Source organism: Burkholderia sp. JPY481 (genome assembly GCF_038900515.1).
In the GTDB taxonomy this organism is placed as follows: domain Bacteria; phylum Pseudomonadota; class Gammaproteobacteria; order Burkholderiales; family Burkholderiaceae; genus Paraburkholderia; species Paraburkholderia youngii.
The window spans coordinates 1-55,044 of the sequence record NZ_JAYMRT010000025.1 but is presented as its reverse complement, the minus strand read 5'-3'; the positions used below and the strand labels follow the sequence as shown (position 1 = coordinate 55,044).

Here is a 55,044-nt window from a genome sequence, read left to right as displayed (position 1 = left end):
GAAACCGCGGGTATCCCGTTCGCGGCATGGCTGTCCGACCGCCTGATGGTGCCAATGCAGTACGTGCGCAAGAAGCCGAAGGGTTTCGGCCGCAACGCGCAGATCGAAGGTCTGCTGACCGAAGGCCAGCGCGTGCTGCTCGTCGAAGACTTGACGACCGACAGCCGCAGCAAGATCAACTTCATCAACGCGCTGCGCACCGCCGGCGCGACGGTGAACCACTGCTTCGTGCTGTTCCACTACAACATCTTCAAGGAAAGCGTGTCGGTGCTGAAAGACATCGACGTCGATCTGCACGCGCTCGCCACGTGGTGGGACGTGCTGCGCGTCGCGAAGCAAAACAACTACTTCGACACGAAGACGATCGACGAAGTGGAGAAATTCCTGCACGCGCCGGCCGAATGGTCCGCGGCGCATGGCGGTGCGACGTCTGCGCCGCAATAAAGCCATCGTGGTAAAGCAGTGACAATAAAAACGTAGCCGCTTTATGCGAATTGAATAAAAAGCCGCCTGTTGCAAAACAGGCGGCTTTTTTTATCGCCGATTGTTTATTGCCGCTTGCCGTTCGCGGATTACGCGGCGGACAAAACGAGGCGCGATATCAGGACTCGTTCGTGATGCTCCTGATCGAGTTCGACGACAGATTCAGCAAACCATTGCTCTGTGCATACTGAAACAGTTGGGAGTCGCGATCGATTCCGAGCTTGCGCATGGCCGCATTTTTCTGCGTGCTGATGGTCTTGATGCTGCGATTCAAACGCTCCGAAATTTCCTTGATCGTCATACCCGATACGAACAGCCGCACGACTTCGAGTTCGCGCCGCGACAGCTTCGAGTCGTCGCGCTTGCCGGCCGAATTGACCCGCAACCCTTCGAGCACCGCCTTCACCGACGGACTCATATAAGTCATGCGACGGCCGACGTGCTGTACCGCAAGCGCAATATGGCTCAGATCGTCCGACTTGTTCACGACCGACGTCACGCCCAGCTCCTTGAGCCGTTTCAGCAAGGCGGCGTTCTCGAGCATGGTGAGCACGACGATCGGCAGGTTCCGGAAATTGCGGCGCAAATAGTCGATCAGTTGCAAGCCATCGCCGTACTGGCCGCCCGGCATGGCCAGGTCGGTGACGAGCACGTCGCATTCGGTGGATTGCAACAATTTGATGAGTTCAGTCGACTGTCTTGCGCGCCCAACGACTTGCATACCGGGAAATTTGTGAAGCGCATTTTCGGCACCAAACAGAATAACCGGATGATCGTCTGCCACCACGACCCTGAGTGAAACTTGCATCGTCCTCCTCTGGACGGATAAACCGGTCTCCACAACTCCTAACACTTCTTTCGACGCTCGCTATTTAAACGAGACAAATACAGCCAGGGTCGCACGATAATCCTCTTACTATAGCTGATTTCCTATCTGCTAATTCCGCGGGACGCGAACAGATTGCGTCGCAGAGCTAATCAGCGCTGGTGTTAGACTTTATTCGACCTTGGGGCACAATTCAGGACAACGACCATCGCGAGGACCCGCGCCTCGCGCCCTGACAGGAGAACCGGCATATGCGCGTGCGTTGCCTGGTTGTTTCGTTGGCTTCATCGTGGCGGCATCGATCGCTCGCCGTCGGCGCGATGCTTGCACTATTGGCGGCGCATGGTGCCGGTGCCCGGGCCGACGAGCCGTTCACGCTGACGAGCGCGAGCGTGCGCGCGGGCGGCGCCGTGCAGAATGCGCAGGTGTTCGACCAGAACGACTGCAAGGGCGGCAACCGTTCACCGCAGCTCTCATGGCGCGCCGCACCAGCCGGCACGCGCGGCTTCGCGATCACGATGTTCGACGAGGACGCGCCGGGACGCGGCTGGTGGCACTGGGCGGTCGCGGGCATCCCTGCCACGGTCGACAGCCTGCCCGAGAATGCCAGTTCGTCCGGTTTCCTGCGCAAGCTCGGCGCGGTCGAAGCGCGCAACGACTTCGATACCGACGGCTATGGCGGCCCGTGCCCGCCGCCCGGCAAACCGCATCGCTATATCATCACCGTGTACGCGCTGAACTCTGCCGATCTGCGTCTCGCGCAAGGGCGTCCCGCGTTGATGTTCGATCACGAGATCGGCACGGCCGCGATCGGCAGCGCGAAGCTGGTGGTCAATTACGCGCGCTAGTGGCGGTCAGCGCGGCCGTCATGGCGCGCCACCCCGCCGCCTCGCGTTTCGTCTCCGATCACCTGCGGGTCGCCTTGCTGGAGCAGTCCATGTCGAAGATCGTCATCGTTTATCACAGCGGCTACGGCCATACGAAGAAGGTTGCCGAAGCCGTCCTCGCGGGCGCACTCGAAGCCGGTGCGCATGCGAAGTTGATGCCGGTCGGCGACCTCGACGACGCCTCGTGGGACGAGCTCGCCGCCGCCGACGCGCTGATCTTCGGCGCGCCGACCTACATGGGCGGCCCGTCTGCCGACTTCAAGAAGTTCGCCGATGCGAGCTCGAAGCCGTGGTTCGCGCAGGCGTGGAAAGACAAGATCGCGGCCGGCTTCACGAACTCGGCGACGATGAACGGCGACAAGTTCTCGACGATCCAGTACTTCGTCACGCTGGCGATGCAGCACAGCATGATCTGGGCGGGCACCGGCATGATGCCGTCGAACACGAAGGCCGCGACGCGCAACGATCTGAACTTCGTCGGCGGCTTTACCGGCCTGCTCACGCAATCTGCGGCCGATGCGTCGCCCGACGAAGCGCCGCCGCCGGGCGATCTCGAAACCGCACGCCTGTTCGGCGCGCGCATCGCCGGCGTCACTGCGCGCTGGAACGCGGCGCGCGGCTGATGGCTGCATGCACTGAAGGGCGCCCAAACGGCGTCGCGCCGCATCGATGGTGCATCTTCGGTCATCAGTCAGCATTTGCCGCACAGCGGGTCACGCCGATGTCACGTTGCGCGCGCATCGTCGTTTTTTCGCGCTGCACCGCACTGGCCCGGCGATGACGTCTTAAAATAACGTTCCGGCGCGGCGTCGCGCCCCGTTTCCAGCGAGTGAGATTGAGATGAGCACGAAAGTTTTTGTCGACGGACAGGAAGGCACCACCGGCCTGAAGATTTTTGAATACCTGTCGCAGCGCGCCGACGTCGAAATCGTGCGTATCGAAGAAGCGAAGCGCAAGGATCTGGACGAACGCCGTCGTCTCATCAACGCATCGGACGTCACGTTCCTGTGTCTGCCCGACGTCGCCTCGCGCGAATCCGCTTCGCTCGTCGAGAACGACCGCACGGTGCTGATCGACGCGAGCACCGCGTTCCGCACGTCGCCCGACTGGGCGTACGGCCTGCCTGAGCTGGCCCGTTCGCAGCGCGAGCGGCTGCGCACCGCCAAACGCATCGCCGTGCCGGGCTGCCACGCCTCGGCATTTGTGCTCGCAATGCGTCCGCTCGTCGCAGGCGGCGTAGTCGCGCCCGAGTTCGCCGCGCACGCGTACTCGATCACCGGCTATAGCGGCGGCGGCAAGAAGATGATTGCCGACTACGAAGCCGGCGGCAACGACAGGCTAAAGAGCCCGCGCCCGTACGCGCTCGGCCTCACGCACAAGCATCTGCCGGAAATGGCCGCGCATACGGGCCTGAAGTCGGCGCCGATCTTCACGCCGATCGTCGGCGACTTCTACAAGGGCCTCGCGGTCACCACGTACTTCTCGCCGGGTCAGCTCGCGAAGAAGACGACGCCGCAGGACCTGCAGGCTCTGTTCGCCGAGTACTACGCAGGCGAAGCATTCGTGCACGTCGCACCGTTCGACGCCGATGCGAACCTCGACAACGGCTTCTTCGATGTGCAGGCGAACAACGACACCAATCGTGTCGACCTGTTCGTGTTCGGCGATGAGGAGCGCTTCGTGACCGTCGCGCGTCTGGACAATCTCGGCAAGGGAGCGTCGGGTGCGGCGATCCAGTGCATGAATCTCGCGATCGGCGCGGCCGAAGACAGCGGTTTGACACGCTAAGCGAGTCGGCTCGCGGGCCTCACCGCGAGCTACGAAAACGAAAAAGCCGGTCTTTACAGACCGGCTTTTTTCGTTTCAATACCGCGAACCCGATCACTTCCTACGTGGCCGTGTCGTATAAGTTCTGAGCTTGGTTTTCCACGTTCGCGGCCGCGCTTTGCGCACATGCGGCGAATTCCGGGCAAAAAAAAAGCCCGCCTAGGTTGGCGGGCTGAATCCATATCAGAGGAGACATGGAGGAGACAAGACGTACTATAGCAAACCGCTTGGTGCGTTGCAACATGCAAATTAGGGTTGACCCTCGATGTTGCAAACATACAACAGCCACATTAATACGCTTGCGTTTCTCCTTGTCTGCCAGGAGGCGCGGTGCTTAGTGCCGCACCAGCGCCATCATCGCGCCGAAACCGACGAACACACCGCCCGTCAGCCGGTTGAACATCCTTGCGACGCTGCGGCTTTTCAGCTTCGCGCCGATGCGCGTGCCGAAACCCGCGTACACCAGATACCAGCTGACCTCGATCAACGCGAACGTCGCGAGCAGCACGCCGAACTGCGGCAACTTCGGCTCGGTGGCATCGATGAATTGCGGCAGCAGCGCGGCCGCGAACAGAATCGCCTTCGGATTGCTGCTCGCGACCAGAAAGCCGTTGCGAAACAGCGCGAAGCGCGAGCGCGCTGGCCTGAGCGCCAGGTCGTCGACGGTTTGCGCGGCGGCTTCGTCGGCTGGCGCACGCCATGCCTTGATGCCCAGATACACGAGGTAGGCCGCGCCGATCATGCGCAGTGCGTTGAACATGGTCGGCCATGCCGCCAGAAACACGCCGAGTCCCGCCGCCGATACCGCCAGCATCAGCACCAGCGCCGACAGACAGCCGGCCATTGTCGCGCTCGCGCGGCGCAGACCGTGCTGGGCGCCGTGCGTCATCACGAGCAGCATGTTGGGACCGGGAATCGCGGAAACGACGAAAACGGTGGCGACGAACAGCCACCAGGTATGCAGAGTCATCGAAATCGGATGTGAGGGGATCGGGCGGCCATTATGCCTTGCCGCCCAGCGTGACTTCATGCGCTCACATTAAGGCGATCGCTCGCGTGCGGCGATCGAAGCCTTTCGTCAACGGCCGGCGCGCCGCGCGGCCACCTGGCCCAGTACCGCGAAATCCTTCTCGCCGTCGCCGTGCGCGATCGCTTCGATCAGGCTGTCGCGTACCACGCTCGCGACCGGCATCGGCGTCGTCACCGCATCGGCGGCGGCGAGCGCGAGGCGCACGTCCTTGAGTCCCAGACGCGCCTTGAACAGCGCCGGTTCGAAGCGTTGCTCGGCGATCAGCTTGCCGTAGCCCGAATACACCGGTCCCGGGAACAGGCCGCTCGTGATCACGTCGAGGAAGTCGTGCATCCCGACGCCGTGGCCCGTCACGAGCGCGGCCGCTTCGCCGAGCGACTCGATCGCCGCACCGAGCATGAAGTTCGCGGCCAGTTTCATCACATTCGCCTGCTGCGGCAGCGAGCCGATGCGCCAGGTCTTCTGGCCGAGCACGTCGAAAATCGGCTGGATCCGGTCGATCGATTCGGCCGGCCCGCCCGCGACGATCGTCAGCTTGCCCGCGGCCGCGACGTCGGGCCGACCGAGCACCGGCGCGGCCACATAGTGCACGCCGCGCGACGCGTGCGCGGTCGCCAGTTCCTCGGCGAGCGCGACGGAAATCGTCGCCATGTTCGCGTGGATCAGCCCGCGCGGTGCATGTTCGAGCAGCGACGCGGTGATGACTTCGCGCAGCGCGGCATCGTCGGCGAGCATCGAGAACACGGCGTCACCCGCAAACGCTTCAGCCGGCGTGGCGACCACTTGCGCGCCCAGCGCGGCCAGCGGCTGAGCCTTTTCCGGCGAGCGGTTCCACACGCGCACCTGGTGCCCGGCTTTCAGAATGTTTGCAACCATCGCGGCGCCCATCTCGCCGAGACCGATAAAACCAATGTCCATCTATCGCTCCGTCTGCTAAAGAACCCGAAGTAAAGCACACTCATGCGACACGCGCAGGACAACACGCAGCCCGGGCGGTGCGATACTGCAGGCATGGTCACCGCGACATTCCGCTTCTACGAGGAGCTGAACGACTTCATCGCACGGCCGCTGCGCCGGCGCGCGTTCACCTGCGTGTGCGCGCGCGACGCGACGACCAAGCACATGATCGAAGTGCTCGGTGTGCCGCATACCGAGGTCGAACTGATCCTCGTGAACGGCGAGTCGGTCGGTTTCGATTATCCGCTCGCCGACGGCGACCGCGTCGCGGTCTATCCAAAGTTCGAGGCGCTCGACATCCAGCCGCTGCTGCGTGTGCGCGAGCGTCCGTTGCGCGTGATGCGCTTCATCGCCGACGCGCATCTCGGCGGCCTCGCGCCACTGTTGCGGCTGGCGGGCTTCGATACGCTGTACGACAACCACTTTCCCGACGCCGATATCGAGGCGCTCGCCGCCGCGCAACAGCGCATCGTGCTGACGCGCGACCGCGAGCTGCTCAAGCGCCGCAACATCACCCACGGCTGCTATGTGCGCGCGCTGCGGCCGCGCGAGCAGTTGCGCGAAGTGTTCGAGCGGCTCGATCTCGCGCGCAGCGCGCAACCGTTCCGGCTATGCCTGGTATGCAACGCGCCACTGCGGCGCATCGGGCGCGAGGAAGCCGGCCCGCGTGTGCCGCACGGCGTGCTGCAGCGGCACAGCCGCTTCGTCACCTGCGATGTATGCGGACGCGTGTTCTGGGAAGGCACGCATTGGCAGAGGATGCGCGCATTGATGGACAGCGTCTCCGCCAGCGCGCCGGAGCGGGTCGGCTGAGCCCGCGCGCTTGCGTACAATGCGGGTTGATCTATTTGGCAGAGGCCTTTCCGATGGCGATGAAAAAAACCGACCTTGAAAAGAACAAGGCGCTGAAACTGGGCAACGCGATGAAGCAGGCGGCCGCGAACCGCGGCGGCAAGAATGTCGCGACCGAGCCGAAAGCCGACCGGCGCGAGCAGCGCAAGCTCGATCAGGCGCAAGGCCTCGTCCCGTTTGCGTGCAAGCTCAATAGCGGGCTGGTGGAAGAGTTGAAAACGCGCGCCGCCACGCATCCGGACGGCCTGAACGGGCTGCTCGATGAAGTGATCCGCCGCGGGCTCGCGGGCTGATCGTCCCGCGCGCGATATTCGCCGCAAAAGCAAAAAGGCCAGAGCGCGAGCTCTGGCCTTTTTGCTAGCAACGCATCTGCCTTCGCCGGCCACACCGACCGGCAAGCGGCCCGGTGCAGCGGCATGGCACGCCCGACGAACGGGCGTCGGCTTAGTTCTGCGTGCCCTTGTCGTTCGTGCCGGCGGCCGAAGCTGCAGCGGAAACGTGTGCCTTCTTGCCGTGGGTCTTCAGTTGCTTGATGTGATGCTTCTTCGGTGCGCTTGCTGCTTCCGTAGCGGCGGCATCCGATGCCTGTGCGAAAGCCTGAACGGAAACGAGTGCGATCGAAGCGGCTGCGAGCGAGACGATAACTTTTTTCATGTGTTGATCCCCAAACCAGACGACTTAGTCAATGTGAATGAATACAACAGCTGCACGGTAGAGCGGGCCGGACTTCGAGGCGCCTTGCGCTCCCCGCGGGAGAGTATTACCCAAGCGTAGGCGGTTTGTCATGCGTAAAACTCGATATGTATTTTCCGGGAGACAGCCTGCTTTCAGCGTGCTTTCACGACCTGCAAGTTGCGCCAGGGACACTACCATCTCCCCGTGAAGCCGCCCGCCGCGCGCCTCACCGACCGCTTCGCCGCGCTCAAACCAGGTTCCGCAGCAGGCTCGCGGTCTCCTGCAGCGCCGGCAAAACACGGTGCAGCGCGGCGTTCGCGGACTCCTCGCCGATCGGCATGCTGACGCTGATCGCCGCGACCACCGTACCGTGCCGGTCGCGCAACGGCACCGCGACGCCGCGCACGCCGAGCTCGAGTTGCTGGTCGGTGACCACGTAGCCGTTGCGGCGGATTTCGCCGAGCACTTCCCTGAGCCGGTCGACCGTCGAATAGGTGTACGGCGTAAAAACCTTGATCGGATACGACGCGAGCCACGGGTCGATGCTGTCGGGCGGCTGAAACGCGAGCAGCACGAGCCCCGCCGACGATAATGGCGCCGGCGCGCGCGAGCCGGTCACGAAGCCGACCGCCATCGCCCGATTCACGCCGTTGCGCGCGACGTAGACGACATCGTGTTCGTCGAGGATCGCGACCAGCGCGGTTTCCTGCACGGTTGCGGTGATCCGCTGCAGGAACGGCTGCACCGTGCGCGGCAGCCGCGCCGAATCGAGGTAGGACTGGCCGAGCCGCAGCACGCGCGGCGCGAGCCAGAACAGCTTGCCGTCGGTGTCGACGTAGCCGAGCTCGCGCAGCGTCAGCAGATAGCGGCGTGCGGCCGTCCGCGAAAGGCCGGCGCGCGCGGCAACCATCGTCGGCGTCATGCGCGCGTGCTCTTCGTCGAATGCTTCGATGATCGCGAGCGCCTTCGCGGCGCCCGCGATCCAGTCCCTGTCGTCCATTTCGTTTGCTCGTGGAAAGAGCCGGGATCACGGTCCGGTTTGCAAGTCGCCTGATCAGGGCGGTCCGCACGACGGCGACCGCGCGGCCGTTGCGCGATTATCGCGCGGCTCGCGGGCTTTGCCTGCCCTGCGCGCGAGTCCCGCGTATCATGTGAGCGATTCCTTACGGGCTGCGCACCGCGTGAAGCGCCCTTGCGGCTTTCCAGCCGGATCCACACGACAAATCAGAACCAACCTTGAATCCCGACAGCCGACAACACCTGCGCGCGAACGTGCTGATGCTGATCGCCGCGATGATCTGGGGCTCCGCGTTCGTCGCACAGCGACTGAGCCTCGATACGATCGGCCCATTCCTGTTCACCGGCCTGCGCTTTCTGCTCGGGGCGCTCGTCGTGCTGACGATGATCGTCTGCGTGCGCCGCCCGGCGCTCGCCGAACTGACGAAGCGCGCGCCCGGCGGTGCACGCGAACTGCTTGGCGCGGGCGGACTGCTCGGTGTCGTGCTGGCCGAGTCAATCTCGCTGCAGCAGATCGGCCTGCAGTACACGAAGATCGCGAACGCGGGCTTCATCAGTTCGCTGTATGTGGTGATCGTGCCGCTGCTCGGCGTGCTGTTTCGCCACCGGACCGGCCTCGGTACATGGCTTGGCGCGTTGCTCGCGGCCGTTGGCATGTACTTTCTGAGCGTCGACGAGCACTTCTCGATGCTGTATGGCGACTGGTATCAGCTCGCCGGGGCGCTGGTGATTTCCGCGCAGATGATGCTGGTCGGCCGCTTCGCGGCGCGCCACGACACGCTGATGCTCGCACTCGTGCAGTTCGTGACCTGTGGGCTCGTATGTCTGTCGATCGGCCTCGTCGTCGAGCCCGTTAGCGCCGCGGTAATTGTGCGAGCCGCGCCGACCATCGTTTACGGCGGTGCGTTATCGGTCGGCGTCGCGTATACGATCCAGGTGGTTGCGCAGCGCTATGCGGCGCCTTCGCATGCGGCGGTGATTTTCAGCATGGAAGGCGTATTCGCGGCGTTCGCGGGCTGGCTCGTGCTCGGCGAAACGCTGACGGCTCGCGCATTGTTCGGCTGTGCGTTGATGCTCGCGGGATTGATCGTGTGTCAGATGCTGCCGGGCTGGAAACGCGCCCGGCAGCGTGCTCCGCAGGGGTTGTGATTGACAGCGGTTAAAACCATTCGACGCCGACGCTCGGTGCGCGATCCGCACCGGCAGGCGTCCTTCCCATTCGCCTAACTATGCTGCGCGTGGATGAGCGAATTGGCTCGGCGTATCGGCGGTCGGCGGAAACACGCACCAGCAGCCATCGTCGTGCCGAAAGAAGAACAAACCTCGCGCGCCCTCTTCCGATGAAGTTTCCACCCGCACATAACGCCGCCCGCCGGTGCGCGTGCGGCTGAACTCGGTCACGTGAACCGGCTCGGCCGGCGATGGCGAAAGCCACTTGTCGACCAGAAACCGCAACGACTGTTCGCTCGCGGTTCTCATGATCTGCTCCGGAACAGCTTGTCGCGCTGCGCATCGCGCGTGGACTCGGGACTGTCGTCGTCGCGAGTGGTGTCGCCGTTCTCGGCAGCCTCGGCGGCTGCCAGCGCCATCACCCGATTGGTCGAGGCCGCCCGCAACGATCTGCAATGGGCCGCATGTCGAAGGTCCGACAGAAGACGGACTAGCTGTCGTGCTGATCTGCGTTTCATACATCCCCCGCACTGCACCAGAAACCTCACAAAACACTTTAACTCTATGCCGGATTGTTCGCTGGGCAAATGGTTTTGACGAAATAGCAACAGTTGCGCTTGCAATAAGAAGGCGCGCAATCTTCGTACCGCGTCATCAATGTGCGCGTTCGATGGGCGAAATTCTGTGCGTTGGCGAGCGCTTCGCATCACGCGAAGCGAAGGTGCCCAGCAACGGAAGGCGTGCTTCGGAGGCGATGGTTATCCACAGCGACCTCTGAATAACTTCGGGATAGCGCGAGGAACAGCCTGTGCGCGAAATCTTGATAAAGGTGGGGGTCGGTTAACGGGTGTTCGAACTTATCCCAGTTATGTAGTTTTTCTACCGAGGTGTTCCGCAGGGTTATCGGCTTCGCATGATGTTGAAGCGGCGCGACATTTGCCACTTATCCACAGAATCGGTTAACCCTTGTTAACTACTACTACGTATGTATACGTATCAAGTAAACACCATAAGGTGAATCTGACCGCGCGCATGAGTAAAAGGCTGATCGGGACTTGATCAGCCTTGATGCGAAAGTCGCTGCGCTGCCTTCACGGCACCAGAGGCGCCGTGCCGCTCGCGGGTTCGATCGCCGCGGCTTGGCCGATCGGGCCGGATGGATGGACCGGAGAAGAGGGCGACGGCGTTGTTAACGGAACCGGTGCGGGCGCGGTTAACTGCACGGGGGCGGGCGCTGGTTGGACCGCTTGAGCGGTAGTTGGCGACAACACCTGAACCGGCACGGCCGGCGTCGCCTGAACGGCAGCGGGAGCCGCCGCCGGTACCGGCTCGGGGACCGGGTCAGGAATCGTCAGCTGGAGCGGCGTGGTTACCTGCATCGGCAGCGTGCGTGTTTCGATCGAGCTGCTCGCCACCGGCTGCGTACGCACGACGGTTTGCAAGTAATGATCGACGAGGCTGAAAAAACGGTCGTAGAACTTGCCCGACGGGATCGTTTCGCTCGAGATCTTCACCATCGCGTCGCTATTCGAGCGAATCGGCAGCGACAGCGAACCGAGCACGCTGAGCCCGACGCTCGCCGACGTATCGCTCTTCTTCAACGCGAAGCCGTTCTGCACCGCGTTCACATAAACGATGCTGGTATTGGCCGCCTCTTCGCCCGGTGTGCAGACGACGTGAAATTCGACAACCACGTGCGAATCGCCGGTCGGCTGAAAATTCTTCGTGCCATCCACGGTATCGGGGCGCGACATCGTCGTCAGATAGCCTTGGCTCAGCAGTGCGCGGCGCGCGGCTTCGCAGCTATCGCCGGTGCTCGAATTGAAATTGCGCGCGTACGGGCTTGCGCCGGTTTCGAACAGTTCCTGCGTAAATTTGGGTTGCGGCGTGCTGCTGCTGCATGCCGTGAGCGCGAGCAGCCCGAACAGGGCCGCGGCGGTGGTGCGGGAGAAGGGGGTCTGCATGATCAGGTGCAAGAAGCGCCTCGTGAGCGCGAATGGGAATGCATTGTAGAGCGGGTAGCGCCACGTGCGTAAAAAGCGTGCAAGCCGGAGCCCGAACCACATTACGTCATGTAACACAGCACATCAATTGGATGCACGAAGCCCGGCCTTCGCAGCGCATACGGGCTAGAACGGGAGTAGAAACCGCGCGGGCGCGCCTAGTTGGATGTCGTGCGCGTCGAGCCCGCTGTCGCGGCCGAAGTCGACCCAGAGGCCGCAGTGGCCCCGCTCGCGGCAGGCGCCACAGGTGCAGTGAGCGCCGCAGGTACGCTGAACGCGTCGGCCCACGGGTTCGCACCGGCGCAACGATCCGCCTCGCACGACGCGGCCCGCCCAGCGGCTCCTGATACGCCGTCCGCGGGCGTCGCAACCGCCGCGAAATCCTCGACGCGCAGATTCACCTTCTGCGCATAGGCCTTCGAACCGCCATAGCTCTTCAGCGCGGTATTCAGATCGCCGTTCGCCGAGCGCATGTAGCCGTACAGGATCGCCGAACCGGCTTCGATATTCGCCCCCGGTTCGGTCAGGTCCTTCACGTTGCGCAACAGCCCGCGGTGAGCCTGCGGTACGACCTGCATCAGCCCCGTCGCGCCATTGGCGCCGCGGGCCTTTTCCTTGAAGCGGGATTCGATCGAGATGATGGCGAGCAGCAGCGCCGGAGGGAGGGAGTATTTGTTGGCGGCTGATTGCACCGCGTCGGAGATCTTTTGAGCTTTTTCTTTGCCCACACCGAATTTCTGCGTCAGGTACGCCGATATTCGGTCAGTGTTTTCGTCGGCCGCCGCGGTTTGCGCGAGGCCGAGCGAAAGCACGATCAGGCAAAGTAATCGGCTCATGGTGGACGTCGGAGAGCAAAGATCCGCGCATTATAGCCCCGCTGTACCGTGCGGCACCATTTTTGTCTTTTAAATCAAGGGTGACCATAACTCTTCGCATTTTTCGATCCGCTTCTCTGGCCGCTTTGGCCTTCAGGTCGAAACCGTCCGTCAGCGTCTGGAGGAAAGGCGGCGACGTCGTCGCTATCACGCTCGGAACAGACCGGACGCTCGCCTGCTTTGCGCGTGGGCGGTTCGTCAGTCGTGTCGACGTTCACGCGCAGTGCGACCGGCGGATCGTTCGACTTGTCGACTTTGCCGTGCGCATCCTTCGGATATCACGTGTCCGGGTTCGTATCGCGTTGCACGTAGAAACACAGCGACACCGACGCCCAGCAGCTTTTTGCCTCGCAACTCTTGTGCAGTTAGTTGCACTTTTCCGTCCCGGTAGTAATCGAACCTGCTGATCGCGCGGCGAGGGGGCTCGCTCGCTTCATCATTCGCGCGGATTTGAGACAATGCACGTCGGCCGTGCGCATCGTTGCGCACCGCTTCGATGAACAACCGATGTTTTCAGCTATGAGCAAGACCGCGTTTATTCCCAGCGTCCCGGGCACATCGGAGGACGACTTCGAGATTTCGGCGAGCGCGAAGATGGCTGGCTACCGGCGCTTCTTCGGCGTGTTGAAGGTCGTGCGCACGACCGACGGCCGCGTGCTGTTTCCGTTCGACGGCGCGCCCGAACTGGGTCCGCATCCGAGCCGCGTCGAAGCGCTCGCGGCAGCGCAGGTGTATGGCGAGCACATCGTCGCGAGCGATCTGGCGCGGCCGGAGTTGTAGGCCGATACGCCCTCGAACCGGGCCCATTCCAACGAACCGGAGATCTCCGTCAGCGCGCTCGCATCCGGCGCGCAGCCCCGGCCCCCGAACGCGCCGCGAGCACACCACCGATCACGCCGCCGATATGGCTCTGCCACGACACATCGGGATAGATCGGCAGCACACCGAACAGCAGACTCAGGCCGTAGCTGCCGACCACGACCAGAGCCACGAGGATCGACACCAGATTGCGCGTGTAGTACCCGCGTGCGACCAGGTAACCCGCATAGCCGAACACCAGCCCACTCGCGCCGATATGCACCGAATACGGCGCGCCGAACAGCCACGCGCAAAGACCGGCGCCGAGCATCGCGCCGATGGTTGCGCGCCAGAAGCCGCCGATGTGCGGCCACATACACAGCCAGCCCAGCACGACGAGCCCGCTCGTGTTGGCCGCGATATGCCCGACGCTCGCATGCAGCCACGGCGCGAACAGGATCCCTTGCAAGCCGCCGAGCGTACTCGGCACGACACCGAGTTCGTCCAGATGCAGGAACGGCAACGCAACCGACAGAAAGAACGCGGCCCACATCGAACCGACGAACAGCGCGATCAGTACGACCCGGGACTTGAGCTTCTCGGTGAGCGTGTTGGGAGATGAGGTCTTCATGGTGACGTGGCCACGGGATGTCGACAGAGGGTAGTCGAGCTGGCGTCGTCACGCCGAGGCATCGTGGGACGACAGATGCCGATTGGAGCGGTGGATGTTTCGTCAGCCACACCGTTTGGCGGTGCGGCTGATTTGGCGCGAACCGACGGCCTGGTTCGTCGCAGCCGTCGTTTGCTACGTCTTCTCCTGCTTCGTCGTCACTCCACCGTCACCGATTTCGCCAGGTTGCGCGGCTTATCCACATCCGTGCCACGCGCACATGCGGTGTGATACGCGAGCAACTGCAGCGGCACCACGTGCAGGATCGGCGACAGCAAGCCATAGTGCTCTGGCATCCGGATCACATGCAGCCCTTCGCCGTTGACGATCTTCGTGTCCGCATCGGCGAACACATACAGCTCGCCGCCGCGCGCGCGCACTTCCTGGATGTTCGACTTCAGCTTTTCGAGTAGCGCATCGTTCGGCGCAACCGTCACCACCGGCATCGCTTCGGTCACGAGCGCCAACGGCCCGTGCTTGAGCTCGCCAGCCGGATACGCCTCGGCGTGGATATACGAAATCTCCTTGAGCTTCAGCGCGCCTTCGAGCGCGATCGGATAGTGCATGCCGCGTCCGAGGAACAGTGCGTGTTCCTTGCGCGAAAACTCCTCCGCCCACGCGATGATCTGCGGCTCCAGCGCGAGCACGCTGTTGAGCGCGGCCGGCAGGTGGCGCAACTGCTTCAGATAGCTCGCTTCCTGCTCGTCATTCAAACGTCCGCGCAGCTTCGCGAGCGTTGCCGCCAGCGTGAACAGCGCGACCAGCTGCGTCGTGAATGCCTTGGTCGACGCTACGCCGATCTCGCGGCCCGCATGCGTGAGGAACGACAACTCGGTCTGACGCACCATCGCGCTCGTGCCGACGTTGCAGATCGCAAGCGTGTGGTTGTGGCCGAGTTCCTGCGCGTGCTTGAGCGCCGCGAGCGTGTCGGCGGTTTCGCCCGACTGCGAGATCACCACCACCAGCGACTTCGGATTCGGCACCGACTCGCGATAGCGATACTCGCTCGCGATCTCGACCTGAGTCGGAATCTTCGCGACCGATTCGAGCCAGTACTTGGCGGTGAGTCCCGAGTAGTAGCTGGTGCCGCACGCGAGAATCAGCAGGCTGTCGATGTCCGCGAACACCTGGCGGGCGCCTTCGCCGAAGATCGACGCATCGAACGCGTCGGCTTGCGGAATCGTGTCGGTGATCGCGCGCGGCTGCTCGAAGATTTCCTTCTGCATGAAGTGGCGATACGGGCCGAGTTCGACCGCGCCGCCATAGGCCGCGACCTGACGCACCTCGCGTTGCGCGATCTCGCCCTGGCGATCGGCGATGCGCACGCCATCGAGCGACAGTTCGCAGACGTCGCCTTCCTCGAGGAAGATGAAGCGCTCGGTGCTGCCCGCGAGCGCGAGCGCGTCGGAGGCGAGGAAGTTTTCGCCGTCGCCGAGTCCGACCACGAGCGGCGAGCCCTGGCGGGCGCCGACGACCGTATGCGGCTGATCCCGGTGCAGCACCGCGATCGCATACGCGCCATGCAGTTGCGCGATCGCCTCGCGCACCGCGGCGAACAGGTCGCCGCGATACAGGCTATGGATCAGGTGAGCAATAACCTCGGTGTCGGTCTGCGAAACGAACTCGTAACCCTTGCCACGCAGCATTTCGCGCAGGGTCTCGTAGTTTTCGATGATGCCGTTGTGTACCAACGCCAGCGCATCGCGCGAGAAGATCGGGTGCGCGTTGTCGGTAACCGGTGCGCCATGCGTGGCCCAGCGGGTATGCGCGATGCCCGTCACGCCTTCGAGGTGACCTTCGCGCACCTGAGCGTCGAGGTCGGCGACGCGCGCGACGCTGCGTGCGCGGCTCGGCCCGCGAGCGCCGAGCACGGCGACGCCGCACGAATCGTAGCCGCGATATTCGAGACGTCGCAGTCCTTCGATCAGGACGGGAACGATATTACGTTGCGCAACCGCGCCGACAATGCCGCACATGGTGTATTCCTTTTCAGTGCCGAATTCAGTGAGCGCGCGTCGTGGGCGCGCCGTATCGATCAGCTTTTCTTTTTGACAGGGCGCACGTAGCCCGTCTTGCTCGTCTGGGTTTTATCGTTCAACACCAGCGCATTCGCGGCGACGTCTTTCCACACCGTGGTGCCGGCCGCGATCGTCGCGCCGCGCTGCACGCGCACCGGTGCGACCAGTTGCGTGTCCGAGCCGACGAACACGTCGTCCTCGATCACGGTGCGGAATTTGTTCGCGCCGTCGTAGTTGCAGGTGATCGTGCCCGCGCCGATATTCACGCGCGCGCCGACATCCGCGTCGCCGATGTAGGTGAGGTGGTTGGCTTTCGAGCCATGACCGAGCACCGCGTTCTTGATCTCGACGAAGTTCCCTACATGAGACTCGTCTTGCAGCGCCGCGCCTGTGCGCAAGCGCGCATACGGACCGACAACGGCCTTCGCGCCGACTTCCGCACCTTCGATGTGCGTGAACGCATCGACGCGCGTTCCCGCGCCGATACGCGCGTTGCGGATCACGCAGTTCGGCCCGATGCTGACGTTGTCAGCGAGCGACACGCTGCCTTCGAACACGCAGTTGACGTCGATCGATACGTCGCGGCCGCATTCGAGCGTGCCGCGTACGTCGACGCGCGCCGGATCGGCGAGCGTCACGCCCGCGACGAGCAGCGCGTCGGCGACATTGCGCTGATGAATCCGCTCGAGTTCGGCGAGCTGCTGCTTGCTATTGACGCCGAGCGTTTCCCACTCGTCGTCGGGCTGCGTGGTGACGACTTCGAGGCCGGCTTCGATCGCCATCTCGACCGCGTCGGTCAGATAGAACTCGCCTTGCGCGTTGTCGTTCTTGAGCGCCGCGAGCCAGCCGGCGAGGCGCGCGGTTGGCGCGACGATGATGCCGGTGTTGATTTCAGCGATCTTCAGCTGTTCGGGACTTGCGTCCTTCTGTTCGACGATGCGCTGCACGTTGCCATGCTGATCGCGCACGATGCGGCCATAGCCGGTCGGGTCGTCGAACGTGACGGTGAGTACGCCGTAGCCGTCCCGGCCGGCGCGCTCCGTCAGTGCGCGCAGCGTTTGCGCGCGCGTGAGCGGCACGTCGCCATAGAGCACCAGCGTGGGCAACGAAGGCTCGAGCAGCGGCAGCGCTTGCTGCACCGCGTGGCCGGTGCCAAGCTGTTGCTCCTGCACCGCGAACTGGATATCGGGCGCCGCGACGGCTTCGCGCACGGCTTCGGCGCCGTGGCCGATCACGACGATCAGGCGCGCGGGCTTCAGCGCGCGGGCGGTGTCGATGACATGAGCGAGGAGCGGCCGGCCGGCCAGAGGATGGAGCACCTTGGGAAGCGCGGACCGCATGCGCTTGCCGGTACCTGCCGCCAAAATGACGATGTTCATGGCGTCGGCAAATAGACGAGTTTGGAGCGGACGATTCTATCATGCTGCACCTGCAAAAAAGGCCGCAGAAGCGGCCTCGGCAGGACGTGCAGGCCAGCGGAAAACCGCCGGAATACCGCCAAAACAAGCAATTTTCGCTCTCTACAGGTCGTCGAACTGGACCAGCGGAATAGTCTTGGCGCCGGTGAGCGGCGCACCTTCGTCGCCGCTCGAGCAGGGTTCTTCGTCGAACGCGATGTCGCCTTGCGGGTCGGCCTCGCCGGTCGCACGCAGCCCCGCGAACGGAAACAGCTGGTGGTCCATCAGATGCGACGGCACCACGTTCGACAGCGCGTTGAACATGTTCTCGATGCGGCCGGGGAAACGCTTCTCCCAGTCGCGCACCAGCGCCTTCATTTCCGCGCGCTTCAGGTTTGGTTGGCTACCGCACAGATTGCACGGAATGATCGGAAATTCGCGCAGCTCCGCGTACTTCTCCAGATCGGTTTCCTTCACGTAGGCAAGCGGCCGGATCACGATGTTCTTGCCGTCGTCCGATTGCAGCTTGGGCGGCATGCCCTTCAGCTTGCCGCCGTAGAACAGGTTCAATAGCAGCGTCTGCAGGATGTCGTCGCGATGATGGCCGAGCGCGATCTTGGTCGCGCCGAGCTCGCCGGCGACGCGATACAGGATGCCGCGCCGCAGTCGCGAGCACAGCGAGCAGGTGGTCTTGCCCTCGGGCACGAGCCGCTTGACGATGCTGTAGGTGTCCTGGTTCTCGATGTGGAACGGGATGTCGAGCTGGGTCAGATACTCGGGCAGCACGTGCTCAGGGAAGCCCGGCTGCTTCTGGTCGAGGTTGACCGCGACGATGTCGAAATTGATCGGCGCGCGCTCGCGCAGCCGCATCAGGATATCGAGCATCGCGTAGCTATCTTTGCCGCCCGACAGGCACACCATCACCTTGTCGCCGTCCTCGATCATGTTGTAGTCGCCGATCGCCTGGCCGACCTGGCGCGCGAGGCGCTTGAACAGCTTGTTGTTCTCGTACGCCTCCTTCTGCTCGCGGCGCGTGAGCGGCGATTTCGGCGCACGCGCAGCGTTCGAGGCCGTGGCGGCCTCGGCGGCCTGCTTGCCTGCGTTCAGCATTTCCGGTGCATTCATCTCTCAGTCCTCCTTGATGCGGAAGACTTCGACGCCGACCGCGTCGCAGTCCGGATAAACATCCGGCTTCTCGGTCGACACGCGCGCGCCGCGCACCTGCGGATGTTCGAGCATCACGCGCACGAGGTCGTCGCACAGCGTTTCCTGCAGATGGATATGGCCTTGCGACACGCGCTTGGCGATCGTCGAGCGCATGAAGTCGTAGTCGACGACTTCGGTGAGCTTGTCGTGTACCGGCGTGGACATCGCGAGCGGCACGAACAGTTCGACGTTGATCACGACGCGCTGCTCGCCGCGCTTTTCGAAGTCGTGCACGCCGATATTGATGTGCACTTCGTAATTGCGCAGAAACAGCCGGCGGCAATCGGCGAGCCGGGGGTGCGAAAGAGCGGCAAACATGTTCGTTCCAGTCAAAAAAGCGTGCGGGGCACGCAAAGGGGCGCTGCTCCACACGCGACGGCCGCTTCGAAGGCTGGCCGCGCGCGCATGTCAGGCGCCCGTCAAAAACATTACGTCGCGCGGCAGCGGCACGAGATGCTGCCCGCCGTCGACCACCAGCGTCGTTCCGGTGACGCCGGCTGCATCCGCGAGATACAGCGCGGCGGCGACGATATCCTCGGGCCGCGACGCACGGCCCAGAGGCGTCATACGGTGAGCGGCCTCGAACCCGTGCTGGGTCTGGTCGCCCGATTGCATCGTCAGGCCGGGCGCGAGCCCGACCACCCGGACCTTCGGCGCGAGCGCCTGGGCGAGCGCGACCGTCGCGGTCTGCAGCGCCGCCTTCGACAGCGTGTACGACAGATAGTCCGGGTTCATGTTGTACAGCTTCTGATCCAGCACATTGATGACCACGCTGCGCTGGCTTTCGTCGCGCAGCGCAGCATCGGGCGTCGCGTCGTAAAGCATGCGCGCAAGCACCAGCGGCGCGCCGAGGTTCATCGCGGTCAGCTTCAGCAGCAGCTCGTAGCCGACGTCGCGCGCCGTGTCTTCCTCGAAGCGCGACGCGTTGTTGACGATGCACGACGGCCGCCCTAGCGCCGCGGCACAGTCCGGCAGCAGCCGCGCGACCTGCGCTTCGTCGCCGAGCTCGGCGTGCAGCGCGACCGCGCGGCGGCCCAGCGCGACGATCTGCGCGACCACTTCGTCGGCGTCCTCACGCGAGGCCCCATAGTGCACGGCCACGTCCCAGCCGCGCGCGGCGAAGCCGAGTGCGAGCGCGCGCCCGATGCGGCGCGCGGCGCCGGTAATCAGCACGACGCGGGGCGGTTCAATCGGCGCTTCGGCAGCGCGGGCAGCGATGTCCGGAGAAACGGTCATTTACAATGCGGGGATGAATCCGAAAGCTCACCAACCCGATAGTTTACCTGCTCCCGGCCCGAGCGCGCTCGCGCAGTCCGACGCGCTCGTCGCCGAGATCCGCGCGCAGCTCGACGCGGCCGGCGGCTGGCTGCCGTTCGACCGCTACATGGAGCGCGCGTTGTACGCGCCGGGGCTCGGCTACTACAGCGGCGGTGCGCGCAAATTCGGCCTGCGCGCCGACGACGGCAGCGACTTCGTCACCGCGCCGGAACTGTCGCCGCTGTTCGCCGCGACGCTCGCGCGCCCGGTCGCCGAAGCGTTGGAGGCGAGCGGCACGCGCGACGTGATGGAGTTCGGTGCCGGCACCGGCAAGCTCGCCGCGGGGCTGCTCAATGCGCTCGACACGCTCGGCGCCGAATTCGACAGCTATTCGATCGTCGATCTGTCGGGGGAGCTGCGCGAGCGGCAGCGCGAAACGATCGCGGCGGCCGCGCCCGAACTGCTCGCCAAAGTGCGCTGGCTCGACGCATTGCCGGAGCGCTTCGAAGGCGTGGTGATCGGCAACGAGGTGCTCGATGCGATGCCGGTGCGCCTCTTCGCGCAAAACGGCGGTGTCTGGCACGAGCGCGGCGTGGTGTGGCGCGACGGCGCATTCGCGTTCGACGACCGCCCCGTCGCGGCCGCCGCGGACCGCGCGCTGCTGACCGAAATCGATACTGATCGCGAGAACGCCGCCGACGGCTACGTGACCGAAACGCACGAAGCCGCCCGCGCCTTCACGCGCACGATCTGCACGATGCTCGCGCGCGGCGCGATCTTGCTGATCGATTACGGCTTTCCGCGCCATGAGTACTACCACGACCAGCGCGCGCAGGGCACGCTGATGTGCCACTACCGGCATCGCGCGCACGGCGACCCGTTCCTGTACCCCGGTCTGCAGGACATCACCGCGCACGTCGAATTCACCGGCATCGCCGAGGCGGGCGTCGAGACCGGCGCGGACCTGCTCGGCTTCACGTCGCAAGCGCGCTTCCTGCTGAACGCGGGTGTCACTGAGGTGCTCGGCGAAATCGATCCCGCCGACGCCAGGCGTTTTCTGCCCGCGGCCAACGCGGTACAGAAGCTGCTGTCCGAGGCGGAGATGGGCGAACTCTTCAAGGTGATCGCGTTTTCGCGCGGACTCGACGATACGCTGCGGGCCTTTTCGAGCGGCGACCGCTCGCATACGCTGTGATTGTGAAGCCGCTCCGCTTCGAGGATTCGCGATGATTCGCTGGCTGTTGACTACCTTCGTTGCCGTCGCGGTGCTGTCGTCGTGCTGGCCCTGGCTGAGGAAGCTCGGCATCGGCCGGATGCCCGGCGACGTGACCTTGCGGCTGTTCGGCCGCGAGTATCCGTTTCCGTTCATGTCGACGCTGGTGCTGTCGATGCTGTTATCGCTATTGGCGCGGGTGTTGTAGACACCGCGCGCCGCTTCACGTTACCTCCGCTTCAGGCAAGCGCCGCTTGCACCGCGCGCACCCGCTCCTCATGCACGGCGTCCTTGATGCCCGCCGGCGCATCGGCGAGCCGCTTGGCGACCGCTCCCGCATCCACGCCTCGCGCGGCCACCAGCGCCACCCTCAGCCGCTCGGCCTGCGGGTACTCGCTCATCTCGAGGCCGAGCCGCCCGCGCGCATCGGACTCGCAGGCCTGTAGCGCCTCGGCGAAGCGCGCCGGCTTCCTGATCGCGTCGCTGCGCTCGAGCAGGCGCACCAGCGCTGCCGCCCCCATCTCCATCACGCGATGAATATTGCCGTGCTCGCGCGCGACCAGCACCGCGAGATCGCGGCACTCGTTCGGCACGCGCAGCCGCTCGCACAACGGCTTGAGCAGATCGACGCTGCGGCCCTCGTGGCCGATGTGCCGCGGCAGTTGCTCCTCGGGCGTGGTCGCCTTGCCGAGGTCGTGTGTCAGCGCTGCGAAGCGCACCGGCAGCGTGTAGCCCTGCTGCGCGGCATGGTCCAGCACCATCATCACGTGAACACCGGTATCGACTTCGGGGTGATAGTCGGCGCGCTGCGGCACGCCGAACAGCGCATCGATCTCCGGCAGAACTCGCGCGAGCGCGCCGCACTCGCGCAGCACGTCAAACATCCGCGACGGCTTCTTCTCCATCAATCCGCGCGACACTTCCTGCCACACGCGCTCGGCCACCAGCGCATCGGCTTCACCGTCGGCGACCATTTCGCGCATCAGCGCCAGCGTTTCCGGCGCGACCGTGAATTCGACGAAGCGCGCCGCGAAACGCGCGATGCGCAGAATCCGCACCGGATCTTCGAGGAACGCATCGCTGACATGGCGAAAGAGCCGCGCCTGCAAGTCAGCCTGGCCGTTGAACGGATCGATGACGGGGCCGGTCAGCTCACCGTCCGGGCGCACCTCGCGCGCCATCGCGTTGATCGTCAGATCGCGGCGCGCGAGATCTTCTTCGAGCGTCACGTCGGGCGCATAGAAAAACTGGAAGCCGTGATAACCGGCCGCCGTCTTGCGCTCGGTGCGCGCGAGCGCGTACTCCTCGTGCGTCTGCGGATGCAGGAAAACCGGAAAGTCCTTGCCCACCGGCCGATAGCCCTGCGCGACCATCTGCTCGGGCGTCGCGCCCACCACCACATAGTCGCGGTCCTGCACCGGTACGCCGAGCAGCTCGTCGCGGACCGCGCCACCTACTGCATAGATATTCATGGGCATTCGTCTTGATAGGCGATCGCGTGCGTTTCACGGCGCGAGGCATCGATCCATGCATTGACCGCGGGCAGCCCGGTAAGCCGCTCGACATAGGCGGCCGAGGTCTGCGACAACGCCGGCTTCCACGTGTTGAAGCGCATGGCGACCGGCGCATACATCGCGTCGGCAATGCCGAATTCGCCGAACAGGAACGGACCGCCGTAGGTGTCGAGGCAGTCGCGCCAGATCGTCTCGATCCGCGCGATGTCGGCGAGCGCGCCGGGCGTCGCGTTCTTGCCCGGGAACGACGCACGGATGTTCATCCACATCTTCGAGCGCAAATCGCCGAAGCCCGAATGCATCTCGGCGCTGACGCTGCGCGCATGCGCGCGCGCCGGCGCGTCGCGCGGCCACAGCGCGTGTTGCGGGAAGCGCTCGGCGAGCGTTTCGGCGATCGCGAGCGAATCCCACACGGCCTGACCCGCGTCGTCGATCAGGCACGGCACCTTGCCCGGTCCGCGCGGTGCCCGAGCGAGGATCTTCGCATTCGTGTCCGCTTCGTTTAGCAGGATCAGTTCCTCGTCGAACGGAATGCCGAAGTGCGTGAGCAGCAGCCACGGACGCATCGACCACGACGAATAGTTCTTGTCACCAATCAGCAGTTTCATGCTTGTTATCAGGGAGTGTTGGATGGGATTGTGCGAGGGTTCAGCGCCCCGCGCTGGCTCGGAACGTGTCGAGTCGCGACCCCGAGGACGCGCCGGTCAGATACGTCGGCACGATCGCTTCGATGCTGACCGGTTCGAGTCCGAGCTCCGGCGCGAGTGGCCCGCTCAGAATATTGGCGACCTTCATCGAATCGAGATTGTCGCGCGAAATCACCGGTTCGCCCGGCGCCAGTTCGAAGCTCAGCGCCTGCAGCCGCGCGAGCGGCTCGGGCAGACGGATGATGCGCGCATGCTTGCCGATCACGTCGCCGCAATACGACACCAGGTCTTCGAGCGTATAGACGGTGGGGCCGCCGAGCTCGTAGGTGCGGCGGCCCGCGCCATCCATATCGAGCACGTTGACGATCGCCTTCGCGACGTCGCCGACATAGACCGGCTGGAATTGCGCGTCCGGCATCGCGAGCGGGATGGCCGGAAACACGCGCTGCAAAAACGCGAACTTGTTCAGGAACGCGTCCTCGGGTCCGAACACGACGGACGGACGGAAGATCGTCCATGCGACGTTCGCCGCATGCACGGCTTTCTCGCCGTCGCCCTTCGAGCGCGCATACATGCTCGGGCCGCTCGGATTGGCGCCGAGCGCGCTCAGATGAATCAGCCGATGCACGCCCTTGCCTTCGCAGGCGGCGACGATGCGCGTCGGCAACTCGACGTGCGCATGCGCGAACTCCGGTCCATAAGGCTTGCCGCGTTTGCCGTTCAGGATACCGACGAGGTTGATCACGCAATCCGCTCCTTCGACGAAGCGCGCGAGCTGCACCGGATCGAACACGTCGGTTTCGAGCACGTCGATCGGCAGTGTGGTCAGATGGCGCGCGTTGTAGCGTCGCCGTGTGGCGACGCGCACATCCTTGCCCATTTCGACGAGCGAGTTGACGAGGTAGCTGCCGATGAATCCGGAGCCGCCGATGACCGCGATAGCTTGATGTCGCATTTTTCGACTCCCTGATGGAAGCCGCGGCAACGGCTGGCGAAGCGCGCCGCAACCTCGAAACGAGATTGCGGCGGCAAGGCGCTTACGGTGCGATGTAACCCAGGCGCGCCTTCAGCGATTGCGGACGGCCTTCGAACAATGCCGCGTAGTAGACCGTGTTGGACAGCACATTCTTGACGTAGTCGCGAGTCTCCTGGAACGGAATCGTCTCGGCGAACACCGCCCCTTCGACCGGGCGCTGCAGCGACTGCCGCCAGTTGCGCGGACGGCCCGGACCTGCGTTGTAGCCAGCGGTGGCCAGCACGGCGGACCCGTCGAACTGATTGTAGATCATCGCCAGGTAGTTCGTGCCGAGCAGGATGTTGGTGTTGATGTCGTTCATCTGCTCGCGCGAGAGCGGGCCCAGACCGATTTTCTTCGCGACCAGCTGCGCGGTGGCCGGCATCAGCTGCATCAGTCCGCCCGCGCCGACATCCGAGCGCGCATTGATGATGAAGCGCGACTCCTGACGAATCAGCCCGTACGCCCACTCGACGTCGAGCCCGCTCGACTGCGCGTCCTGCTCGACGATGTTGCGGAACGGCGATAGATAGCGCAGTGAAAAATCGTGCTCGCTCTTCGTGCGGTCCGCAGTGTTGACGGTGCGGTCGTACAGCTCGATACGGCGCGCGTACTCGGCGGCCGCCAGCAGTTGCCGGTCGGTCATGCCGCGCAGCGGCCAGTTCCACTCGCGATTGCCTTCGAGCCGCAGATTCAGCGCATAGAAGCGCTGCGCCAGATCGAAGCCCGGCGTGGTGCCGGCCTGCTGCACTTCGGCGTCGGTGACCGTGGTTTTCGGCGGCACGGTGATCTTCTGGCCGAGCTCTTCGAGCGCAAGCTGGCCGTAGAAATTGAAGTTCGACGCGATCGACTGGAATTCCTGGTTGGCCGTCGCGGTGTCGCCGGCCTGCTTCAGCGCGCGCGCATGCCAATACACCCACGACGGCTGCTTGCGCAGCGACTCGGGCATCTGTTCGATCGACCAGCGCACCATGTTCCAGTCGCCGGCGAGCAGTGCGCTGCGCGTGCGCCATTCATACGCGGGATTCGACAGCGGCGCGTTCGCCGACAGCCGGAACCAGTCGACCGCGGCAGGCATCTGCTTGAGCGCGCCCTGATAGCCGATCGTGCCCCAGCCGATTGCGCGCTCCGGCGAATTCAGCGACGGCGCGACCGATGCGAACGTGGCCGCGGCCATGGCCGGATCGTTGCGCGCCATGCGCGTGATCGCGAGCAGCGCCAGCTGATGCGATTGTGCGTCCGGTCCGACGCCGCGCGCGAGCAGCAGCGGCGGCGTATTGGCGGCCTGGCTGAACAGCACCGGGTCGGGCGGCGGGTCGCCGAGCGCGTCGACGAGCTTACTGCCGGTGTTCGTGTAGTTCTGCTCGTACGCGAGACGGATCTGCGCCCAGACGTCGTCGCTGCTGAACTGATGGTTCACGCCGAGCACCGTGATCAGATCGACGCAGCCGTCGCCGTACCACTTCGGATCGACGAGCAGCGCGCGCGCCGCGTCCGCGACGTTCTCGCCGCGCGACGCGCGCGATTCGAGCGCGTAGCACTTGACCTGAGTGTCGTCGTCGAGCACGAACTTCGCGTACTGCTGGTCGAAGTTGCGCCAGTCGTGGCGCGTGCCGAGCACGGTCAGATAGTCGTTGCGCATGCGATCCGCGATCGCCTGGCCGTCGTACTTCTGCAGGAACGCGAGCACCGGCGCATCCGGCGCGTCGATGCGCGCATGGCCGGTCGAATCGAACAGCTGCGGCTTGATCTGGAAGTACTCCAGATACGAGGGCGCCGGATAATCCGGGATCATGCTCGCGAGCTGGGCTGCGCGCGCTGCGTCGTTAGTGCGCGCGGCTTCGCGAAGCTGGACGAAAATCTGGTCGTCGTTCGTGAGTTGGGAGATCGGGAGGGGCTTGACGGCCGAGGCAGTACTGCAGGCCACGAGTGCCGCTGCGGCCAGCGCGATACCGGCCGCGCGATATACTCGAAAAAGGCGTTTTGACATCGTTGTTTCTGGAGCGCGAATTGGACCCAAGCATAGCATGCAACCCTGTCCCCGCAACCAAAAAGGCGCTGCGCCGGATGTTGCTGGAAAGCCGTCTGCAAGCGGCTTCCGAGCCGTCGAAGAATGCCGCGCTCGGGCGTCGAATGCTCGACGCGCTGAAGCACTATGCGGTACGCAGCGCCGGATTCTACTGGCCGCTCGCCGGCGAGTTCGACGCGCGCGGCGCGATCGGGATCTGGCTCGCCGCGGATTCGCATCACGAAGCCAGTCTGCCAATCATTAAAGAACGCGGCATGGCACTCGAATTCCATGCGTGGACGCCCGCGACGCCGATGAAAATCGGTCATCACAAGATTGCCGAGCCCACTTCGGGGCGCGTCGTGCTGCCCGAGCTGCTGTTCGTGCCCTGCGTGGGTTTCGACTCGGACGGCTATCGGCTCGGCTATGGCGGCGGCTATTACGACCGCACGCTGGCCGCCTGGCCGACCGCGCACAAGCCGATCACGGTCGGCATCGCGTACGAAGCGTGCCGCACCGACACGCTGGAACGCGAGGCGCACGACATTCCGCTCGATCTGATCGTGACCGAAGCGGGGTTTCATCCGGCGCTGCCGGACTGAACTCGCGATGCGCGCCGTGTGACGCTCGGCGTTTTCGCGCTATTTCGTCGTTACAGCGAAGCGGCCGCGCGCGCCGCCGTGTCGTACAGCCCCGACGCATTGCGCATCAACTGCGCGGCCTCGCCGATCTGCTGGTTGGTCAGGCCGCTTTCCTTGAGCGTCGAGATCAGGCAGTTCTCGCGCACCTCGCGATACTTCAGGCATAGCTCGCGGCCCGCGTCGGTTGCGGAAAAAAACACTTCCTTGCCGGTCTTTTCGCTTTTTACGTACCCTCTAGCTACGAGCTTTTTCAACGCGTAAGTCGCGACGTGCGTGTCTTCGATGTTCAGCACGAAGCAGATGTCCGCGAGCTTCTTGCGGCGCTCGCGATGGCTCACGTGGTGCAGCAGCGACACCTCGATCGCGGTCATGTCCTTGTCGCCGGCCGCCGACATGCAGCGCACCATCCAGCGGTTGAACGCATTGCCCGCCATGATCAGCGCGTATTCGAGTTCGGACAGCTCCGCGCTGCTCTCGGAGACGAGGTGTTCCGACGAAACGATCTTGGTGGGATGACGCGTCATACGAGGTTCCCGTGACGAATTGGGATGGAAAAGTGTCGCAAGTGTACGACGATGCCCCGTCGCCGACGAGCCTGGCAAAAACGCTTATTGATAAATCGTCAATATTTTATTGATAATGTACTCCCGAAACGTTGCCGACTCCGTGCCGGACATGCGCCAACGTGCCGCGCTGTCCGGCTCATTTTCCGACTCGATGCGGGCCGCCCACTCATGAGCCAACCACGAATCTTTCCGCTCGGCGATACCGCGCTCGTCTGCGAAGCGCCCCCGCCGGCCACGCTGGAGTGCCAGCAGCGCGTGTGGGCCGCCGCTGAAGCCGCGCGCGACTGGCCGCAGGTGCTCGAGGTCGTGCCCGGTATGAACAATCTGACGCTCGTGTTCGACCCGCTCGCAACCGACGCCGACGCGCTCGGCGAGCAGTTGCTGACGGCCTGGAACGCAGCGGAAGAAACCGCCGCGCCCACACGCGACGTCGAAATTCCGGTGCAGTACGGCGGCGCATTCGGCCCCGATCTGCAGGCGGTCGCCGAACATACGGGCTTGAGCGCGCGCCAGGTCGTCGAGCGTCATGCGGGCGGCGCCTACGTGGTGTTCTTTCTCGGATTCCAGCCCGGCTTCGCCTATATGGGTGGGCTCGACGCGGCGCTGCACACGCCGCGCCGCGCGTCGCCACGGCTCGAAGTGCCGGCGGGCTCGGTCGGCATCGGCGGCGAGCAGACCGGCATCTATCCGGCGGTGTCGCCGGGCGGCTGGCAGCTGATCGGCCGCACCGAAGTGGCGCTGTTCGACCCGGCGCGCCGCCCGCCCACCCTGCTGCAGCCCGGCGACCGGGTGCGCTTCACGATCGCGGGGATGCACGCATGATCGACGTGATCCGCGCGGGTCTCCAGACCACGATCCAGGACCTCGGCCGCCACGGCTACCGGCATCTCGGTGTCGCGATGGGTGGTGCGCTCGACCGGTTGTCGCTCGAAGTCGGCAACCGGCTGGTCGGCAATCGCCCGGATGCGGCCGGCCTCGAAATCACCTTCGGACCGACCGTGCTGCGCTTTCTGCGCGCAACCCGCGTGGCGATCGCCGGCCCCGACTTCGGCTCGACGCTCGACGGCAAGCCGGTCTATTCATGGTGGAGCATGCCCGTGCAGGCCGGCCAGGAGCTCGTGCTGAACGCGGCGAAGCGCGGCATGCGCGGGTATGTGTGCGTGGCGGGCGGCATCGACGTGCTGCCGATGCTCGGCTCGCGCAGCACCGATCTCGCCGGCCGTTTCGGCGGACTCGGCGGCCGCGCGCTCAACGATGGCGACCGTCTGCCGGTCGGCGTGCCGCCGCAGCGCGGCCACCTCGGCTTCGCGCCGGAGGCGCCCGCGTTCGGCGTGAAGGCGCCCACATGGTGCAAGTTCGTGCTGGTCCCCGAGCCGCTGCGGCGCGGCCGGCATCCGTCGGGCGTGCCGTGGGCGATACCGATCCGCGTGCTGCGCGGCCCCGAATACGACAGCTTCACCACGGATGCGCAGCAGTCGTTCTGGTCCGACGAGTGGCTCGTCACGCCGAACAGTAACCGCATGGGCTACCGCCTTGCCGGCACGGAACTCAAACGCACGCACAAGACCGATCTGCTGTCGCACGCGGTGCTGCCCGGCACGATCCAGGTGCCGCCGAACGGTCAGCCGATCGTGCTGATGAGCGACGCGCAGACCACCGGCGGCTATCCGAAGATCGGCGCGGTGATCCAGGCCGATCTGTGGAAGCTCGCGCAGGTGCGCCTGAACGCGGCGGTCCGTTTCATCCCGACGACGCCCTATGAGGCGCGCCAGGCTTTACTGGAAGAACGCACGTATCTGCGGCAGATCGATGCCGCGATCGCGATGCATGAAGAGCGTTGCACGCGCCAGGCGGCGCTCGCGGCGCTGTAACGGTGAATAAAGGAATCCCCATGGAAATCGATCTGAACGCCGATCTCGGCGAAGGCTGCGGCTCCGACGAGGCGCTGCTCGACCTCGTGAGCTCGGCCAACATCGCATGCGGCTGGCATGCGGGCGGACCCAACGCGATGCGCGATTGCGTGCGCTGGGCCGTGCAAAAAGGCGTGTCGATCGGCGCGCATCCGAGCTTCAACGATCCCGAGAATTTCGGCCGCAAGGAAATGGATTTGCCGGCGGGCGAGATCTACGCGGGCGTGCTGTATCAGCTCGGCGCGCTGTCGGCGATCGCGCAGGCCGAGGGCGGACGCATCGCGCACGTGAAGCCGCACGGCGCGCTGTACAACCAGGCCGCGCGCGACGCGAAGATCGCCGACGCGATCGTCTCCGCGGTGCACGACTTCGATCCGTCGGTGGCGGTGTTCGCGCTCGCCAACAGCGGGCTCGTCAGCGCCGCGCGCAACGCGGGCCTGACCGCGATCGAGGAAGTGTTCGCCGACCGCGGCTATCGCGCCGACGGCTCGCTGGTGCCGCGCAAGGAGCCGGGCGCGCTGCTCGAGGACGAGGACGAAGTGCTCGCGCGCACGCTTACGATGATCCGCGAGCAACGCGTGAAGGCCGTCGACGGACAGTGGGTGCCGTTGAAGGCGCAAACCATCTGCCTGCACGGCGACGGCCCGCACGCGCTCGCGTTCGCGCGACGCATTCGGGACGCGCTCGCCGAGGCCGGCATCGAAGTGCACCCGGCGGGCGTCGCGCGCGTCTGAGCGTTCGCATCGCCGCCGTGCACACCGCGCGCGGTGATGCCCGCTGCAAACCCGCCGATGCCGACGCACGCGCATCCGCGGGGTAGGTGAAGAGAGTTCGACGCGGCCGCAGAGCCGCGGCAGCACGCCGGCGCATGGGGCCGCATGCACCGGTTCACGTCAGCCGCCACCCGCGGCGAAGTTGAATTACCTCTTTGGAGACCCTGATGCAGACAACCGTCAGTCTATGGCCGCTCATCGGTGTGGCCGTCATCATCGTTGGCTTTCTGTTGCGCTTCAATCCGATGCTGATCGTCGCCGTGGCCGCGATCATCACCGGTTTCGCCGCGCATTTCCCGCCGGAAAAAATCCTCGCTCTGATCGGCACCGGCTTCATCAAGACACGCAATATCCCACTGATCATCCTGCTGCCGCTCGCGGTGATCGGCCTGCTCGAACGACACGGCCTGCGCGAGCGTGCGCAGGCGTGGATCAGCGGCATCAAGGCGGCGACCGCCGGGCGTCTGTTGATCGTCTATCTGGCCGTGCGCGAGCTGACCGCCGCGGTCGGCCTGACCGGGCTCGGCGGCCATCCGCAGATGGTGCGTCCGCTGATCGCGCCGATGGCCGAGGGCGCGACCGAGAACCGATTCGGCAAGATCAGCGACGCGGTGCGCTTCCGGCTGCGCGCGTTCTCGGCCGCAACCGACAACGTCGGGCTCTTTTTCGGTGAGGACATCTTCGTCGCGTTCGGCGCGATCGTGCTGATGACGACCTTCCTGAAGGAAGCGGGCATCGTCGTCGAGCCGATTCACGTGGCGGTGTGGGGCATTCCGACCGCGATCAGCGCGTTCATCGTGCATGGCTTCCGGCTCTGGCTGCTCGACCGGCGGCTCGAGCGTGAATTGCGCGGCAAGGTGCCGGACGGTACCTCGAGCGCGAAAGCGACTGCCACATCGACGCCGTCGTCGGGCACGCGTGCTACCGGAGACGAAGCATGACCTTCACGATCACCTATCTGTTCTGGTTGCTCGGCATCGTGCTGCTGATCGTCGGCGGCATGATCGTTATGGACCGCCAGCATCCGCGCCGCTTCACTGCGGGCGGCTTCTGGATTCTTTACGCGCTGATCTTCCTGATCGGCGACCGCCTGCCGCCGGCCGTGGTCGGCGTCGCGGTGATCGCGATGGCGCTGATCGCGGGCTTCGGCGGCGTCACCGCGGGCAAGCCCAAGACGCTGTCGCTCGAAGCGCGTCAAGCGAGCGCCGCGCGTCTGCGCAACAGGCTGTTCGTGCCCGCGCTGACGATTCCGATCGTCACCGTGATCATCACGTTGGCGGCAAGTCATCTTGTGTTCGGCGGTGTGCCGTTGATCGAGAAGGCCAACGTCACGCTGATCGGCTTCGGTCTCGGCTGCGTGATCGCGCTCGCGATCGCCTGTGTGATTACACGCGACACGGTCGGTCAGTCGATGAAGGAAGCGCGCCGCCTCGTCGATGCGCTGTCGTGGGCGGCGGTGCTGCCGCAGATGCTCGGCATGCTCGGCCTCGTGTTCTCGGACGCGGGCGTCGGCAAGGCGGTCGCGCACGTGACGACGTCGTATATCAGCCTCGACTACCGCTTCGTCGCGGTGGCCGTGTACTGCATCGGCATGGCGCTGTTCACGATGGTGATGGGCAACGGCTTCGCCGCGTTTCCGGTGATGACGGGCGGCGTCGGCGTGCCGATCCTCGTCGGCGTGTTCCACGGCAACCCGGCCGTGATGGCCGCGATCGGCATGTTCTCCGGCTACTGCGGCACGCTGATGACGCCGATGGCCGCAAACTTCAACATGGTGCCGGTCGCGCTGCTCGAATTACCCGACAAGAATGCGGTGATCAAGGCGCAGATTCCGACCGCGTTGACGCTGCTGGTGATCAATATTTTTCTGTTGAACTTTTTGATGTTTCTGTAGCGTCTTTTTGAACCTTTTTCTTCGTATCGACGAGGTGCTGCCCATCTGAGGCAGTACCTCGCCGTCCGGAAGCTTCAGATGTCCAATCAACGGCGATGCGTACGACGCAAATGACTAACGATCGCTAACAAAGCAACGGCCAACATCAGCGAGACAAAAAAACTGACAACGAGCAACGTTGCGACGATGATGTCCGTGTTGTTTTCTCCGCCAACCGAATCCAGCATTTCGAAAAGCGGGGCAAAAAACTCAGAGCCCGCGCCGCTCGCAAACCATTCATCAATACCCGGCATGCGGGCAATTCCCACTGCGATGGGCAGCGTCATCGCCAGTGCGAGCGCAACACAAATCAGCGCCTTTTTCATTTCACGTCGATGGTACCGTAGTATCTGGTCGTCGTCCCGGGGATAAACGCGGGCGGCTGTGCTTTAAAGTATGACCGCAGCGCCTTGAACTGCTCGCGGGACGAAAGCGTAATGCAACCGTCGCTCTCTCCGGGTCGCCCTACCGGGTGTAACCGAAAGTTTCCGCGTCGCACACCGTCTACGAACGTCCAATCATCAATGTGTTGCTCATAGCGATACAGAGCAAACCATTCCCTGCGATGCGTGTCCGCCAATAGGTCTTTGACAGCATCCCAGAGCCAACCGAGCTGCCCCCCGCTTTCCCTATCGACGATGTAGTACTCGCCTTTGGGAATAGCGCCCGCGCTTACCACTTTCGCGGAATCTGGGTCATCGATATATCGCCCTTTACCTGAAAATGCAGGGACACCACCAAAACCGGGACAAAGCAAACTCGACATCGGGCGTCGATTTAATGTGAAAGTGCAAGATACAGGCATTTATTAACTCTGCCTGTTTGCCCTGATGTCTATGAGGGCAGTCACTGTGCCGCCGCTTCCGCCATGACTGTTCTGCAAGATGTACTCGTGCTTCATTCGCGCAAATGACAAACGCACCTGTTCGTGGCAGCACTGACCGCCTCCAATCGGTTCAACAAAAGAGACGATTACGTCGTACATCGTGATTTTCGCGTACTCGTGAGGGATACCGCCGGCTCTTCGCACCGTGAGTTTCGCTTCGGGGATGCGCTCTCCAGAGAAGCAGTATCTGGCCAAATTCGGACTCGCACGGTCCATCAGATGAGTAAATTCAAGATCGGAAACGGTGGCTTTTGGAACACGTCCGCTTGAACCCGCGAGCATCCCCGCCGGCTGTGCAACTTGCCAGCGCCATCCGATTACATCGATCTCGTTGAGATGAGCCGCATCCTGCGATTCGCCATCGATACCGTCGATCCTGATAAAGATGTCCTGTGCCATCGTTGGATTTCCTTCCTGTTAGTCGCTTGCTGAGAACTTTTGACGAAGCTAACAGGCGTAGGATGTGGCACGACTCGGATTCGTCCGAAAAATGCGCAGGAGCCGGCCCGGACAGATCGCGGCGACCGTGGCGCAGCTCACGTAAACAGTGAAGCACAATGTCGACAATGCGCCCGGCCGCGACGGCTGTAGCCTCGACCCGGCTCACCCCGCCTCCACCACGAAGCCGTGCTGCCGCAACAGCTGCAGCACGCCCTTCGGTCCACCCAGATGGAGCGCGCCGATCGCGACGAACAGCGGCTTGTTCGGCGCGGCGAGCTGCAGCATCTTCGCGACGAAGCGGCGATTGCGCTCATAGACGATGCGGTTGTCGATCGAATCGGAGATGCGCGGATCGCGCGCGAGCTTCTCCGATTTAGCGGTCTGCCACGCGGCGATCGCATCGGCATCGCCGACCTGCCATAGCCGATGCAGCGTGCGCACGTCCTGGACGTTCTGCGCCGGCGTCTGCACCAGGTCCTGTGCGAGCATCTCACGCTGCTGCGCGGCCGACAGTCCGGTGAACGAACGCATCTGCTGTGCGAGCGTTTCGAGTCCGACGATCTTGCCGCGCGTCTTCAGATACACGTTCTGCAATTGCGCTTCGGTACCGTACTCAGTTTGCAGACCCGCTGACAGCGAGTCGTAGGTCTCGACCACCAGCGACGCAAGCCACGGCCGCATCTTCTTGATCGCATCGAGCGCGGCCGGGTTGCCGCGCAGCCGCAGCGCGAGCTTGTGCCACAACGGCTCGGGCAGCAGGCCCGGCAGGCAGTCGTGCTTGCACACGCCGTACTTGGAGACGTCGTCCTGCGACACCAGCAGTTCGTCGGGCGACAGTTCGAGCGCGAGTGTCGGCGACGCGGCGAGCGCCGCGAGGATCGGCGCGCGGAACGGCTGCGCCGCCGGATAGTCGGCCGGATCGCCGACGTGCAGCGTGCCGAGCACATAGATGGTGATATTGCCGCGTGTCGCGACATAGAACGGCATGCGCGCCGGTTGCTGACGCACCGGTCCGCTCGCGGTGGTGCCAGGGACCGGGGGCGGAGCAATCGACGGCGGTGGCGTGGTTGGCACATTAACCGCCGGCCGGGCCGCCTGGGCCGCGGGGGCTGGCGTGTTGGCCGCCGCGCCGGCCGCGTCAGCGATGCCGGGCACGGCCGCGCCGACCGACAGCGCGCAGCCTACGCGCAAAAAAACGGACAGCGACGCGGGAAGAAATATGGAGAACAATGCGCGCGCGAGCGCATCGACAAACGCGCAGAAAAACGTGCGAAAAAACTCGCTGACGAAGCTTCCAGCAAATGCGCCGCAGGGCGCGGCGCCTCCCGGCGCACGCGCCCCGCGGCGCCGCGCGAAGGCGGCTATCCCGCCGCCCTCACACAAGCGGCGCGCAAGACGACGCGCCGCCACCCCATCAGGCATCCACGTCCCCCACCTCTTCGGCGCGGTGACACGAGACGAGGCGCCCATCCACTTCACGCAGCTTCGGCACCTCGCTGCGGCAGCGGTCGATCACGTACGGACAGCGCTGATGGAACGTGCAGCCCGACGGCGGATTCAGCGGCGATGGCATTTCGCCTTGCAGCTTGATCTTGATCGTGCGGTCCGCCTCGAAGATCGACGGGGTCGCCGACATCAGCGCGCGCGTGTACGGATGGCGCGGCTTCGAGAAGATGCGCTTCTTGTCGCCGAGCTCGGCGACGCCGCCGAAGTACATGACCATCACGTCATCGGCGATATGCTCCACCACCGACAGGTTGTGCGAGATGAACACGTAGCTCGTCTTGAACTCGTCCTGCAGGTCCATGAACAGGTTCAGGATCTGCGCCTGGATCGACACGTCGAGCGCGGACACAGGTTCGTCGGCGACTACGATCTGCGGATCGAGGATCATCGCGCGCGCGATCGCGACCCGCTGACGCTGGCCGCCGGAGAACATGTGCGGATAGCGCTTCGCGTGCTCGGGCCGCAAGCCGACCGTGCGCATCATCTGCGCGATGCGCTCGGCGCGCTCGGTCGCGCTCATCTGCGTGTTGATCGCGAGCGGCTCGCCGAGCGTCTGCTCGACGGTCTTGCGCGGATTGAGCGACGCAAACGGGTTCTGGAACACCATCTGCACGCGCCGCCTGAGCGCCGCAATCTTCTCGTGATTCGCCCCGGCCACGTCTTCGCCATCGATCAGCAGGCGGCCCGCGCTCGGCGTTTCAATCATCGTCAGCTGACGCGCGAGCGTCGACTTGCCGCAGCCGGACTCGCCGACCACCGCCAGCGTCTTGCCGCGTTCGAGCGCGAACGACACGCCGTTCAGCGCCTTCACCGTGCCGTGCGCGAACATGCTGCGTTTGACCGTGTAGTAGCGCGCGAGCTGGTCGGCGACGAGCACGTGATCGCCAGGACGATCCGGCTGACGACGGATTTCGAGTGCTGCGCTCATCGGGCGCCTCCTTGCGTGTGAACGTTGGCGTCCTTCTCGAGGTTCAGCGGCTTGATGCAGCGCACGCGCGTGAAATCGGCGTGAGCGGGCAGCGCAGCGAGCGCGGGCCGCGCCTTCATGCAGTCATCGACCACGTATTTGCAGCGCGGCGCGAACAGGCAGCCCTTGGGCCGGTCGTCGCGGCCCGGCACCATGCCCGGCAGCGCCGCGAGCCGCACCGCGCCCACGTTGTGCTCGGGAATCGCGGCCAGCAGCGCTTCCGTGTACGGATGATGAGGCGCGGCGAAGATGTCGGGCACCTTGTTCGTCTCGATCACCTCGCCCGCATACATCACGGCGACGCGCTGCGCGACCTCGGACACCACGGCCAGATCGTGCGAAATCAGCACGAGCGCCATGCCGCGTTCCTTCTGCAGGCGCATTAGCAGTTCCATGATCTGCGCCTGGATCGTCACGTCGAGCGCGGTGGTCGGCTCGTCGGCGATCAGCAGCTTCGGGTTGCAGGCGATCGCCATCGCGATCATCACGCGCTGGTTCATGCCGCCCGACATCTGATGCGGAAACGCGCCGATGCGGTTCTTCGCATCGGGAATGCCGACCTGGTCGAGCAGTTCGAGCGCGCGCTTGTCGAGCGCGCTGCCGCGCAAGCCTTCGTGCAGCTTCAGCACTTCCTTGATCTGATAGCCGACCGTGTAGCTCGGATTCAGGCTCGTCAGCGCGTCCTGGAACACCATCGCGATGTCCTTGCCGATGATCTTGCGGCGTTCCTTCGCGGAGGCGTTCAGCAGATTCTTGCCGTCGAACGTGATTTCGTCGGCCGTGACCTTGCCGGGCGCGTCGATCAGGCCCATCAACGCCATCATCGTCACGCTCTTGCCCGAGCCCGATTCGCCGACCACGCCGAGCACTTCGCCCGGCGCGACGTCCAGATTGATGCGGTCGACCGCGGGCAAGCCGCCGAAGTTGACCGCGAGATTGCGGATGGTCAGTAGATTGCTCATGTTCAGGCCATCCGTTTCAGTTTGGGGTCGAGCGCGTCGCGCAGCCCGTCGCCGAGCAGGTTGATCGCAAGCACCGAGATCAGGATGGACAGGCCAGGCATCGTGACGATCCACCATGCACTGTCGATGTAATCGCGCGCCGACGCAAGCATCGCGCCCCACTCCGCCGACGGCGGCTGCACGCCGAGGCCGAGAAAGCCGAGCGCGGCGGCATCGAGAATCGCCGACGAAAAGCCGAGAGTGGCCTGCACGATCAGCGGCGCGGTGCAGTTCGGCAGCACCTGCGAGAACATCAGCCGCAACGTGCTCGCACCCGCGACCCGCGAAGCGGTCACATACTCCTTCTGCAATTCGCCTTGCGCGGACGCGCGCGTCAGACGCACATAGCCCGGCAGCGCGACGATCGCGATCGCGAGCATCGTGTTGACGAGACCCGGACCGATGATCGCGACCACCGCGACCGCGAGCAGCAGCGACGGCAGCGCGAGCAGCACGTCCATGATGCGCATGATCGGCGTGTCGGCCCATTTCTCGAAGAACGCGGCGATGAGGCCGAGCACGATGCCCGGAATCAGCGCGAGCACGACCGACACGAAGCCGATCCAGAACGACAGCCGCGCGCCGTACATCAGACGCGAGAGGATGTCGCGGCCCGCTTCGTCGGTGCCGAGAATGAACTTCCAGTTGCCGCCGTCGAGCCACGCGGGTGGAATCTTCACGGAGTCGCGATACTGCTCGATCGGGCTGTGCGGCGCGATCAGCGGCGCGAAGATCGCGATGAAGATCAGCACCAGCACGATGATGCCCGCGCCGACCGCGCCGCGGTTGCGCGAGAAGTTCGCCCAGAATTCGCGCGCCGCGATGGCGCGGCCGCTCGGTGGGGTGACCGCTTGGGGGACGGTGTTTTGAATGTCAGCCATGGTCGTGATTACCTCGTATGGCGAATGCGCGGGTTGAGCACGCCGTACAACAGATCGACGACGAGGTTCACGACGATCACCAGCGTCGCGATCAGCAGGATACCGCCCTGCACGACCGGATAATCGCGCCGGCCGATCGCATCGATCAGCCACTTGCCGATGCCCGGCCATGAAAACAGCGTTTCGGTCAGCACCGCGCCGGCAAGCAGCGTGCCGACCTGCAAACCGATCACCGTAACGACCGGAATCAGCGCATTGCGCAGCGCATGCACGACGATCACGCGTCCCGGCGACAGCCCCTTCGCACGCGCGGTGCGGATGTAGTCCTCGCGCAGCACTTCGAGCATCGACGAGCGCGTCATGCGCGCGACCACCGCGAGCGGAATCGTGCCGAGCACGATCGCGGGCAGGATCAGATGGCTCAACGCGGACTTGAACGCGCCTTCGTCGGTGGACATCAGCGAGTCGATCAGCATGAAGCCGGTCACGTGCGGAATGTCGTATTCGACTGCGATGCGGCCCGACACTGGCGTCAAGCCGAGCTTGACCGAGAACACCATGATGAGGATCAAGCCCCACCAGAAGATCGGCATCGAGTAGCCGGTCAGCGCGGTGCCCATCACGCCGTGATCGACCACCGTGCCGCGCCTCAGTGCCGCAAACACGCCCGCCGGCAGGCCGACGATCAGCGCGAACAGCATCGCGCACATCGACAGTTCGACGGTGGCGGGAAAGCGTGCGAGGAATTCGCCCATCACGCTGGTGTTGGTGATGATCGAAGTGCCGAGGTTGCCGTGCAACGCACGGACGATGTAGTGGAAGTACTGGATCGGCAAGGGCTCGTCGAGCCCGAGGCGGTGCATCGCGGCCGCATGCATGGCCGGATCGACGCCGCGCTCGCCCATCATCACTTCGATGGGGTCGCCCGGGATCAGGTGAATCAGCGCGAACGCAAGGATCGTGATGCCGATGAACGTCGGTATCACCATGCCGATGCGGCGCAAAACGAAGCGGAACATGGTTCGCTCCTATGGTACTGGTGATGAAAAAACGCAACCGGCGACGAGGGCTCGTGACCCCGGTCGCCGGACCATTTCGACCAGTTTTCTAACCGTGCGAAAGCGTACTCTACTGCGGCGTACTGTGCGAACTTTACGAATTACTTGATGCTGACGCCGTCGAATCGCGCATAGCCGAGCGGTTCGATGCGCATGTCGACCACCTTCTTGCTGACCGGCTGATAGACGGTCGAGTGCGCGATCGGCGAGAACGGCAGTTGCTGCGCGAAGATGTGCTGAGCGTCGCCGTAGATCTTCGTGCGAGTCGGCACGTCCGAAGTCGTGCGGCCCTTCTGGATCAGATCGTCGAACGGCTTGTAGCACCACTTCGAGAAGTTGTTGCCGTTGATCGCCTCGCAGCCGAGCAGCGTGCCGAGCCAGTTGTCCGGATCACCGTTGTCGCCGGTCCAGCCGATCAGCATCGAGTCGTGTTCACCCGCGTGCGCGCGCTTGATGTACTCACCCCATTCGTACGTGACGATCTTCGCCTTCACGCCGATCTTCGCCCAGTCCGCCTGGATCATTTCCGCCATCAGACGAGCGTTCGGGTTGTACGCGCGCTGCACCGGCATCGCCCACAGCGTGATGTCGAAGCCGTTCGGGTAGCCGGCCTTCGCCAGCAGATCCTTCGCCTTGGCCGAATCGTACGATGCTGCCGGCAGATTCTTGACGAACGACCATTGGGTCGGCGGCATCGGGTTCGTCGCGAGCTGGCCCGCGCCCTGGTAGACCGAGTCGATGATCGCCTTCTTGTTGATCGCCATGTCGAGCGCCTGACGCACTTCGAGCTTGTCGACCGGCTTGTGCGACACGTTGTACGCGAGGTAGCCGAGGTTGAAGCCGGGCTGCGACGGCATGTCGATGTTCGGCTCGGCTTTCAGCGGCGCGATGTCGGCCGGACGCGGATAGCTCATCACCTGGCATTCGTCGCGCTTGATCTTCTGCACGCGCACGCCGGCGTCCGGCGTGATCGAGAAGATCAGCTTCGAGATCTTCACCGCGTTCGGCTTCCAGTATTCTGGATTGCCGTCGAAGCGGATCGTCGCGTCCTTCGTGTAGCTGCGGAAGATGAACGGACCGGTGCCGACCGGGAACTGATTGATATCGGCGGCCTTGCCTGCCTTGAGCAGCTGATCCGCATATTCGGCCGACAGGATCGACGCGTATTCCATCGCCAGATTCTGGATGAACGGCGCGTTGACTTCCTTCAGCGTGAACTTGACCGTGTACGGGTCGACTTTCTCGACGCTCGTGATCAGCTTGTCGAGGCCCATGTCGGTGAAGTACGGGAACTGCACCGGATACGCCTTGCGGAACGGCTGGTTCGGGTCGAGCATGCGCTGGAACGAGAACACCACGTCGTCCGCGTTGAATTCGCGCGTCGGCTTGAAGAACGAGGTGGTCTGGAACTTCACGCCATGACGCAGATGGAACGTGTAGGTCTTGCCATCGGGCGACACGTCCCACTTCTCGGCGAGGCCGGGTTCGACCTTGGTGCCGCCGCGCTCGAATTCGACGAGGCGGTTATAGACGGTGAACGTGTTGGCCGTGAAGTCGACGCCCGTCGTGTATTGGGCCGGATCGAAACCCGCGGGACTGCCTTCCGAGCAGTAGACGAGGGTTTTGTTCGGAATCCCAGCGGCCTGCGCGCTCGTGACGCCAAGCAGGGATGCCGCTGCGGCTGCGACGAGCGTAGACACACGCGCGACGCGCAACAGATTGTTTTGCTTCATGTTTCCTCCAGGTTCAGGGCCGGCTTGCGCCGGCGTAGCGGGATATTACTTGAGCTTGGGCCGGCCACCAAGCGGAGCAAAATCCCTCTGTTGACGATAGGAAACACTTCGTGCAAACGTTTTGCCGCGGTACTGTCGCGGGCCGGACGGCCCGTTCGAGCCGCCCGGCGACGAAAGCGGCGCAAAAAGCGCGCCGCGTCCGCTTACTTCACCCCGACCTCCAGGAATTGCGTCGGTCCGAACGGATCGATCTTGAAGCCCGTCACGTTCTTGCTGATCGGCTGATACACGGTCGAATGCGCGATCGGCGTGAACGGCACCTGGTCCTTGAAGATTTCCTGAGCCTGGGTGTAGGCCTTCAGCCGATCGGGCATCTTGGTGGTGCTGCGGCCCTGCTTGATCAGATCGTCGTAAGGTTTGTAGCACCACTTCGAGAAGTTGCTGCCGTTGACCGCGTCGCAGCCGAGCAACACGCCGAGCCAGTTGTCGGGGTCGCCATAGTCACCGGTCCAGCCGATCAGCATCGCCTGATGCTCGCCGGCGTGCGCGCGGCGGATGTACTCGCCCCACTCGTACGTGGCGATATTCACCTTGACGCCGATCTTCGCCCAGTCCGACTGCAGCATTTCGGCCATCAGGCGCGCGTTCGGGTTATACGGGCGCTGCACCGGCATCGCCCACAGCGTCAGCTCGAAGCCGTCGGGGAAGCCCGCCTCCTTCAGCAGCGCTTTCGCCTTGTCGGCGTCGTACGGCGCGTCCTTCAGGCTTTTGTCGTAGCCCCATTGCGTCGGAGGCATCGGGTTGGTCGCGAGCTGGCCCGCCCCCTGGTAGACCGCTTCGATGATCGCCTTCTTGTTGACCGACATGTCGAGCGCGCGGCGCACGAGCACGTTGTCGAGCGGCTTTTTGGTGGTGTTGTATGCGATATAGCCGAGGTTGAAGCCCACTTCGCTCGGCATCGCGAGCGACCCATCGGCCTTCACGGTCGCGATGTCGGCCGGCCGCGGGTACGACATCACCTGGCATTCGCCCCGCTTCAGCTTTTGCAGGCGCACGGCCGGATCGACGGTGATCGCGAAGATCAGCTTGCCGACCTTCGCGACGCCCGGCTTCCAGTAGTCGGGATTGCCGTCGAAGCGGATGGTGTCGTCCTTCGTATAACTGCGGAAGATGAACGGACCGGTGCCGACCGGGTACTGGTTGATATCCGACGCCTTGCCCGCCTTCAGCAGCTGATCCGTGTATTCAGCCGACAGGATCGAGGCGAACGGCATCGCGATCTGCTGCAGGAACGGCGCGTCGACTTCCTTCAGCGTGAAGCGCACCGTGTACGGATCGACCTTCTCGATCTTGGCGATGTTCTTCGCGAGACCGAGATCGTTGAAGTACGGGAAATTGACCGGATACGCCTTGCGGAACGGATTCTCGGGATCGAGCATGCGCTCGTAGGTGAACACGACGTCGTCCGCGTTGAATTCGCGGGTCGGCTTGAAATACGACGTGGTCTGGAATTTGACGCCGCGGCGCAGATGGAACGTATAGGTGAGGCCGTCGGCCGACACGTCCCACTTTTCGGCGAGTCCCGGCTCGATGTCCGTGCTGCCATGCGCAAACTCGACGAGCCGGTTGTAGACCGTGTACGAGCCGGCGCTGAACTCGACACTGGTCGTGTATTGCGCGGTATCGAAGCCCGCCGGGCTGCCTTCGGAGCAGAAAATCAGCGTCTTGTCGGGCAGCGTGGCCGCCTGCGACGCGGCGGGCGCGAGGCCGCTCGTGGCGACCGCGAGCGCGGCGAGAGCCGGCAGGCAGAACTGGTGAAGCGCGAACAGTCGGTGTGCCGCAGTCATTCTTGTCACTGTCATATCGTCCTCCGCACAGCAGCCGGGGTAGCTGCTTTTCGATGATAGACAGCCCAAAAATGAGCTTCAACAGGGACTTACCACGCTATTTGGGACAAATTCGAGACCCACGCCAGCCTGACGGGGACCGCGCGGCCGTTGCAGCCGCGCGGGCATGGCCGTTACACGGCGAGCCGTTCGCAGATCGCCTTGGTCGACGTGGCCGCGTTCAGCGTATAGAAGTGCAGGCCGGGCACCTTCGCGTCGACGAGCCGTTGACACAGATCCGTCACCACGTCGAGCCCGAACGCGCGGATCGACTCGCGATCGTCGCCGAAGCTCTCGAGCCGGCGCGCGATCCAGCGCGGTACTTCGGCGCCGCACATTTCGGAGAAGCGCATCAGCTGCGAGAAGTTCGTGATCGGCATGATGCCGGGCACGATCGGCACGTCGACGCCGAGCTGGCGCGCATCGTCGACGAAACGGAAGTATGCGTCCGCGTTGAAGAAGTACTGCGTGATCGCCGAGTTCGCGCCGGCCTTCACCTTGCGTGCGAAATTCTCCAGATCGTGACGCGGCGAGCGCGACTGCGGATGGTATTCCGGGTAGCCCGCCACCTCGATCCAGAACCAGTCGCCGAACTCGGCGCGGATGAAGCTGACGAGCTCCGACGCATAGCGCAGCTCGCCGACCGCGCCCATGCCCGAGGGCAGGTCGCCGCGCAGCGCGACGATATGGCGGATGCCGTGCGCGCGGTACTCGTTAAGAATCGCGCGCAGGCTTTCCTTCGACGAGCCGATGCACGACAGGTGCGGCGCCGCCTCGAGCCCTTCCTTCGCCATGTCGATGACGGTATCGAGCGTGCCTTGCTGGGTCGAGCCGCCGGCGCCGAACGTGACGGACACGAACTTCGGCTTGAGCGACACGAGTTGCGCGCGGGTCGCGCGCAGTTTGTCGATGCCTTCCTGCGTCTTCGGCGGGAAGAATTCGAATGAGAGTTCGATCGGATTCATAGTGAATAAGGTCAACCGAGACTGCGGTTGCCGAAAATGAGCGCGGACAGCAGCCACGACACGATGCTGTACAGGATCGAGCCGAAGAACGCCGACCAGAAGCCCGACACCTCGAAGCCCTTCAACAGCGACGAGGCCAGCCAGAAGCACAGCGCATTGACGACCAGAATGAAGAGTCCGAGCGTGAGGATCGTGACGGGCAGCGTCAGCAGGATCAGTACCGGCCGAATCACCGCATTGATGAGACCGAGCACGATAGCGACGATCAGCGCGGTGCCGAAGCTACGGATGTGGATCGACGGAACGATGTAGGTGATGATCAGCAGCGCGAGCGCGTTGATGAGCCAGGTCAGCAGCACGGTCATGTTAGAACTCCTTGTAAGCACCTGTGCGGGGAAGATGTCCAGCAAATGAAAAGCGGCGCTGTCGAACAAAGCGGCGCATTGCGCGCCGCCCCGAGATCAGACCGTCAAACTTTTCACCGCCGTCCGCTTGGCCGGGCGCGCGAAGCGCGCCTCGAACCCGCGGGCGGCCGCCTACTTAGTAGCGATAGTGGTTCGGCTTGAACGGACCGTTCTTGTCGACGCCGATGTAGCCGGCCTGCGCGTCGGACAGCACGGTCAGGTTCGCGCCGATACGCGCCAGATGCAGACGCGCGACCTTCTCGTCCAGGTGCTTCGGCAGCACGTACACCTTGTTCTCGTACTTCGCGCCCTGCGTGAACAGTTCGATCTGCGCGAGCGTCTGGTTCGTGAACGAGTTCGACATCACGAACGACGGGTGGCCCGTCGCGCAGCCGAGGTTCACGAGACGGCCTTCGGCCAGCAGGATCACGCGCTTGCCGTCCGGGAAAATGATGTGGTCGACTTGCGGCTTGATGTTTTCCCACTGGTACTGACGGGTCGACGCGACGTCGATTTCCGAGTCGAAGTGGCCGATGTTGCAGACGATCGCGTTATGACGCATCGCCTTCATGTGATCGTGGTTGATCACGTGATAGTTGCCGGTTGCGGTCACGAAGATGTCGGCTTTATCCGCCGCGTATTCCATCGTCACGACGCGGTAGCCTTCCATCGCCGCTTGCAGTGCGCAGATCGGATCGATTTCGGTGACCCACACGGTCGCGCCCAGACCGCGCAGCGATTGCGCGCAGCCCTTGCCCACGTCGCCGTAGCCCGCCACGACCGCGATCTTGCCGGCGATCATCACGTCGGTCGCGCGCTTGATGCCGTCGACCAGCGACTCGCGGCAGCCGTACAGGTTGTCGAACTTCGACTTCGTGACCGAGTCGTTGACGTTGATGGCCGGGAACGGCAGACGGCCTTCCTTTTCCATCTGGTACAGACGATGCACGCCGGTGGTGGTTTCTTCGGTGACGCCCTTGATTGCCGCGAGGCGCTTCGAGTACCACGTCGGGTCGACCTCGAGGTGCGCGGCGATCGACTTGTACAGCGCGACTTCTTCCTCGTTGGTCGGCTTGGCGATCACCGAGCGGTCCTTCTCGGCCTTCGAGCCGAGGATCAGCAGCAGCGTTGCGTCGCCGCCGTCGTCGAGGATCATGTTGGCGAACTCGCCGTTCGGCCATTCGAAGATGCGGTGCGAGAACTCCCAGTATTCGTCGAGCGACTCGCCCTTGAACGCGAACACCGGCGTGCCGGCCTGCGCGATTGCGGCGGCGGCATGGTCCTGGGTCGAGAAGATGTTGCACGAGGCCCAGCGCACGTCCGCGCCGAGCGCGGTCAGCGTCTCGATCAGCACGCCGGTCTGGATCGTCATGTGCAGCGAGCCGGCGACGCGCGCGCCCTTCAGCGGCTGCTGCGCCTTGTACTCTTCACGCGTCTGCATGAGGCCGGGCATTTCGGTCTCGGCGATCGTGAGTTCCTTGCGGCCCCACGCGGCGAGCGACATGTCTGCAACGACGTAATCCTGCTTTTGGGAATCGATGACTGCGGCGTTCATCACGCCCTCCTTTCTAAGAAATTGACTAGAAATGTGACGTGAGCGCGGTTTGAGGCAACGCACGGATTCGCGTGATGCGCATTCCATGCTGCCGATTGAAGCCTTCGAGCCTGGCGGGCGGCCGGCGAATGTGGATTCGCGGTACCCGTCGCAACGCTCCTCGAAGACGAACGGCGATTGTAGCAAATCGAGATGACTTCGGCGCGCGCGGGATGGTGGGCGCGCCGCTTCAGATCGGCAGCAGGCCCAGCATCGGCGCGAGCAGCACCATCGCGACGCCGGCGATCATCATCGTCAGGCTGGACACGACGCCCTCCTCGCTGCCGATCTCGCGTGCCTTCGCGGTGCCGACGCCATGCGCGGCCGCACCGAACAGCGCGCCGCGCGCGAGCCGCGTGCGCAGCGGCATGAACGCGAGCACGAGTTCGCCGAACAGCATGCCGCAGACGCCCGTCGCGATCACGAACAGCGCGCTCAGATCCTTCGGCGCGTGAATCCTGTCTGATACGGCGAGCGCGAACGGCGTCGACACCGAGCGCGTCATCAGGCTGCGCTGCAATTCCGGCGACAGATGCAGCAGCTTCGCGAGCACCAACGAGCCGCCGACGCCGACCAGAATGCCCACCGTCACGCCGACGGACAGCGAGATCCAGTGACGCTTCAGCAATGCGCGGTACTCGTAGATCGGCACGGCGAACGCGACCGTCGCGGGGCCGAGCAGCCACATCAGCCAGCGCGTGTCCTCGAAGTACAGCGAATAGGGAATGTGCGCGAGCGCGACGATCGCGACGAGCGCGGCCGGCACGGTCAGCATCGGCGTGAGCCATGGCGAGCGCACGCGCGCATACAACGCCTTCGACGCGAAATACAGCGCGATCGTCAGCGCGAGGCAACCTGCCGCGATCAGGCGCGAGGCGTCGTCGGCCAGCAGCGAAGCGAGAATGTGCGGGCTCATCGGCGCTCGCGCGACAGACTGCCTGCCTCGCGCGCAACCCGCACGCGGCGCAGCGCGAAACGCCGTTCGACGCGCGCGGCCTGATCGACGGCGAACGCCACCGCGACCATCACCATCAGCGTGCCGGCGATCACGACCAGCGCAAGACGCCAGCCGTCCGCGCGGAACAGGCCGCCGTATTGCACGGCGGCGACCGCGGCCGGTATAAAGAACAGCAGCATGTCGGACAGCAGCCAGTCCGCGCCGGCCTTGACCCAGCGCGGCGCGACGCCGCCGCAAAACAGCAGCGCGAGCAGCACGACGAGGCCGAGCACGCCGCCCGGCACCGGCAGATGAAGCCGTCGCACGATGAAATCGGCGCCGATCCACAGCGCGGCGATCGCGGCGCTTTGCACGGCGATGCGTGCGACCCGGCCGATGCCATCCGCGCGGCCGCTCGAACCGCCATCGGCGGGAGGGGCGGAACGGACGAAAACTGGCGTGGACATGGCATTCCTTGGCTGACTCGGAAGGCACTCAGTATGCAGCGCGCCGCGCCATAAACAAAATGACTTACAATCATCGAAACCATTCCAAACTGGAATTCTGGAGGCCACGATCATGGAACTCCGCGCGCTGCGCTATTTCGTCGAAGTGGTCCGTCAGCAGAGCTTCACGGTCGCCGCCGAGCAGATGTTCGTCACGCAGCCGACCATCAGCAAGATGGTCAAGTCGCTGGAAGATGAAATCGGCTCGCCGCTGCTGCTGCGCGACGGCCGTCAGATGGTGCTGACCGACGTCGGCCGGATCGTCTATCAGCGCGGCCAGGACGTGCTCGCCGCGCACGCGCAACTGCAGGCCGAGCTGAACGATCTCGACACGCTCGGGCGCGGCGAACTCGCCATCGGCATCCCGCCGATGGGCGGTGAGCTCTTCACGCCCGCAATCGCCGCATTCCGCCAGCGCTATCCGAAGATCGAACTGAAGCTGTTCGAGCAGGGCTCGCGCGCAATCGAAGCCGCGCTGATCAACGGCGAGCTGGAACTCGGCGGGGTGCTGCAGCCGGTCGATCCCGACAACATCGACGTGCTGCCGATGTCGCGCCAGTTGCTGTGGCTCGTTGCGCGCAGCGGCTCGCGCTGGGACGCGTCGAACGAGGTGCCGCTCGCGCAGCTCGCCACCGAGCCGTTTGTGTTTTACGGCGAGAGCCTCGCGTTGAACGACGTCGTGCTGAACGCGTGCCGCGCGGCGGGATTTGCGCCGGCGATCGTCGGGCGCAGCGGGCATTGGGACTTCATGGCGGCACTGGTGCTGGCCGGCGTCGGCATCGCGCTGCTGCCCGCGCCCTATTGCCGGCGGCTCGATCCCGCGCAGTTCACCTGCCGCCCGGTCGTCGAACCGGAGATACCGTGGGAAATGGCAATCGGCTGGCGCCGCAACGGCTATCTGTCGCACGCGGCGCGCGCATGGCTCGACGTCGCGCGGGAAACACTGCCGACGCACATCAGCGACGATTTCATGCTCGGACCGGGAATCGGCTTCAACGGAATCGCGGCGCCGGACGAAGCTTAGCTACCCGCGCATGAATGAAGCGCGGCGGGCGGTTGCACTGCGCCGCCGCGTTTCTCGAACTCGTCGTCAGCGGCGATCAAGCCGCCTGCGCCGACAGCCCAGCTCCTTGTCGCCGGCTTGCCGCGATCAACTCCGCCGCCCGTTCGCCGATCATGACCGTCGGCGAGTTGGTGTTGCCGCCGATCAGGGTCGGCATCACCGACGCATCGACGATCCTCAACCCCGTCACGCCGCGCACGCGCAATTGCGGATCGACGACCGAGCGCGCGTCGCCGCCCATCCGGCAGGTGGCGACCGGGTGATAGATCGTGTCCGCGCGCTCGGCGATCGTCTGGCGCAGTTCAGCGTCCGATTGCCCCGGCCGCGTATATAACTCCTTGCCGCCGTGCAGCGCGAGCGACGGCGCGTCGAGAATGCGCCGCGCGATCTTCGCGCCCTCGACGAGCAGATCGAGATCGCGCGCATCGCTCAGAAAGCGCGGATCGATCAGCGGCGCGACACGCGCATCGGCGCTCGCGAGCGTCACGGTGCCGCGGCTATGCGGACGCAGCACACACACGTGCAGCGAATAGCCGTGGCCCCAGTGCATATGGCGGTTGTGATCGTCGACGATCGCCGCGCAGAAATGCAATTGCAGATCGGGCCGCTCGAGTGTCGGCCGGGTCTTCAGAAACCCGCCCGCCTCGGCGACGTTGCTCGACAGCATGCCGCGCCCGTGCCGCATGAACGTGACGAATTGCGGCAGCATCCGCGCGATGCCGCGCACCGAGAAACCGACCGGCTCGATCGACCTCACCCGCTTGTTGATCGTGAAATCGATGTGATCGGTCAGGTTCTGGCCGACTTCGGGTGCGTCGTGCAGCACGTCGATGCCGAGCGAGCGCAACTGCGCGGCCGGCCCGATGCCCGAGCACATCAGTAGTTGCGGCGAGTTGAACGCGCCCGCGGCGAGCACGACCTCGGCGCGCGCGGCGAGCGTTTCGATCCGGCCGGCGCGCGCGATCTCGACGCCGCTCGCGCGCTTGCCGTCGAACACGACGCGCAGCACGGTTGCATCGGCGATCGTGTGCAGGTTCGCGCGCGGCCGGTCGTAGATATACGCGCGCGCAACGCTGCAGCGTCGCCCGTCGCGTTGCGTGACCTGATAGAAGCCGATGCCTTCCTGGTCCGCGCCGTTGAAATCGTCGTTCGCCTTGTAGCCCGCTTCGAGCGCGGCCTGCACGAAGCGCTTTGAAAACGGATTCTTGAAGCGCAGATCCGACACCGTCAGCGGACCGGCCTCGCCATGCCATGCATCGGCGCCGCGCTGGTTGTCTTCGGCGCGGCGGAAATACGGCAGCACCTCGGCCCACGACCAGCCGTCGCAGCCGAGCCGCGCCCACTCGTCGTAATCGAGCGGATGGCCGCGCGTGTAGATCATCGCGTTGATCGCGCTCGATCCGCCGAAACCGCGTCCGCGCGGCTGATAGCCCTGGCGACCGGCGAGCCCCGGCTGCGGCGTGCTCAGGTAGCCGTAGTTGGTCTTCAGCCGGTTCGGCACCACGGCCGCGACGCCGACCGGCATGTTCACCAGCAGATTGCGCCCGGTATGCGGACCGGCTTCGACCAGCGCGATGGTCGCGTCGGGACAGCTATCCGCGAGACGGCTCGCGAGCGTGCAGCCACCCGAGCCCGCACCGACGATGATGTAGTCGTATTGCATGCGCTCCTCCTGATGGGCCGCGTTGCTCGCGGACCCTGTCCCGTGCACACTTGTCTACGTGTGTTTTCTGCGCATTGTAGGGAGCGTTTTGGGGCCGCGGCGGCTTACTGACAGAACGATTCCTCTAAACGCCGGCGGCATCGCGCCCCTATGATGCAAGTCGCGCACGTCGCCGTCTGTGGGCCGTGCGCGGCTTTCAAACATGGCGCGACGCGCGCCTTCTCCGCGCATGCAACATCACGCGCCGCGCTCGAACAGATGCGTCGAGACGCATCGCGGATGCCGTCGGCAAAGCGGCGCACAATAGCGAAAACACGGAGACAGCAGATGGAACGGCACGGCTTCGGACAGACTCACGAGGTGACGAATCAGGCGCCTGCGCTCGCGGACTACAACCTGTTCGGGAGTGACGCCGCCTTGAGCGCGGCCGTCGATCGCGACGGCGCGAGCTGGCATCGCGAGGCGCTGCTGCGACACGGCGCGGCGCTGACGACACCCGAGACGCTCGCGCTCGCCGAGCTCGCCAACCGCCATACGCCGGAGCTGGTCACGCATAGTCCACGCGGCGAGCGCATCGACGCGCTCGAGTTTCATCCCGCATGGCACGAACTGCTCGCGCTGCTGCGTCGCGAAGGACTGCACGCGCTGCCGTTTTCCGATCCGCGAAGTGGCGCGATGGCCGCGCGCTGCGCTGGCTACTTCATGCATGCGCAGATCGAATCCGGCTCGCTGTGTCCACTAACGATGACCTTCGCGAGCATTCCGGTATTGCAGCGCGAGCCCGCGCTGTTCAAGACACTGCGCGAGCAGTTGTACACGCGCGAGCACGATCCGCGCGACGTGCCGCTCACGCAGAAGCGCTCGATGATGATCGGCATGGGCATGACCGAGAAACAGGGCGGCTCCGACGTGCGCAGCAACCAGACGCGAGCGCATGCGCTCGACGGAGCCGGCGGGCGCGGCGGCGCCTACGGGCTCATCGGTCATAAGTGGTTTTTCTCGGCGCCGCAATGCGACGCGCATCTGGTGCTCGCGCGCACCGACACGCACGAGGGACTGTCGTGCTTTTTCGTGCCGCGCTTCGCGCCGGACGGCAGCAAGAACGCGGTGCAGATCCAGCGTCTGAAGGACAAGCTCGGCAACCGCTCCAACGCAAGCAGCGAAGTCGAATTTCTCGACGCGTACGGCGTGATGATCGGCGACGAAGGACGCGGCGTGCCGACCATCATCGAAATGGCGAACTACACGCGGCTCGACTGCGTGATCGGCAGCGCCGCGCTGATGCGCGCCGCGCTCGTGCAGGCGATCCATCATGCGCGGCATCGCAGCGCGTTCGGCCGGCACCTCGCCGAGCAGCCGCTGATGCGCAACGTGCTCGCCGATCTCGCGCTCGAATCGGAAGCGGCGACGGTGCTGTTCATGCGTCTCGCGCGCGCGTTCGAGCAATCCGCCGATGCGTCGTCGGCTTCATTGGCCGAACGCGCATGGCGGCGCATCGTTACGCCGGCCGCGAAGTACTGGGTCTGCAAGCGCGCGCTCGAATTCACCGGCGAGGCGATGGAAGTGTGGGGCGGCAACGGCTACGTCGAAACCGGGCCGATGGCGCGCTTCTATCGCGAGGCGCCGGTCAACTCGATCTGGGAAGGCTCGGGCAACGTGATGTGCCTCGACGTGCTGCGCGCGATGGAACGCGAGCCGCAAGCCGCGCAAGCGCTGTTCGCCGCCTGGCAGGACGTCGCGCGCGCGCATCCAGCATTGGGCGCGGCGCTCGCGCGGCTCGCCGCGACGCTGAACGGGCCAGCCGAACAGCGCGAGGCATCGGCACGACGTATCGCGCAGCAGATCGTGCTGATCGCGCAGGCCACGCTGCTCGCGCAGCACGCGCCCGCGGCGGTCGCCGACGCATTCATCGCAACGCGTGTCGCCGACGGCTGCGGCGAAAGCGGCCGCGTGTACGGCACGCTGCCGGCCACGTTCGATCACGCGGCGATCATCGAGCGCGCCTTTCCCGCTTAAGCGCGGCGGGGCCCGCTAACTGCGGGCGCTCCGCTCGCAATACCGACGCAAGCTCAAACCAATAAGCGCGCTCGACGCGCATCGTCATCCATCAGGGAGTGGACTCACATGAAGAATGATCTGTCGGGGGTCGCCGCGCTCGAAGCGCTGCTGCGCGATCAGCGTCACGCGTACCTGCGCGCGCCGTATCCGTCGTGGGACACGCGCGCGACGCATCTGCGCGCGCTGCGCAAGCTGATGCTCGACAATCGCGACGCGCTCGCCGATGCGATGCACGCGGACTTCGGCAATCGAGCGAAAGAAGAAGTGCTGCTCGCCGAATTCCTGCTCGTGAAGGAAGAGATCGACGCAGCGCTGCGTCACGGCAAGCGCTGGATGAAAGCGCAGCGCCGCCGCACCAACAAGTGGCTGCTGCCGGCGCGCGCGAAGGTGGTGCCGCAGCCGCTCGGCGTGGTCGGCATCATCGTGCCGTGGAATTATCCGGTGTTGCTCGCGGTCGGGCCGTTGATCAGCGCGCTGACGGCCGGCAATCGCGCGATCATCAAGATGTCCGAGCTGACGCCGCGTACCTCGGCGCTATTCGAGTTGCTGATCGGCCAGACCTTCGCGCGCAATCACGTCGCGGTCGTCAACGGCGACGCGGCGCTCGCGGCCGCGTTCAGCGCGCAGCCGTTCGATCATCTGCTGTTCACCGGCTCGACCAAGGTCGGTCACGAAGTGATGCGCGCGGCGGCCGAGCATCTGACGCCGGTCACGCTCGAACTCGGCGGCAAGTCGCCGGCGCTGATCGGCGCGCATGCGCGTTTCGACAACGCGGTCGACAACCTGATCGCCGGCAAGACGCTGAACGCTGGGCAGACCTGTATCGCGCCCGACTATGTGCTGGTGCCGCGCGGCAAGGAGCAGGCGTTCATCGAACGGGCGCGCGTGCGAATGGCGAGGATGTACCCGGACTTCGCGCAGAACCCGGACTACACGTCGATCATTTCGGCGCGGCACTTCGAGCGGCTCGAACGTCTCGCCGACGAAGCGCGGGCTGCGGGCGCGCAGTTGCACGCGCTGACCGACGCGACGCCCGATGCCGCGAGCCGGCGCTTTCCGCTGATTGCCGTGACTGGCGCGCCGAACGAATGCGCGCTGATGCAGGAGGAGATTTTTGGGCCGCTGTTGCCGCTCGTGCCGTATGACACGCTTGATGACGCGATCGCGTGGATCAATGCGCGGCCGCGGCCGCTGGCGCTTTATCTCTATGCCGACGATGCGCGGACTGTTGAGCGTGTCACGCTCGAAACTATTGCCGGTGGAATGGCGGTTAATGAGACGTTAATGCAGCTTGCGTGTGAGAGTTTGCCGTTCGGCGGGGTTGGAGCGAGTGGCATGGGGGCGTACCACGGGTATGAGGGGTTCGTTACTTTTTCGAAGATGAAGCCTGTGCTTATGCAGGCGCGCCTCAACGCGCGTGGGTTGATCTCGCCGCCGTATGGGAGACGCGTGAACGCGTTGTTGAAGTTGATGATGAGGTTTTGATTTTTCATCTTGGGCGGTGAGGCCTTTTTTGTCTTTGTTCTTGGCGGGGTTGGCCTTTCCTTGCTGACTTATTGGTCTATTAGCGTTGCCCCTGTGCGGGGCGGCACCTACTTTCTTTACTGCTGCAAAGAAAGTAGGCAAAGAAGACAGCTTTAAACCGCTAACTCTTAAGCGGGTCCCTCGGTCCGCACGAGGTAGTGGTGCATCTGGAATCCGGGCTTCCGCACATTCGGCGCTAGTGACAAGGCAGTCATTCTTCCGGCGGCGCTGCGCGCGCCGAAACCCTGTTCCAAAACCACTGGTTGTTTCGGGGCTTCGCTGGGGCCCAGCCGTTTGTTCGCAAATTATCAGCACACTCTTATCGCCACTCAGATTTAAGCCGAGTAAAAAAGGATGCCCGCATTTTGTATTACCCAGCGGCGAGATTTTCAAGCCGCCCAGCGGTCATAAACCTTCTCCAGGACAACATACGTGGCGTACGAAGGAACATTTCTTGTGAATAACGCGCCGTTGTCGCCACTGACGATTTTCGGCGTCGGCACATTCAACGCGTTTTCAGGTCACCATCAATATCGCAATCGCGGCGGATGCACAGCGGTGCCTAACGACGGCCCTATACCGGCGGGTAAATATTGGATCGTTGACCGCCCCAAGGGCGGCATCCGCTCTCAGGCTTACGCGTGGGCTCAAGATACCTTCAACTCAGCATTCGGCACGCCTTCGAATCACAGTGAATGGTTCGCGCTCTATCGGGATGACGGCAGCATTGATGACATAACCTAAGGCGCGGGCAGTTCCGGTTGCATCCGGCAGGCGGTCAAGGTATTTCACTTGGTTGTATTACCGTGCCGAGCCATAGCGATTTCATGAGAATCCGCAACGCGCTGATCCACACCACTACTATTCCTGCCCGCAGTTCGGGGCTTCGCGCGTACGGAACAATCGAGGTCATCACGTATGGCAGCACTTGCCCGTAGGCTATTCAAGATCGCGCTGTTTGTCGGTCTGTTCTGTCTCGCCGTACCCTATATCCACACGTATCCCTGGCCAATGCCTGAAAGCCAGTCGGTGATTTGGTGGCGTGCTTCGCGCTGGCTTGGAATCCGCGATCCCGAGGATTTGTATTTCGTCGTGTGGGTGACTATTGATCTGCTTGTGGCGGCGTTAGCGTATTTGGCGATTATCAGGCTATGGCGGTGCTGGCGGGGCTGGAATAGGCACATAGAATCGTAACGGCTTGCAGGCCGCGCACGTCGCGCAAGAGATCGTCGGGCGCCGCATAGCGTGACGGCTTCGATAGGGATATTTATTTTGTCGGTGTTCTTACGGGGTTGGCCTTTCCTTGCTTTCTTATCGGTCTATTAGCGTTGCCCCTGTGCGGGGCGGCACCTACTTTCTTTGTTGCTGCAAAGAAAGTAGGCAAAGAAGACAGCTTTAAACCGCTAGCTCTTAAGCGGGTCCCTCGGTCCGCATGAGGTAGTGGTGCGTATCCGTGGTCATATCGTGCGCGATTATCCCGCGCTGGCCAATGATCCGACCTTGCGCGACCGGCTTAATGCGCCTTTACGCAAACAAAGATGCTCCGCTTTACACATGACGGGCCGATAGTCGATTTCCTGTATGCGGAAGCGACGACGCCGGGGTTTTACTGGATTCCGGAGGTCATAGCATGGCTGCACAAACCCGGCGTTCGGCAAGAAAAGACCAACACAAGAGGGAGTGTCTGAATTTTTGTGTGCAAGGCGTCTGAACATTTCAGGCGTGGCAGGCGATCAATTTCATTCTAGCTGTTGGGTCGTGTGAAGCGATCCTCGTAGAGGATCGCGAACTGCCGCATGGCGG

Annotated in this window: 55 protein-coding genes, 1 pseudogene and 1 riboswitch (1 of these 57 only partly in view); of the genes and pseudogenes, 21 read left to right on the top strand and 35 right to left on the bottom strand. The window is 64.3% G+C overall.

The genetic code is table 11. The annotated features are described in order from the left end of the window. On the top strand, positions 1-444 hold the 3' portion of the coding sequence (locus VSR82_RS34505; RefSeq protein ID WP_013090785.1) for an orotate phosphoribosyltransferase. 243 nt of this gene lie to the left of the window's left edge; only the last 444 of its 687 coding nucleotides appear in the window; the start codon falls outside the window, past its left edge; the stop codon is at positions 442-444. Between the two features lie 157 nt (positions 445-601). On the opposite strand, the gene VSR82_RS34500 is transcribed toward VSR82_RS34505, so the two are convergent. Continuing rightward, positions 602-1,291, bottom strand: a complete 690-nt coding sequence (locus tag VSR82_RS34500) for a response regulator (RefSeq protein ID WP_429461680.1) — start codon at positions 1,289-1,291, stop codon at positions 602-604. 269 nt (positions 1,292-1,560) lie between these two features. Here VSR82_RS34500 and VSR82_RS34495 point away from each other — a divergent pair, with 269 nt between their 5' ends. The 3 genes from VSR82_RS34495 (at position 1,561) to argC (ending at position 3,984) form a co-directional block, all read left to right on the top strand. Beyond that, a complete protein-coding gene (locus VSR82_RS34495) occupies positions 1,561-2,157 on the top strand; it encodes a YbhB/YbcL family Raf kinase inhibitor-like protein (protein ID WP_368586384.1) in 597 nt (198 codons plus the stop codon). A gap of 89 nt (positions 2,158-2,246) precedes the next feature. Next, positions 2,247-2,819: a flavodoxin family protein gene (locus tag VSR82_RS34490; RefSeq protein WP_410852567.1), complete on the top strand. Its 573-nt coding sequence runs from the start codon at positions 2,247-2,249 to the stop codon at positions 2,817-2,819. Positions 2,820-3,036: 217 nt separating this feature from the next. Then, positions 3,037-3,984, top strand: a complete 948-nt coding sequence (gene argC / locus VSR82_RS34485) for an N-acetyl-gamma-glutamyl-phosphate reductase (protein ID WP_429461677.1) — start codon at positions 3,037-3,039, stop codon at positions 3,982-3,984. Between the two features lie 373 nt (positions 3,985-4,357). Here argC and VSR82_RS34480 read toward each other — a convergent pair whose 3' ends face one another. Both VSR82_RS34480 and VSR82_RS34475 read right to left on the bottom strand, forming a co-directional pair. Continuing rightward, on the bottom strand, positions 4,358-4,993 hold the full coding sequence (locus tag VSR82_RS34480) for a LysE family translocator (RefSeq protein WP_368586381.1): 636 nt from the start codon (positions 4,991-4,993) through the stop codon (positions 4,358-4,360). A 108-nt stretch (positions 4,994-5,101) separates the two neighbouring features. Next, positions 5,102-5,971 carry an NAD(P)-dependent oxidoreductase gene (locus tag VSR82_RS34475; RefSeq protein WP_368586380.1) on the bottom strand — a complete coding sequence of 290 codons (870 nt, stop codon included), beginning with the start codon at positions 5,969-5,971 and terminating at the stop codon, positions 5,102-5,104. 93 nt (positions 5,972-6,064) lie between these two features. Between VSR82_RS34475 and VSR82_RS34470 the strand changes: the two genes are divergently transcribed. Together VSR82_RS34470 and VSR82_RS34465 are read left to right on the top strand one after the other, a co-directional pair. Next, positions 6,065-6,823 (top strand): Mut7-C RNAse domain-containing protein, encoded by a 759-nt coding sequence (locus VSR82_RS34470; protein ID WP_368586379.1) that lies wholly within the window; start codon positions 6,065-6,067, stop codon positions 6,821-6,823. A 53-nt stretch (positions 6,824-6,876) separates the two neighbouring features. Continuing rightward, positions 6,877-7,155: a hypothetical protein gene (locus VSR82_RS34465; RefSeq protein WP_410852571.1), complete on the top strand. Its 279-nt coding sequence runs from the start codon at positions 6,877-6,879 to the stop codon at positions 7,153-7,155. Positions 7,156-7,306: 151 nt separating this feature from the next. Here VSR82_RS34465 and VSR82_RS34460 read toward each other — a convergent pair whose 3' ends face one another. Both VSR82_RS34460 and VSR82_RS34455 read right to left on the bottom strand, forming a co-directional pair. Beyond that, entirely contained in the window at positions 7,307-7,516 is a 210-nt protein-coding gene (locus tag VSR82_RS34460; protein WP_018432578.1) for a hypothetical protein, read from the bottom strand. A gap of 268 nt (positions 7,517-7,784) precedes the next feature. After that, positions 7,785-8,537: an IclR family transcriptional regulator domain-containing protein gene (locus VSR82_RS34455; protein WP_368586377.1), complete on the bottom strand. Its 753-nt coding sequence runs from the start codon at positions 8,535-8,537 to the stop codon at positions 7,785-7,787. A 236-nt stretch (positions 8,538-8,773) separates the two neighbouring features. On the opposite strand from VSR82_RS34455, the gene VSR82_RS34450 reads away from it, so the two are divergent. Further along, entirely contained in the window at positions 8,774-9,703 is a 930-nt protein-coding gene (locus VSR82_RS34450; protein WP_429461674.1) for a DMT family transporter, read from the top strand. Positions 9,704-9,781: 78 nt separating this feature from the next. Here the strand turns inward: VSR82_RS34450 and VSR82_RS34445 are convergent, their stop codons facing one another. From VSR82_RS34445 to VSR82_RS34435, 3 genes are all read right to left on the bottom strand, one after another. Next, positions 9,782-10,033 (bottom strand): hypothetical protein, encoded by a 252-nt coding sequence (locus VSR82_RS34445; protein WP_368586375.1) that lies wholly within the window; start codon positions 10,031-10,033, stop codon positions 9,782-9,784. Between the two features lie 782 nt (positions 10,034-10,815). Then, positions 10,816-11,688, bottom strand: coding sequence for a DUF2242 domain-containing protein (locus VSR82_RS34440; RefSeq protein WP_429461671.1), 873 nt, complete (start codon positions 11,686-11,688; stop codon positions 10,816-10,818). Positions 11,689-11,885: 197 nt separating this feature from the next. Beyond that, the gene (locus VSR82_RS34435) at positions 11,886-12,563 is read right to left on the bottom strand and encodes a transglycosylase SLT domain-containing protein (protein ID WP_429461669.1); all 678 of its coding nucleotides are present in this window, start codon (positions 12,561-12,563) and stop codon (positions 11,886-11,888) included. Positions 12,564-13,121: 558 nt separating this feature from the next. Between VSR82_RS34435 and VSR82_RS34430 the strand changes: the two genes are divergently transcribed. Continuing rightward, entirely contained in the window at positions 13,122-13,382 is a 261-nt protein-coding gene (locus VSR82_RS34430; protein ID WP_368586396.1) for a DUF6723 family protein, read from the top strand. Between the two features lie 49 nt (positions 13,383-13,431). On the opposite strand, the gene VSR82_RS34425 is transcribed toward VSR82_RS34430, so the two are convergent. The 6 genes from VSR82_RS34425 to VSR82_RS34400 form a co-directional block, all read right to left on the bottom strand. Beyond that, the gene (locus VSR82_RS34425) at positions 13,432-14,031 is read right to left on the bottom strand and encodes a rhomboid family intramembrane serine protease (RefSeq protein WP_429461667.1); all 600 of its coding nucleotides are present in this window, start codon (positions 14,029-14,031) and stop codon (positions 13,432-13,434) included. Positions 14,032-14,228: 197 nt separating this feature from the next. Then, complete coding sequence (glmS, locus tag VSR82_RS34420) at positions 14,229-16,046, bottom strand: glutamine--fructose-6-phosphate transaminase (isomerizing) (protein ID WP_368586370.1); 1,818 nt, start codon at positions 16,044-16,046, stop codon at positions 14,229-14,231. Between the two features lie 59 nt (positions 16,047-16,105). Next, entirely contained in the window at positions 16,106-17,467 is a 1,362-nt protein-coding gene (gene glmU, locus VSR82_RS34415) for a bifunctional UDP-N-acetylglucosamine diphosphorylase/glucosamine-1-phosphate N-acetyltransferase GlmU (protein ID WP_429461665.1), read from the bottom strand. A gap of 141 nt (positions 17,468-17,608) precedes the next feature. Further along, a complete protein-coding gene (ttcA, locus tag VSR82_RS34410; RefSeq protein ID WP_498858485.1) occupies positions 17,609-18,610 on the bottom strand; it encodes a tRNA 2-thiocytidine(32) synthetase TtcA in 1,002 nt (333 codons plus the stop codon). A gap of 3 nt (positions 18,611-18,613) precedes the next feature. After that, complete coding sequence (locus tag VSR82_RS34405; protein WP_013090805.1) at positions 18,614-19,009, bottom strand: dihydroneopterin aldolase; 396 nt, start codon at positions 19,007-19,009, stop codon at positions 18,614-18,616. Positions 19,010-19,099: 90 nt separating this feature from the next. Beyond that, positions 19,100-19,927 (bottom strand): SDR family oxidoreductase, encoded by an 828-nt coding sequence (locus VSR82_RS34400; RefSeq protein ID WP_368586367.1) that lies wholly within the window; start codon positions 19,925-19,927, stop codon positions 19,100-19,102. Between the two features lie 13 nt (positions 19,928-19,940). On the opposite strand from VSR82_RS34400, the gene VSR82_RS34395 reads away from it, so the two are divergent. Together VSR82_RS34395 and VSR82_RS34390 are read left to right on the top strand one after the other, a co-directional pair. After that, positions 19,941-21,143: a class I SAM-dependent methyltransferase gene (locus VSR82_RS34395; RefSeq protein ID WP_410852165.1), complete on the top strand. Its 1,203-nt coding sequence runs from the start codon at positions 19,941-19,943 to the stop codon at positions 21,141-21,143. A gap of 31 nt (positions 21,144-21,174) precedes the next feature. Continuing rightward, positions 21,175-21,369, top strand: a complete 195-nt coding sequence (locus tag VSR82_RS34390; protein ID WP_018418711.1) for a DUF2905 domain-containing protein — start codon at positions 21,175-21,177, stop codon at positions 21,367-21,369. 31 nt (positions 21,370-21,400) lie between these two features. On the opposite strand, the gene VSR82_RS34385 is transcribed toward VSR82_RS34390, so the two are convergent. From VSR82_RS34385 to VSR82_RS34370, 4 genes are all read right to left on the bottom strand, one after another. Next, the gene (locus tag VSR82_RS34385) at positions 21,401-22,633 is read right to left on the bottom strand and encodes a multifunctional CCA addition/repair protein (protein WP_368586365.1); all 1,233 of its coding nucleotides are present in this window, start codon (positions 22,631-22,633) and stop codon (positions 21,401-21,403) included. After that, a complete protein-coding gene (locus VSR82_RS34380) occupies positions 22,630-23,283 on the bottom strand; it encodes a glutathione S-transferase family protein (RefSeq protein WP_498858484.1) in 654 nt (217 codons plus the stop codon). The genes VSR82_RS34385 and VSR82_RS34380 overlap by 4 nt, the downstream gene beginning before the upstream one ends. A 40-nt stretch (positions 23,284-23,323) precedes the next feature. Then, the gene (locus VSR82_RS34375) at positions 23,324-24,277 is read right to left on the bottom strand and encodes a complex I NDUFA9 subunit family protein (protein ID WP_368586363.1); all 954 of its coding nucleotides are present in this window, start codon (positions 24,275-24,277) and stop codon (positions 23,324-23,326) included. An 82-nt stretch (positions 24,278-24,359) separates the two neighbouring features. Continuing rightward, positions 24,360-26,327, bottom strand: a complete 1,968-nt coding sequence (locus VSR82_RS34370; protein ID WP_368586362.1) for a lytic transglycosylase domain-containing protein — start codon at positions 26,325-26,327, stop codon at positions 24,360-24,362. Positions 26,328-26,404: 77 nt separating this feature from the next. Between VSR82_RS34370 and VSR82_RS34365 the strand changes: the two genes are divergently transcribed. Continuing rightward, a complete protein-coding gene (locus VSR82_RS34365) occupies positions 26,405-26,947 on the top strand; it encodes a 5-formyltetrahydrofolate cyclo-ligase (protein ID WP_410852168.1) in 543 nt (180 codons plus the stop codon). Positions 26,948-26,997: 50 nt separating this feature from the next. On the opposite strand, the gene VSR82_RS34360 is transcribed toward VSR82_RS34365, so the two are convergent. Next, entirely contained in the window at positions 26,998-27,510 is a 513-nt protein-coding gene (locus tag VSR82_RS34360) for a winged helix DNA-binding protein (RefSeq protein WP_018418717.1), read from the bottom strand. 210 nt (positions 27,511-27,720) lie between these two features. On the opposite strand from VSR82_RS34360, the gene pxpB reads away from it, so the two are divergent. The 5 genes from pxpB (at position 27,721) to VSR82_RS34335 (ending at position 32,129) form a co-directional block, all read left to right on the top strand. Next, complete coding sequence (gene pxpB, locus VSR82_RS34355; protein WP_498858483.1) at positions 27,721-28,374, top strand: 5-oxoprolinase subunit PxpB; 654 nt, start codon at positions 27,721-27,723, stop codon at positions 28,372-28,374. Further along, positions 28,371-29,423 carry a 5-oxoprolinase subunit C family protein gene (locus tag VSR82_RS34350; protein WP_429461655.1) on the top strand — a complete coding sequence of 351 codons (1,053 nt, stop codon included), beginning with the start codon at positions 28,371-28,373 and terminating at the stop codon, positions 29,421-29,423. Before pxpB ends, VSR82_RS34350 begins: the two co-directional genes overlap by 4 nt. 20 nt (positions 29,424-29,443) lie before the next feature. After that, positions 29,444-30,196, top strand: coding sequence for a 5-oxoprolinase subunit PxpA (gene pxpA, locus VSR82_RS34345; protein ID WP_368586358.1), 753 nt, complete (start codon positions 29,444-29,446; stop codon positions 30,194-30,196). Positions 30,197-30,402: 206 nt separating this feature from the next. After that, positions 30,403-31,176, top strand: coding sequence for a DUF969 domain-containing protein (locus VSR82_RS34340; RefSeq protein WP_368586357.1), 774 nt, complete (start codon positions 30,403-30,405; stop codon positions 31,174-31,176). Further along, positions 31,173-32,129, top strand: coding sequence for a DUF979 domain-containing protein (locus VSR82_RS34335; RefSeq protein ID WP_368586356.1), 957 nt, complete (start codon positions 31,173-31,175; stop codon positions 32,127-32,129). The genes VSR82_RS34340 and VSR82_RS34335 overlap by 4 nt, the downstream gene beginning before the upstream one ends. An 86-nt stretch (positions 32,130-32,215) precedes the next feature. On the opposite strand, the gene VSR82_RS34330 is transcribed toward VSR82_RS34335, so the two are convergent. The 15 genes from VSR82_RS34330 to VSR82_RS34260 form a co-directional block, all read right to left on the bottom strand. After that, positions 32,216-32,494, bottom strand: coding sequence for a hypothetical protein (locus VSR82_RS34330; RefSeq protein ID WP_410852171.1), 279 nt, complete (start codon positions 32,492-32,494; stop codon positions 32,216-32,218). Next, entirely contained in the window at positions 32,491-32,973 is a 483-nt protein-coding gene (locus VSR82_RS34325) for a DUF2778 domain-containing protein (RefSeq protein WP_429461652.1), read from the bottom strand. Before VSR82_RS34325 ends, VSR82_RS34330 begins: the two co-directional genes overlap by 4 nt. A 3-nt stretch (positions 32,974-32,976) precedes the next feature. After that, positions 32,977-33,453, bottom strand: coding sequence for an Hcp family type VI secretion system effector (locus VSR82_RS34320; RefSeq protein WP_429461650.1), 477 nt, complete (start codon positions 33,451-33,453; stop codon positions 32,977-32,979). A gap of 204 nt (positions 33,454-33,657) precedes the next feature. Then, positions 33,658-34,917 carry a TraB/GumN family protein gene (locus tag VSR82_RS34315; RefSeq protein WP_429461648.1) on the bottom strand — a complete coding sequence of 420 codons (1,260 nt, stop codon included), beginning with the start codon at positions 34,915-34,917 and terminating at the stop codon, positions 33,658-33,660. After that, positions 34,910-35,929 carry a peptide ABC transporter ATP-binding protein gene (locus tag VSR82_RS34310; RefSeq protein WP_429461646.1) on the bottom strand — a complete coding sequence of 340 codons (1,020 nt, stop codon included), beginning with the start codon at positions 35,927-35,929 and terminating at the stop codon, positions 34,910-34,912. The genes VSR82_RS34315 and VSR82_RS34310 overlap by 8 nt, the downstream gene beginning before the upstream one ends. Further along, complete coding sequence (locus tag VSR82_RS34305) at positions 35,926-36,930, bottom strand: ABC transporter ATP-binding protein (protein ID WP_368586353.1); 1,005 nt, start codon at positions 36,928-36,930, stop codon at positions 35,926-35,928. Before VSR82_RS34305 ends, VSR82_RS34310 begins: the two co-directional genes overlap by 4 nt. Positions 36,931-36,932: 2 nt before the next feature. Next, positions 36,933-37,850, bottom strand: a complete 918-nt coding sequence (locus tag VSR82_RS34300; RefSeq protein WP_176124541.1) for an ABC transporter permease subunit — start codon at positions 37,848-37,850, stop codon at positions 36,933-36,935. A gap of 8 nt (positions 37,851-37,858) precedes the next feature. Then, positions 37,859-38,869 (bottom strand): ABC transporter permease subunit, encoded by a 1,011-nt coding sequence (locus tag VSR82_RS34295; RefSeq protein ID WP_429461643.1) that lies wholly within the window; start codon positions 38,867-38,869, stop codon positions 37,859-37,861. Positions 38,870-39,009: 140 nt separating this feature from the next. Further along, positions 39,010-40,641 (bottom strand): ABC transporter substrate-binding protein, encoded by a 1,632-nt coding sequence (locus tag VSR82_RS34290; RefSeq protein ID WP_429461641.1) that lies wholly within the window; start codon positions 40,639-40,641, stop codon positions 39,010-39,012. Positions 40,642-40,844: 203 nt separating this feature from the next. After that, on the bottom strand, positions 40,845-42,488 hold the full coding sequence (locus VSR82_RS34285; protein ID WP_429461639.1) for an ABC transporter substrate-binding protein: 1,644 nt from the start codon (positions 42,486-42,488) through the stop codon (positions 40,845-40,847). Positions 42,489-42,661: 173 nt separating this feature from the next. Next, complete coding sequence (gene metF, locus VSR82_RS34280) at positions 42,662-43,492, bottom strand: methylenetetrahydrofolate reductase [NAD(P)H] (RefSeq protein ID WP_176110677.1); 831 nt, start codon at positions 43,490-43,492, stop codon at positions 42,662-42,664. An 11-nt stretch (positions 43,493-43,503) separates the two neighbouring features. Further along, the gene (locus tag VSR82_RS34275) at positions 43,504-43,857 is read right to left on the bottom strand and encodes a phage holin family protein (RefSeq protein WP_018432546.1); all 354 of its coding nucleotides are present in this window, start codon (positions 43,855-43,857) and stop codon (positions 43,504-43,506) included. Positions 43,858-44,032: 175 nt separating this feature from the next. Further along, the gene (gene ahcY, locus VSR82_RS34270) at positions 44,033-45,451 is read right to left on the bottom strand and encodes an adenosylhomocysteinase (RefSeq protein WP_368586350.1); all 1,419 of its coding nucleotides are present in this window, start codon (positions 45,449-45,451) and stop codon (positions 44,033-44,035) included. 33 nt (positions 45,452-45,484) lie between these two features. Continuing rightward, positions 45,485-45,619: riboswitch (S-adenosyl-L-homocysteine riboswitch) on the bottom strand. A 61-nt stretch (positions 45,620-45,680) separates the two neighbouring features. Next, positions 45,681-46,406 carry an LrgB family protein gene (locus VSR82_RS34265; protein WP_368586349.1) on the bottom strand — a complete coding sequence of 242 codons (726 nt, stop codon included), beginning with the start codon at positions 46,404-46,406 and terminating at the stop codon, positions 45,681-45,683. Continuing rightward, positions 46,403-46,894: a CidA/LrgA family protein gene (locus VSR82_RS34260; RefSeq protein ID WP_368586348.1), complete on the bottom strand. Its 492-nt coding sequence runs from the start codon at positions 46,892-46,894 to the stop codon at positions 46,403-46,405. The genes VSR82_RS34265 and VSR82_RS34260 overlap by 4 nt, the downstream gene beginning before the upstream one ends. A 112-nt stretch (positions 46,895-47,006) precedes the next feature. Here VSR82_RS34260 and VSR82_RS34255 point away from each other — a divergent pair, with 112 nt between their 5' ends. Then, the gene (locus VSR82_RS34255; protein ID WP_429461634.1) at positions 47,007-47,957 is read left to right on the top strand and encodes a LysR family transcriptional regulator; all 951 of its coding nucleotides are present in this window, start codon (positions 47,007-47,009) and stop codon (positions 47,955-47,957) included. Positions 47,958-48,033: 76 nt separating this feature from the next. On the opposite strand, the gene VSR82_RS34250 is transcribed toward VSR82_RS34255, so the two are convergent. After that, a complete protein-coding gene (locus VSR82_RS34250; RefSeq protein ID WP_429461632.1) occupies positions 48,034-49,659 on the bottom strand; it encodes a GMC family oxidoreductase in 1,626 nt (541 codons plus the stop codon). A 327-nt stretch (positions 49,660-49,986) separates the two neighbouring features. On the opposite strand from VSR82_RS34250, the gene VSR82_RS34245 reads away from it, so the two are divergent. The 4 genes and pseudogenes from VSR82_RS34245 (at position 49,987) to VSR82_RS34230 (ending at position 54,435) form a co-directional block, all read left to right on the top strand. Then, complete coding sequence (locus tag VSR82_RS34245; RefSeq protein ID WP_368624191.1) at positions 49,987-51,675, top strand: isovaleryl-CoA dehydrogenase; 1,689 nt, start codon at positions 49,987-49,989, stop codon at positions 51,673-51,675. Positions 51,676-51,783: 108 nt separating this feature from the next. Next, on the top strand, positions 51,784-53,202 hold the full coding sequence (locus tag VSR82_RS34240) for a coniferyl aldehyde dehydrogenase (RefSeq protein WP_429461629.1): 1,419 nt from the start codon (positions 51,784-51,786) through the stop codon (positions 53,200-53,202). A 471-nt stretch (positions 53,203-53,673) separates the two neighbouring features. Continuing rightward, positions 53,674-54,179, top strand: a pseudogene (locus VSR82_RS34235) (DUF2778 domain-containing protein). After that, positions 54,160-54,435: a hypothetical protein gene (locus tag VSR82_RS34230; RefSeq protein WP_429461627.1), complete on the top strand. Its 276-nt coding sequence runs from the start codon at positions 54,160-54,162 to the stop codon at positions 54,433-54,435. Before VSR82_RS34235 ends, VSR82_RS34230 begins: the two are co-directional and overlap by 20 nt. Positions 54,436-55,044 lie beyond the last annotated feature (609 nt).

Excerpts from the sequence above, each read along its gene's own strand:
- VSR82_RS34500 (WP_429461680.1), bottom strand. The coding sequence starts at position 1,291 with ATGCAAGTTTCACTCAGGGTCGTGGTGGCAGACGATCATCCGGTTATT.
- VSR82_RS34495 (WP_368586384.1), top strand. The coding sequence starts at position 1,561 with ATGCGCGTGCGTTGCCTGGTTGTTTCGTTGGCTTCATCGTGGCGGCAT.
- VSR82_RS34490 (WP_410852567.1), top strand. The coding sequence starts at position 2,247 with ATGTCGAAGATCGTCATCGTTTATCACAGCGGCTACGGCCATACGAAG.
- argC (WP_429461677.1), top strand. The coding sequence starts at position 3,037 with ATGAGCACGAAAGTTTTTGTCGACGGACAGGAAGGCACCACCGGCCTG.
- VSR82_RS34480 (WP_368586381.1), bottom strand. The coding sequence starts at position 4,993 with ATGACTCTGCATACCTGGTGGCTGTTCGTCGCCACCGTTTTCGTCGTT.
- VSR82_RS34475 (WP_368586380.1), bottom strand. The coding sequence starts at position 5,971 with ATGGACATTGGTTTTATCGGTCTCGGCGAGATGGGCGCCGCGATGGTT.
- VSR82_RS34470 (WP_368586379.1), top strand. The coding sequence starts at position 6,065 with ATGGTCACCGCGACATTCCGCTTCTACGAGGAGCTGAACGACTTCATC.
- VSR82_RS34465 (WP_410852571.1), top strand. The coding sequence starts at position 6,877 with ATGGCGATGAAAAAAACCGACCTTGAAAAGAACAAGGCGCTGAAACTG.
- VSR82_RS34460 (WP_018432578.1), bottom strand. The coding sequence starts at position 7,516 with ATGAAAAAAGTTATCGTCTCGCTCGCAGCCGCTTCGATCGCACTCGTT.
- VSR82_RS34455 (WP_368586377.1), bottom strand. The coding sequence starts at position 8,537 with ATGGACGACAGGGACTGGATCGCGGGCGCCGCGAAGGCGCTCGCGATC.
- VSR82_RS34445 (WP_368586375.1), bottom strand. The coding sequence starts at position 10,033 with ATGAGAACCGCGAGCGAACAGTCGTTGCGGTTTCTGGTCGACAAGTGG.
- VSR82_RS34440 (WP_429461671.1), bottom strand. The coding sequence starts at position 11,688 with ATGCAGACCCCCTTCTCCCGCACCACCGCCGCGGCCCTGTTCGGGCTG.
- VSR82_RS34435 (WP_429461669.1), bottom strand. The coding sequence starts at position 12,563 with ATGAGCCGATTACTTTGCCTGATCGTGCTTTCGCTCGGCCTCGCGCAA.
- VSR82_RS34430 (WP_368586396.1), top strand. The coding sequence starts at position 13,122 with ATGAGCAAGACCGCGTTTATTCCCAGCGTCCCGGGCACATCGGAGGAC.
- VSR82_RS34425 (WP_429461667.1), bottom strand. The coding sequence starts at position 14,031 with ATGAAGACCTCATCTCCCAACACGCTCACCGAGAAGCTCAAGTCCCGG.
- glmS (WP_368586370.1), bottom strand. The coding sequence starts at position 16,046 with ATGTGCGGCATTGTCGGCGCGGTTGCGCAACGTAATATCGTTCCCGTC.
- glmU (WP_429461665.1), bottom strand. The coding sequence starts at position 17,467 with ATGAACATCGTCATTTTGGCGGCAGGTACCGGCAAGCGCATGCGGTCC.
- ttcA (WP_498858485.1), bottom strand. The coding sequence starts at position 18,610 with ATGAATGCACCGGAAATGCTGAACGCAGGCAAGCAGGCCGCCGAGGCC.
- VSR82_RS34405 (WP_013090805.1), bottom strand. The coding sequence starts at position 19,009 with ATGTTTGCCGCTCTTTCGCACCCCCGGCTCGCCGATTGCCGCCGGCTG.
- VSR82_RS34400 (WP_368586367.1), bottom strand. The coding sequence starts at position 19,927 with ATGACCGTTTCTCCGGACATCGCTGCCCGCGCTGCCGAAGCGCCGATT.
- VSR82_RS34395 (WP_410852165.1), top strand. The coding sequence starts at position 19,941 with ATGAATCCGAAAGCTCACCAACCCGATAGTTTACCTGCTCCCGGCCCG.
- VSR82_RS34390 (WP_018418711.1), top strand. The coding sequence starts at position 21,175 with ATGATTCGCTGGCTGTTGACTACCTTCGTTGCCGTCGCGGTGCTGTCG.
- VSR82_RS34385 (WP_368586365.1), bottom strand. The coding sequence starts at position 22,633 with ATGAATATCTATGCAGTAGGTGGCGCGGTCCGCGACGAGCTGCTCGGC.
- VSR82_RS34380 (WP_498858484.1), bottom strand. The coding sequence starts at position 23,283 with ATGAAACTGCTGATTGGTGACAAGAACTATTCGTCGTGGTCGATGCGT.
- VSR82_RS34375 (WP_368586363.1), bottom strand. The coding sequence starts at position 24,277 with ATGCGACATCAAGCTATCGCGGTCATCGGCGGCTCCGGATTCATCGGC.
- VSR82_RS34370 (WP_368586362.1), bottom strand. The coding sequence starts at position 26,327 with ATGTCAAAACGCCTTTTTCGAGTATATCGCGCGGCCGGTATCGCGCTG.
- VSR82_RS34365 (WP_410852168.1), top strand. The coding sequence starts at position 26,405 with ATGTTGCTGGAAAGCCGTCTGCAAGCGGCTTCCGAGCCGTCGAAGAAT.
- VSR82_RS34360 (WP_018418717.1), bottom strand. The coding sequence starts at position 27,510 with ATGACGCGTCATCCCACCAAGATCGTTTCGTCGGAACACCTCGTCTCC.
- pxpB (WP_498858483.1), top strand. The coding sequence starts at position 27,721 with ATGAGCCAACCACGAATCTTTCCGCTCGGCGATACCGCGCTCGTCTGC.
- VSR82_RS34350 (WP_429461655.1), top strand. The coding sequence starts at position 28,371 with ATGATCGACGTGATCCGCGCGGGTCTCCAGACCACGATCCAGGACCTC.
- pxpA (WP_368586358.1), top strand. The coding sequence starts at position 29,444 with ATGGAAATCGATCTGAACGCCGATCTCGGCGAAGGCTGCGGCTCCGAC.
- VSR82_RS34340 (WP_368586357.1), top strand. The coding sequence starts at position 30,403 with ATGCAGACAACCGTCAGTCTATGGCCGCTCATCGGTGTGGCCGTCATC.
- VSR82_RS34335 (WP_368586356.1), top strand. The coding sequence starts at position 31,173 with ATGACCTTCACGATCACCTATCTGTTCTGGTTGCTCGGCATCGTGCTG.
- VSR82_RS34330 (WP_410852171.1), bottom strand. The coding sequence starts at position 32,494 with ATGAAAAAGGCGCTGATTTGTGTTGCGCTCGCACTGGCGATGACGCTG.
- VSR82_RS34325 (WP_429461652.1), bottom strand. The coding sequence starts at position 32,973 with ATGCCTGTATCTTGCACTTTCACATTAAATCGACGCCCGATGTCGAGT.
- VSR82_RS34320 (WP_429461650.1), bottom strand. The coding sequence starts at position 33,453 with ATGGCACAGGACATCTTTATCAGGATCGACGGTATCGATGGCGAATCG.
- VSR82_RS34315 (WP_429461648.1), bottom strand. The coding sequence starts at position 34,917 with ATGCCTGATGGGGTGGCGGCGCGTCGTCTTGCGCGCCGCTTGTGTGAG.
- VSR82_RS34310 (WP_429461646.1), bottom strand. The coding sequence starts at position 35,929 with ATGAGCGCAGCACTCGAAATCCGTCGTCAGCCGGATCGTCCTGGCGAT.
- VSR82_RS34305 (WP_368586353.1), bottom strand. The coding sequence starts at position 36,930 with ATGAGCAATCTACTGACCATCCGCAATCTCGCGGTCAACTTCGGCGGC.
- VSR82_RS34300 (WP_176124541.1), bottom strand. The coding sequence starts at position 37,850 with ATGGCTGACATTCAAAACACCGTCCCCCAAGCGGTCACCCCACCGAGC.
- VSR82_RS34295 (WP_429461643.1), bottom strand. The coding sequence starts at position 38,869 with ATGTTCCGCTTCGTTTTGCGCCGCATCGGCATGGTGATACCGACGTTC.
- VSR82_RS34290 (WP_429461641.1), bottom strand. The coding sequence starts at position 40,641 with ATGAAGCAAAACAATCTGTTGCGCGTCGCGCGTGTGTCTACGCTCGTC.
- VSR82_RS34285 (WP_429461639.1), bottom strand. The coding sequence starts at position 42,488 with ATGACTGCGGCACACCGACTGTTCGCGCTTCACCAGTTCTGCCTGCCG.
- metF (WP_176110677.1), bottom strand. The coding sequence starts at position 43,492 with ATGAATCCGATCGAACTCTCATTCGAATTCTTCCCGCCGAAGACGCAG.
- VSR82_RS34275 (WP_018432546.1), bottom strand. The coding sequence starts at position 43,857 with ATGACCGTGCTGCTGACCTGGCTCATCAACGCGCTCGCGCTGCTGATC.
- ahcY (WP_368586350.1), bottom strand. The coding sequence starts at position 45,451 with ATGAACGCCGCAGTCATCGATTCCCAAAAGCAGGATTACGTCGTTGCA.
- VSR82_RS34265 (WP_368586349.1), bottom strand. The coding sequence starts at position 46,406 with ATGAGCCCGCACATTCTCGCTTCGCTGCTGGCCGACGACGCCTCGCGC.
- VSR82_RS34260 (WP_368586348.1), bottom strand. The coding sequence starts at position 46,894 with ATGTCCACGCCAGTTTTCGTCCGTTCCGCCCCTCCCGCCGATGGCGGT.
- VSR82_RS34255 (WP_429461634.1), top strand. The coding sequence starts at position 47,007 with ATGGAACTCCGCGCGCTGCGCTATTTCGTCGAAGTGGTCCGTCAGCAG.
- VSR82_RS34250 (WP_429461632.1), bottom strand. The coding sequence starts at position 49,659 with ATGCAATACGACTACATCATCGTCGGTGCGGGCTCGGGTGGCTGCACG.
- VSR82_RS34245 (WP_368624191.1), top strand. The coding sequence starts at position 49,987 with ATGGAACGGCACGGCTTCGGACAGACTCACGAGGTGACGAATCAGGCG.
- VSR82_RS34240 (WP_429461629.1), top strand. The coding sequence starts at position 51,784 with ATGAAGAATGATCTGTCGGGGGTCGCCGCGCTCGAAGCGCTGCTGCGC.
- VSR82_RS34230 (WP_429461627.1), top strand. The coding sequence starts at position 54,160 with ATGGCAGCACTTGCCCGTAGGCTATTCAAGATCGCGCTGTTTGTCGGT.